The sequence below is a fragment of the Pelagibius sp. genome, assembly GCF_965249265.1.
In the GTDB taxonomy this organism is placed as follows: Bacteria; Pseudomonadota; Alphaproteobacteria; order Kiloniellales; family Kiloniellaceae; genus Pelagibius.
Genome location: NZ_OZ252224.1, coordinates 1,465,277 through 1,520,881 on the forward strand (window position 1 = coordinate 1,465,277; position 55,605 = coordinate 1,520,881).

At 64.1% G+C, this 55,605-nt stretch carries 52 protein-coding genes (2 of these 52 only partly in view); 27 read left to right on the forward strand and 25 right to left on the reverse strand.

Going from position 1 to position 55,605, the window contains the following annotated elements; translation table 11 throughout:
- On the reverse strand, positions 1 to 271 hold the start of the coding sequence (locus tag ACP146_RS06990) for a LysR family transcriptional regulator (RefSeq protein WP_422366050.1). The gene continues 656 nt to the left of window position 1, outside the view; the window shows 271 of its 927 coding nt (coding positions 1–271); the start codon lies at positions 269 to 271; its stop codon lies off the left edge, out of view.
- A 132-nt stretch (positions 272 to 403) separates the two neighbouring features.
- Here ACP146_RS06990 and ACP146_RS06995 point away from each other — a divergent pair, with 132 nt between their 5' ends.
- From ACP146_RS06995 to ACP146_RS07010, 4 genes are read left to right on the forward strand one after another with little or no spacing between them, the layout of a single operon-like run.
- Entirely contained in the window at positions 404 to 1,177 is a 774-nt protein-coding gene (locus tag ACP146_RS06995; protein ID WP_422366051.1) for an HpcH/HpaI aldolase family protein, read from the forward strand.
- Positions 1,174 to 1,674, forward strand: a complete 501-nt coding sequence (locus ACP146_RS07000) for a TRAP transporter small permease (protein WP_422366052.1) — start codon at positions 1,174 to 1,176, stop codon at positions 1,672 to 1,674. Before ACP146_RS06995 ends, ACP146_RS07000 begins: the two co-directional genes overlap by 4 nt.
- Positions 1,671 to 2,963: a TRAP transporter large permease gene (locus ACP146_RS07005; RefSeq protein ID WP_422366053.1), complete on the forward strand. Its 1,293-nt coding sequence runs from the start codon at positions 1,671 to 1,673 to the stop codon at positions 2,961 to 2,963. The genes ACP146_RS07000 and ACP146_RS07005 overlap by 4 nt, the downstream gene beginning before the upstream one ends.
- A gap of 45 nt (positions 2,964 to 3,008) precedes the next feature.
- The gene (locus ACP146_RS07010; protein WP_422366054.1) at positions 3,009 to 4,046 is read left to right on the forward strand and encodes a TRAP transporter substrate-binding protein; all 1,038 of its coding nucleotides are present in this window, start codon (positions 3,009 to 3,011) and stop codon (positions 4,044 to 4,046) included.
- Here the strand turns inward: ACP146_RS07010 and ACP146_RS07015 are convergent.
- Positions 4,043 to 6,520 carry a ligase-associated DNA damage response DEXH box helicase gene (locus ACP146_RS07015; RefSeq protein ID WP_422366055.1) on the reverse strand — a complete coding sequence of 826 codons (2,478 nt, stop codon included), beginning with the start codon at positions 6,518 to 6,520 and terminating at the stop codon, positions 4,043 to 4,045. The genes ACP146_RS07010 and ACP146_RS07015 overlap by 4 nt on opposite strands.
- 197 nt (positions 6,521 to 6,717) lie before the next feature.
- On the opposite strand from ACP146_RS07015, the gene ACP146_RS07020 reads away from it, so the two are divergent.
- On the forward strand, positions 6,718 to 8,103 hold the full coding sequence (locus ACP146_RS07020; protein WP_422366056.1) for a pilus assembly protein TadG-related protein: 1,386 nt from the start codon (positions 6,718 to 6,720) through the stop codon (positions 8,101 to 8,103).
- Positions 8,104 to 8,126: 23 nt separating this feature from the next.
- Here the strand turns inward: ACP146_RS07020 and ACP146_RS07025 are convergent, their stop codons facing one another.
- Positions 8,127 to 8,489, reverse strand: a complete 363-nt coding sequence (locus ACP146_RS07025; protein ID WP_422366057.1) for a hypothetical protein — start codon at positions 8,487 to 8,489, stop codon at positions 8,127 to 8,129.
- Between the two features lie 62 nt (positions 8,490 to 8,551).
- On the reverse strand, positions 8,552 to 9,304 hold the full coding sequence (locus ACP146_RS07030) for a DUF1194 domain-containing protein (protein ID WP_422366058.1): 753 nt from the start codon (positions 9,302 to 9,304) through the stop codon (positions 8,552 to 8,554).
- A 267-nt stretch (positions 9,305 to 9,571) separates the two neighbouring features.
- Between ACP146_RS07030 and ACP146_RS07035 the strand changes: the two genes are divergently transcribed.
- Positions 9,572 to 10,162, forward strand: coding sequence for a hypothetical protein (locus tag ACP146_RS07035; protein ID WP_422366059.1), 591 nt, complete (start codon positions 9,572 to 9,574; stop codon positions 10,160 to 10,162).
- A 19-nt stretch (positions 10,163 to 10,181) separates the two neighbouring features.
- Here the strand turns inward: ACP146_RS07035 and ACP146_RS07040 are convergent, their stop codons facing one another.
- Positions 10,182 to 10,598 carry an HIT domain-containing protein gene (locus ACP146_RS07040; protein WP_422366060.1) on the reverse strand — a complete coding sequence of 139 codons (417 nt, stop codon included), beginning with the start codon at positions 10,596 to 10,598 and terminating at the stop codon, positions 10,182 to 10,184.
- Positions 10,599 to 10,621: 23 nt separating this feature from the next.
- On the opposite strand from ACP146_RS07040, the gene ACP146_RS07045 reads away from it, so the two are divergent.
- The 4 genes from ACP146_RS07045 to ACP146_RS07060 all read left to right on the forward strand — a co-directional run bounded on the left by ACP146_RS07045 (position 10,622) and on the right by ACP146_RS07060 (position 15,210).
- Positions 10,622 to 11,665 carry a ligase-associated DNA damage response exonuclease gene (locus ACP146_RS07045; protein WP_422366061.1) on the forward strand — a complete coding sequence of 348 codons (1,044 nt, stop codon included), beginning with the start codon at positions 10,622 to 10,624 and terminating at the stop codon, positions 11,663 to 11,665.
- Positions 11,662 to 13,245 (forward strand): cisplatin damage response ATP-dependent DNA ligase, encoded by a 1,584-nt coding sequence (locus tag ACP146_RS07050; RefSeq protein ID WP_422366062.1) that lies wholly within the window; start codon positions 11,662 to 11,664, stop codon positions 13,243 to 13,245. Before ACP146_RS07045 ends, ACP146_RS07050 begins: the two co-directional genes overlap by 4 nt.
- A 174-nt stretch (positions 13,246 to 13,419) precedes the next feature.
- The gene (locus ACP146_RS07055) at positions 13,420 to 14,136 is read left to right on the forward strand and encodes a class I SAM-dependent methyltransferase (protein WP_422366063.1); all 717 of its coding nucleotides are present in this window, start codon (positions 13,420 to 13,422) and stop codon (positions 14,134 to 14,136) included.
- A gap of 126 nt (positions 14,137 to 14,262) precedes the next feature.
- Positions 14,263 to 15,210, forward strand: coding sequence for an IS481 family transposase (locus ACP146_RS07060; protein ID WP_422366064.1), 948 nt, complete (start codon positions 14,263 to 14,265; stop codon positions 15,208 to 15,210).
- On the opposite strand, the gene ACP146_RS07065 is transcribed toward ACP146_RS07060, so the two are convergent.
- On the reverse strand, positions 15,207 to 15,761 hold the full coding sequence (locus ACP146_RS07065; protein WP_422366065.1) for a RidA family protein: 555 nt from the start codon (positions 15,759 to 15,761) through the stop codon (positions 15,207 to 15,209). The genes ACP146_RS07060 and ACP146_RS07065 overlap by 4 nt on opposite strands.
- A 123-nt stretch (positions 15,762 to 15,884) precedes the next feature.
- Here ACP146_RS07065 and ACP146_RS07070 point away from each other — a divergent pair, with 123 nt between their 5' ends.
- The 3 genes from ACP146_RS07070 (at position 15,885) to ACP146_RS07080 (ending at position 18,385) form a co-directional block, all read left to right on the forward strand.
- Complete coding sequence (locus ACP146_RS07070; RefSeq protein ID WP_422366066.1) at positions 15,885 to 17,135, forward strand: hypothetical protein; 1,251 nt, start codon at positions 15,885 to 15,887, stop codon at positions 17,133 to 17,135.
- Positions 17,136 to 17,213: 78 nt separating this feature from the next.
- A complete protein-coding gene (locus tag ACP146_RS07075; RefSeq protein ID WP_422366067.1) occupies positions 17,214 to 17,726 on the forward strand; it encodes a hypothetical protein in 513 nt (170 codons plus the stop codon).
- 95 nt (positions 17,727 to 17,821) lie between these two features.
- Positions 17,822 to 18,385: a hypothetical protein gene (locus ACP146_RS07080; protein WP_422366068.1), complete on the forward strand. Its 564-nt coding sequence runs from the start codon at positions 17,822 to 17,824 to the stop codon at positions 18,383 to 18,385.
- Between the two features lie 56 nt (positions 18,386 to 18,441).
- Here the strand turns inward: ACP146_RS07080 and ACP146_RS07085 are convergent, their stop codons facing one another.
- The 4 genes from ACP146_RS07085 to betI form a co-directional block, all read right to left on the reverse strand.
- The gene (locus ACP146_RS07085; protein ID WP_422364713.1) at positions 18,442 to 19,797 is read right to left on the reverse strand and encodes an IS4 family transposase; all 1,356 of its coding nucleotides are present in this window, start codon (positions 19,795 to 19,797) and stop codon (positions 18,442 to 18,444) included.
- Positions 19,798 to 20,007: 210 nt separating this feature from the next.
- Complete coding sequence (gene betA, locus ACP146_RS07090; protein WP_422366069.1) at positions 20,008 to 21,666, reverse strand: choline dehydrogenase; 1,659 nt, start codon at positions 21,664 to 21,666, stop codon at positions 20,008 to 20,010.
- Between the two features lie 154 nt (positions 21,667 to 21,820).
- Entirely contained in the window at positions 21,821 to 23,284 is a 1,464-nt protein-coding gene (gene betB, locus ACP146_RS07095) for a betaine-aldehyde dehydrogenase (protein WP_422366070.1), read from the reverse strand.
- Positions 23,284 to 23,880: a transcriptional regulator BetI gene (betI, locus tag ACP146_RS07100; protein WP_422366071.1), complete on the reverse strand. Its 597-nt coding sequence runs from the start codon at positions 23,878 to 23,880 to the stop codon at positions 23,284 to 23,286. Before betI ends, betB begins: the two co-directional genes overlap by 1 nt.
- Before the next feature lie 244 nt (positions 23,881 to 24,124).
- On the opposite strand from betI, the gene ACP146_RS07105 reads away from it, so the two are divergent.
- From ACP146_RS07105 to ACP146_RS07120, 4 genes are all read left to right on the forward strand, one after another.
- Positions 24,125 to 25,078, forward strand: coding sequence for a choline ABC transporter substrate-binding protein (locus tag ACP146_RS07105; protein WP_422366072.1), 954 nt, complete (start codon positions 24,125 to 24,127; stop codon positions 25,076 to 25,078).
- Between the two features lie 133 nt (positions 25,079 to 25,211).
- On the forward strand, positions 25,212 to 26,063 hold the full coding sequence (choW, locus tag ACP146_RS07110; protein ID WP_422366073.1) for a choline ABC transporter permease subunit: 852 nt from the start codon (positions 25,212 to 25,214) through the stop codon (positions 26,061 to 26,063).
- A gap of 3 nt (positions 26,064 to 26,066) precedes the next feature.
- Complete coding sequence (choV, locus tag ACP146_RS07115) at positions 26,067 to 27,293, forward strand: choline ABC transporter ATP-binding protein (protein WP_422366074.1); 1,227 nt, start codon at positions 26,067 to 26,069, stop codon at positions 27,291 to 27,293.
- The gene (locus tag ACP146_RS07120) at positions 27,290 to 28,009 is read left to right on the forward strand and encodes an HAD family hydrolase (RefSeq protein WP_422366075.1); all 720 of its coding nucleotides are present in this window, start codon (positions 27,290 to 27,292) and stop codon (positions 28,007 to 28,009) included. The genes choV and ACP146_RS07120 overlap by 4 nt, the downstream gene beginning before the upstream one ends.
- 189 nt (positions 28,010 to 28,198) lie before the next feature.
- On the opposite strand, the gene ACP146_RS07125 is transcribed toward ACP146_RS07120, so the two are convergent.
- The 5 genes from ACP146_RS07125 to ACP146_RS07145 form a co-directional block, all read right to left on the reverse strand.
- Entirely contained in the window at positions 28,199 to 29,209 is a 1,011-nt protein-coding gene (locus tag ACP146_RS07125; RefSeq protein ID WP_422366076.1) for an isopenicillin N synthase family dioxygenase, read from the reverse strand.
- Positions 29,190 to 29,717 (reverse strand): hypothetical protein, encoded by a 528-nt coding sequence (locus ACP146_RS07130; RefSeq protein ID WP_422366077.1) that lies wholly within the window; start codon positions 29,715 to 29,717, stop codon positions 29,190 to 29,192. The genes ACP146_RS07125 and ACP146_RS07130 overlap by 20 nt, the downstream gene beginning before the upstream one ends.
- Before the next feature lie 12 nt (positions 29,718 to 29,729).
- Positions 29,730 to 30,782 carry a betaine--homocysteine S-methyltransferase gene (bmt, locus tag ACP146_RS07135; RefSeq protein ID WP_422366078.1) on the reverse strand — a complete coding sequence of 351 codons (1,053 nt, stop codon included), beginning with the start codon at positions 30,780 to 30,782 and terminating at the stop codon, positions 29,730 to 29,732.
- Positions 30,783 to 31,033: 251 nt separating this feature from the next.
- Positions 31,034 to 32,395, reverse strand: coding sequence for a glycine cleavage T C-terminal barrel domain-containing protein (locus ACP146_RS07140; protein ID WP_425032982.1), 1,362 nt, complete (start codon positions 32,393 to 32,395; stop codon positions 31,034 to 31,036).
- Positions 32,287 to 33,600, reverse strand: coding sequence for an NAD(P)/FAD-dependent oxidoreductase (locus tag ACP146_RS07145; RefSeq protein ID WP_425032370.1), 1,314 nt, complete (start codon positions 33,598 to 33,600; stop codon positions 32,287 to 32,289). The genes ACP146_RS07140 and ACP146_RS07145 overlap by 109 nt, the downstream gene beginning before the upstream one ends.
- 327 nt (positions 33,601 to 33,927) lie before the next feature.
- On the opposite strand from ACP146_RS07145, the gene ACP146_RS07150 reads away from it, so the two are divergent.
- Positions 33,928 to 35,517, forward strand: coding sequence for a trimethylamine methyltransferase family protein (locus ACP146_RS07150; protein ID WP_422366080.1), 1,590 nt, complete (start codon positions 33,928 to 33,930; stop codon positions 35,515 to 35,517).
- 658 nt (positions 35,518 to 36,175) lie between these two features.
- Positions 36,176 to 36,562, forward strand: a complete 387-nt coding sequence (locus ACP146_RS07155; protein ID WP_425032373.1) for a hypothetical protein — start codon at positions 36,176 to 36,178, stop codon at positions 36,560 to 36,562.
- 43 nt (positions 36,563 to 36,605) lie between these two features.
- Here the strand turns inward: ACP146_RS07155 and ACP146_RS07160 are convergent, their stop codons facing one another.
- Complete coding sequence (locus tag ACP146_RS07160) at positions 36,606 to 36,986, reverse strand: hypothetical protein (RefSeq protein ID WP_422366082.1); 381 nt, start codon at positions 36,984 to 36,986, stop codon at positions 36,606 to 36,608.
- Positions 36,987 to 37,373: 387 nt separating this feature from the next.
- On the opposite strand from ACP146_RS07160, the gene ACP146_RS07165 reads away from it, so the two are divergent.
- Genes ACP146_RS07165 through ACP146_RS07175 form a run of 3 tightly spaced genes read left to right on the forward strand, consistent with a single transcriptional unit; the run spans position 37,374 to position 40,477 of the window.
- A complete protein-coding gene (locus ACP146_RS07165; protein ID WP_422366083.1) occupies positions 37,374 to 38,345 on the forward strand; it encodes a thiamine pyrophosphate-dependent dehydrogenase E1 component subunit alpha in 972 nt (323 codons plus the stop codon).
- A gap of 12 nt (positions 38,346 to 38,357) precedes the next feature.
- On the forward strand, positions 38,358 to 39,371 hold the full coding sequence (locus ACP146_RS07170; RefSeq protein WP_422366084.1) for an alpha-ketoacid dehydrogenase subunit beta: 1,014 nt from the start codon (positions 38,358 to 38,360) through the stop codon (positions 39,369 to 39,371).
- Complete coding sequence (locus ACP146_RS07175; RefSeq protein WP_422366085.1) at positions 39,368 to 40,477, forward strand: acetoin dehydrogenase dihydrolipoyllysine-residue acetyltransferase subunit; 1,110 nt, start codon at positions 39,368 to 39,370, stop codon at positions 40,475 to 40,477. The genes ACP146_RS07170 and ACP146_RS07175 overlap by 4 nt, the downstream gene beginning before the upstream one ends.
- On the opposite strand, the gene ACP146_RS07180 is transcribed toward ACP146_RS07175, so the two are convergent.
- Positions 40,474 to 41,127 (reverse strand): glutathione S-transferase family protein, encoded by a 654-nt coding sequence (locus ACP146_RS07180; RefSeq protein ID WP_422366086.1) that lies wholly within the window; start codon positions 41,125 to 41,127, stop codon positions 40,474 to 40,476. The two genes, ACP146_RS07175 and ACP146_RS07180, sit on opposite strands and share 4 nt — an antisense overlap.
- A 176-nt stretch (positions 41,128 to 41,303) precedes the next feature.
- Between ACP146_RS07180 and ACP146_RS07185 the strand changes: the two genes are divergently transcribed.
- From ACP146_RS07185 to ACP146_RS07200, 4 genes are all read left to right on the forward strand, one after another.
- Positions 41,304 to 42,155 carry a penicillin-binding transpeptidase domain-containing protein gene (locus ACP146_RS07185; RefSeq protein ID WP_422366087.1) on the forward strand — a complete coding sequence of 284 codons (852 nt, stop codon included), beginning with the start codon at positions 41,304 to 41,306 and terminating at the stop codon, positions 42,153 to 42,155.
- 121 nt (positions 42,156 to 42,276) lie between these two features.
- On the forward strand, positions 42,277 to 42,888 hold the full coding sequence (locus ACP146_RS07190; protein ID WP_422366088.1) for a LysE family translocator: 612 nt from the start codon (positions 42,277 to 42,279) through the stop codon (positions 42,886 to 42,888).
- Positions 42,889 to 42,892: 4 nt separating this feature from the next.
- Positions 42,893 to 43,339, forward strand: coding sequence for a GFA family protein (locus tag ACP146_RS07195; RefSeq protein ID WP_422366089.1), 447 nt, complete (start codon positions 42,893 to 42,895; stop codon positions 43,337 to 43,339).
- Positions 43,340 to 43,344: 5 nt separating this feature from the next.
- Positions 43,345 to 43,827: a GNAT family N-acetyltransferase gene (locus ACP146_RS07200; protein WP_422366090.1), complete on the forward strand. Its 483-nt coding sequence runs from the start codon at positions 43,345 to 43,347 to the stop codon at positions 43,825 to 43,827.
- A 150-nt stretch (positions 43,828 to 43,977) separates the two neighbouring features.
- Here ACP146_RS07200 and ACP146_RS07205 read toward each other — a convergent pair whose 3' ends face one another.
- From ACP146_RS07205 to ACP146_RS07225, 5 genes are all read right to left on the reverse strand, one after another.
- A complete protein-coding gene (locus ACP146_RS07205) occupies positions 43,978 to 44,412 on the reverse strand; it encodes a GFA family protein (RefSeq protein WP_422366091.1) in 435 nt (144 codons plus the stop codon).
- Positions 44,413 to 44,882: 470 nt separating this feature from the next.
- Positions 44,883 to 45,506, reverse strand: a complete 624-nt coding sequence (locus ACP146_RS07210) for a sarcosine oxidase subunit gamma (RefSeq protein ID WP_422366092.1) — start codon at positions 45,504 to 45,506, stop codon at positions 44,883 to 44,885.
- Positions 45,499 to 48,510, reverse strand: coding sequence for a sarcosine oxidase subunit alpha family protein (locus tag ACP146_RS07215; protein ID WP_422366093.1), 3,012 nt, complete (start codon positions 48,508 to 48,510; stop codon positions 45,499 to 45,501). The genes ACP146_RS07210 and ACP146_RS07215 overlap by 8 nt, the downstream gene beginning before the upstream one ends.
- 13 nt (positions 48,511 to 48,523) lie before the next feature.
- The gene (locus tag ACP146_RS07220; protein WP_422366094.1) at positions 48,524 to 48,817 is read right to left on the reverse strand and encodes a sarcosine oxidase subunit delta; all 294 of its coding nucleotides are present in this window, start codon (positions 48,815 to 48,817) and stop codon (positions 48,524 to 48,526) included.
- A gap of 14 nt (positions 48,818 to 48,831) precedes the next feature.
- Positions 48,832 to 50,085, reverse strand: coding sequence for a sarcosine oxidase subunit beta family protein (locus ACP146_RS07225; protein WP_422366095.1), 1,254 nt, complete (start codon positions 50,083 to 50,085; stop codon positions 48,832 to 48,834).
- A 364-nt stretch (positions 50,086 to 50,449) separates the two neighbouring features.
- On the opposite strand from ACP146_RS07225, the gene ACP146_RS07230 reads away from it, so the two are divergent.
- Positions 50,450 to 51,451, forward strand: coding sequence for a GlxA family transcriptional regulator (locus ACP146_RS07230; RefSeq protein ID WP_422366096.1), 1,002 nt, complete (start codon positions 50,450 to 50,452; stop codon positions 51,449 to 51,451).
- A gap of 28 nt (positions 51,452 to 51,479) precedes the next feature.
- On the opposite strand, the gene ACP146_RS07235 is transcribed toward ACP146_RS07230, so the two are convergent.
- From ACP146_RS07235 to ACP146_RS07245, 3 genes are all read right to left on the reverse strand, one after another.
- Entirely contained in the window at positions 51,480 to 53,495 is a 2,016-nt protein-coding gene (locus tag ACP146_RS07235; RefSeq protein WP_422366097.1) for an ASKHA domain-containing protein, read from the reverse strand.
- Positions 53,496 to 53,656: 161 nt separating this feature from the next.
- Positions 53,657 to 54,565 carry a methyltetrahydrofolate cobalamin methyltransferase gene (locus tag ACP146_RS07240; RefSeq protein WP_422366098.1) on the reverse strand — a complete coding sequence of 303 codons (909 nt, stop codon included), beginning with the start codon at positions 54,563 to 54,565 and terminating at the stop codon, positions 53,657 to 53,659.
- A gap of 228 nt (positions 54,566 to 54,793) precedes the next feature.
- Positions 54,794 to 55,605, reverse strand: partial view of a methylenetetrahydrofolate reductase gene (locus tag ACP146_RS07245; protein WP_422366099.1) — the 3' portion only. 136 nt of this gene lie beyond the right edge of the window; only the last 812 of its 948 coding nucleotides appear in the window; its start codon lies beyond the right edge, outside the window — the gene reads right to left on this strand; its stop codon occupies positions 54,794 to 54,796.

The following is a 55,605-nucleotide window of genomic DNA, read 5'->3' on the forward strand; positions in this document are numbered from 1 at the left end:
GGTTCCTCTCGCTGTCGGGCTCGCTGATCTTACGGACCATGCTGTCGCGCAGATCCAGCATACGCTCGGCGTACTGCACCACGTCGTAGCCCTGATCGGTCAGGCTGAAATGTGCTTTGCTGCGGTCGATCAGCAGCGCGCCCAGGGTTTCCTCCAGGGTGTTGATTCGGGCGGATATGGCCGGCTGGCTGAGGCGCAGTTTGTCGGCGACACGCTGATAGTTCTGGAGCTGCGCCAGCCAGTAGAGCGTTTCCAATTGATGCAGGTTCAAACCGCGGCTCCCTTCGGTTCCCCAAGCATATAAAAGAAATTTATGGGCAACAAAGAAATTTTGATTTTGACGCTGCGGTTGCCCTTCGAACACCCTTTTGCTTTGGGAGACTGATACCGGGGGACAGAGATCATGCAGGCCGAACCCATCCGTCTGCGTCTTCAGTCGGGCGAGCTGCTGATCGGCAGCTGGCTTTTTCTCGGCAGTCCGGTGACGGCGGAGGTGATGTCGCTGGCCGGATTCGATCTGCTGATCCTCGATCTGGAACACTCCGCCGGCGATGTGGAGACGCTTTACCACCAACTGAGGGCGATCTCTGCCCAGTCGGTGCCGGTGGTGGTGCGGGTCGGCGATGACACCGCGGCGCCGATCAAGCGGGCGCTGGACGCCGGCGCGGCTGGGGTCGTGCTGCCCGACGTTCGCTCTGCGGAATCCGGCCGGCGGTTCGTGGATGCCACGCGCTACGCGCCGGAAGGATCGCGCGGAACCCATCGCCTGTCGCGCGCGGCGGCCTATGGATTGAACTGGAACGGTTATCTCGCGCAGCAGGCCGCCAATCCGCTGACCATCGGCCTTGTCGAGTCGGCCGCCGGCGTGAGCGCCCTCGATGCCCTGTTGGAGATCGACAAGCTGGATGTGATCTTCATCGGCGCAGCCGATCTGGCGGCCAGCGTCGGGCGGCTTGCCGAACCGCAGCATCCCGATGTGCAGGACATGGTCCGCGAAATCGAAACCAAGACCCTGAAGGCCGGCAAAGTGCTGGGCGGTCTGGCGGCCGACGCGGAAGAAGGGCGGGCGAAGGCTGCTGCCGGCTACCGGCTGCTGACCTTCGGCAGCGATGCGCTCTACCTGCGCAACACCGCAGTGGAGGCCGCCCGTGCTGCCCGGGCAGCGCTGAAGCCGTGAGCGGGAAAACCACCTTGCGCGGTATTCTGCGGGATCTGGTCCGCCAGCCCGACCTGCTGTTCGCCATGATCATCTTTCTCGGTTTTCTGGTGCTCTGCAGTTTGCAGGTCGCGGTGCGTTTTGTTTTGACCCTGCCGCTCACCTGGACCGAGGAGTTGACCTCGGCCCTGGTCATCTGGATGACCTTTCTCGGCATCATTGCCGTTCAACGCCGTGACAGTCAGATCCGCGTCGAGCTGCTCGACAGCCTATTGCCGCCCCTGCCGCTCGCCATCGTCTACGGCCTTTTCGATATCGCCGTGCTGGCCTGCCTCGTGGCCATCGTGATCGGCGGCTGGACGACCCTTGAAGAGACGGCCTACCAGCAGACACCGGCCTTGGGCATTCCGTTGAACGTTCTGATTGCGGTGACGCCGCTGGCCGCCGCGGCGATGTCGATCTTCGTGCTCCGCAACGCGTTTCGGCGGCTGCGCCGGGCTCTGGGTGGCGGCTCATGACAGCCGATCCCTTCACCATGGTGATGATCGCCGTGTCGGTGGTCGTCATCATCCTCGGCTTTCCCATCGCCTATGCGATGCTGCTCTGCTCCCTGATCTACATCCTGGTCAACGGCCTGCCCATTTCTCTGATGGTGCACGAATTGGCATTGTCATTGAACAGCTTCACCATGATCTCGGTGCCGCTGTTCATGTTTGCAGGCAAACTGATGACAGCCTCCGGCATTTCCGACCGGATCTTCGATTTCACCAACAATCTGGTGGGTCGCATTCCCGGCGGCCTCGGCCATGTCAACGTAGCCTCCAGCCTGGTGTTTGCCGGCATGTCGGGCTCGACCCTTGCCGATGTGGCCGGCCTGGGGGAGATCGAATACAAGGCCATGACCCGCAAGGGCTATGATGCCGACTTCACCATCGGCGTCACGCTGTCCTCCGCTGCGATCGGCCCGATCCTGCCGCCCAGCCTGCCGATGGTGCTCTATGGCGTAACGGCGGGGGTTTCGATCTCAGGGCTGTTTCTGGGGGGGATCCTGCCGGGCTTTCTGATCGCCGCGAGCCTGATGGTCTATGTGTTCTTCATCGGCCTGCGCCGCGGCTACCGGGTCGATGTCTGGGCCGGCTGGCGCGCCCTGGGTATCTCGCTCCTCAGGGCTGCGCCGCCACTCTTCACGCCGTTCATCATCGTCGGCGGCATGGCCTTCGGTTGGTTCAGCCCGACCGAAGCGGCGACCGTTGCGGTGCTCTACGGGCTTTTTATCGCCACGGTCGTCTATCGCAGCCTTAGTTTCCCGGATTTCCTGGCGGTTCTGCGCGATGTGACGCTTTCCGCCGCGCGCCTGCTCTTCGTTATCGCGACGGCCTTTCTCTTCGGCTGGGTCGCCACTTTCGGCGAGGTGCCGCAGATGCTGGCCGCCCTCATCGAGGCTCACATCGAATCAGTGGCGCTTTTCCTGCTGATCTGCATCATCGTCAACCTCATCCTCGGGGCGATCCTGGAGAACGCGATACCGCTGCTGGTGCTGGCGCCGATGCTGGCCCCCATCGCTGAACAGCAGTACGGGCTCGACCCCGTGCACTTCGGCGTGGTGATGGTCTTCAACATCATGATCGGCCAGTTCACCCCGCCCATCGGTCTTTCGCTGTTCGTCATGCGCGATATCACCGGTTTCAGCGTGACCCGGGTCTTCCGCGCGGTTCTGCCCTTTCTGGCGCCGCTCATCATCTCGCTTTTTCTGATGGCCTATTTTCCCTGGATTGTCACCGCCATCCCCCGGGCGGCGGGTTTCTAAGGCACCGAACAAGAAGTTCAAAAGACACGAAACAGGAGGAACACCATGCGACACAACCCCAAGCCATTTGGCCGAAAGTCATTGAGCGGGCTGCTCAGCGCCGCCTTCGCCGCCGCCGTGGCGGTTGCGCCTGTTGCCGCGGCAGCACAGGAGATAACCCTTCGTCTTGCCCATGTGGTGAAGGAAGGCGACCCCGCCTATATCGGAGCGGAAGCTTTCAGCACGCGCGTCGCCGAGCTCAGCGACGGCCGCATCGACGTCAAGATCTTCCCGGCGGGCCAGCTTGGCAACAACCGCAAGCTCTTCGCGCAGATCCAGTCCGGCGCGGTGGACATGAGCTTTACCCCCTTCAACATGCTGGCCGACATCGTGCCGGAGTTCTCCATCGTGACCGGCGGCTACATGTTCGAGAGCCCCGAGCATCAGCGCCGGTTGCTGGAGAGTGCTGAATTCGGGCAGGCCTGGGCGGATCAGCTTCTGGAAAAGGGCAACCTGCGCATTCTCTCCCACTTTTTCTACGGCACCCGCAATCTGACCACCGCGAAGGTGGAGGTGCGCAGCCCCGAGGGCTTGTCGGGTCTGAAGATCCGCGCCGTGCCGAACGCCATGTCACTGGCCACGGTGCGCGGCCTTGGGGCGGCGCCGACCCCGGTCGCCTGGCCCGAGACTTTCCAGGCGCTGCGTCAGGGTATTGTCGATGGACAGGAGAACCCGATCCCCGTGCTCTACGCTGCCGGCTTCTATGAGGTCCAGAAGTACCTCATCAAGACCCGGCATCAGATGTCGGCCCTGCCGTTCCTCATCCGTGAGCCGTCCTGGGCGAAACTTTCGGCGGCCGATCAGCAGATTCTGCAGCAGGCCGCCACGGAGGCCGCGGCCCTGGCCACCAAGACCATGGTCGAGTTCACCCAGACCCTGGAAGCCGATCTCGTCGCCAAGGGTATGACCATCGTTGAACTGACGGAGACGGAGCGGGCGGCGTTCCGTGATCGGGTCCGGGCCTCGGTGGCTGAGGAGTTCGACGGCAAGGTCTTCCCCGCCGGCCTGATCGCCAAGGTCCATGCCCTGGCCGACGGCGGCTAAAGCGGCAGTTCCGCCTGACCGACGCCGAGTTCCATGCCTTCGGTGGCTTCATCGATGAGGGCCTGGGCGCCCTCGTCGAGAAGCTCGTCGAGCCCGCTGCCGGCGACCTGTTCCTTGCCGACCTCCAGCAGCACGGGAACGGCGAGGGGCGAGACCTTGTCGAGTCGGCGGTGCTCGATCCTTCCCTTCACCCGTTTCAGCATCTCCGCCAGGCGGCCGATGTCGGTCAGGCCGCCGGCGGCATCGGCGCGGGTCGCCTGCAGCAGGATGTGGTCGGGCTCGTGCTTGCGCAGCACGTCATAGATGAGGTCGGCGTTGAAGGTCACCTGGCGGCCGGATTTCTCCTGGCCCGGTGCCCGGGCTTCGATCAGTCCGGCAATGACGGCGACCTTGCGGAAGGTGCGCTTCAGCATGGAGGATTCCGCCATCCATTCCTCCAGATCGTCGCCCAGCATGTCTTCGTCGAAGAGGCCGGCCAGATCCTCCGCCGGCTTCAGGCTCCAGACCGCGATGACATAGTCGGTGGCGACGAAGCCGAGGGGGGCGAGGCCGGCGCGCTCCATACGGCGGGTCAGCAGCATGCCCAGGGTCTGGTGGGCGTTGCGGCCCTCGAAGCAATAGGCGACCAGGAATTCCTTTTCGCCGCGTGGAAAGGTTTCCACCAACAGCCCGGAAGCATCGGGCAGCACCGAGCGCCAGCGCTGGATCTTCAGCCATTCGGCGACGGCGGGGGGCAGGTTATGCCACTGCGCCGGGTTGGAGAGGATGCCGCGCACCCGCTCGGCCAGATGGGTGGAAAGCGGCAGGCGTCCGCCGGCATAAGCCGGCACCTTGGGGTCGCCCCCCTTGGCCCGGCTGACCAGCACGGTGTTGTCGCGCATGCCCTCAAAGGCGAGCAGTTGGCCGGCGAAGATGAAGCTGTCGCCGGGCAGCAGGGCGTTGACGAAATACTCTTCCACTTCGCCCAGAACCCGGCCGTTCCTCATACGCACCTTTAAGACGGGCGCCTCGACAATGGTGCCGACGTTCATGCGGTAGCGCTTCACATGCTGGAGGTTGGAAACGCGATAAAAGCCGTGTGCATCAAGGCCTAAGCGGCGATAGCGCTCATAGGATTTGAGCGCATAGCCACCAGAAGCGACGAAATCCAGGGTACGCTCAAAATCTTTCTTTGTCAGTGACTTATAGGGATAAGCTCGGATGACTTCTCGATACAGATCATCTGCGCCGAAGGGGCCGGCGCAGGCGGTTCCAAGGATATGTTGAGACAACACATCAAGTCCGCCCGGCTTTGGCGGATCGCCATCCAGGCTGCGCGCCGCTACCGCTTCCAGGGCGGCGCGGCACTCCAGCACCTCGAAGCGGTTGGCCGGCACCAGCAGCGCCCGGCTCGGCTGGTCGAGCTGATGGTTGGCGCGGCCGATGCGCTGCAGCAGCCGGGCCGAGCCCTTGGGTGCGCCGACCTGCACCACCAGGTCGACGGCAGCCCAGTCGATGCCGAGGTCCAGCGAGGAGGTGGCGACCACCGCCCGCAGCTTGCCCGACGCCATGGCCGCCTCCACCTTGCGGCGCTGCTCCACCGCCAGGCTGCCGTGGTGCAGGGCGATGGCCAGCCCGTCGTCGTTAAGACGCCAGAGCTCCTGGAACACCAGTTCCGCCTGGGCGCGGGTGTTGACGAAGACAAGGGTGGTCTCCGCCGTCAGGATCTTGTCGTAGACTTCGGCGATGGCATGGACGGCCATGTGGCCGGACCAGGGCAGGTACTCCTTCGTGGTGAGAATTTCGACCTCGGCCTCGGCCCCGTCGCGGCCGATGACCCGGGTCACATCGTCGGGGTCCGCCGTGGGCGACAGCCAGCCCGCCAGCCAGTCGGGATCATGCACCGTTGCGGAGAGGCCGACCCGGCGGCAGCCAGGGCTCAGGGTTTCCAGGCGCGCCAGGCCCAGGGACAGCAGATCGCCGCGCTTGCTGCCGGCGATGGCGTGCAGTTCGTCGACCACCACGCACTTCAGGCCGGCGAAGACCTGGGGCGCATCGTAGTAGCTGAGCAGCAGGGCGAGGGATTCCGGTGTCGTCATCAGGATGCCCGGCGGCTTGCGGCGCTGGCGCTGGCGCTTGGATTGCGGCGTGTCGCCGGTGCGGGTCTCGCAGGTGACATCCAGGCCCATCTCCGCGATCGGCTGGGTCAGGTTGCGTTGGATGTCCACAGCCAGGGCTTTCAGCGGCGAGATGTAGAGGGTGTGGAGCCCGTCATGGGGACATGCTGCCAGATCCACCAGACTGGGCAGGAAGCCGGCCAGAGTCTTGCCGCCACCGGTGGGCGCGATCAGCAGGGCCGAGGCCCCGGCCTCCGCCGCCCGCAACATCTGCAACTGGTGGGGGTGGGGCTGCCAGCCCCGCGCGCGGAACCACTCCGCAAAGAGCGGCGGCAGGGCGCTGAGGTTCGATTCACTGAGCAGGGCTGGCTGGTCCACGGCGGCAAGTCTAGACCGCCCGGCAGGACGGGTGAAGGCGAATGAAGCGGGCCCCGGTAAAGCCTTGATCTGGCGTGAAAGCAGGGCCCGAAATTTAGCACAAATGCGCCGTAAGTCGTTGCTATTCCTTAACGTTCTATTGACGCTCGATCGCTACTCTGGATGCTGCGAAGTGAATTTCCGGGGAGTACCCCGCGATGCGTGGATCAACAGAAAAAGCGCAGTGGAAGTGGGCGCGCTTTTGGCGCGACCTCGGCGGCAATGTCAGCATTTTTTTCGCTTTCAGCGTCATTGCGATATTTGGCACCGTCGGCATCGCCATCGATACTTCCATCGCTTACAACGTGCGTGCGCAGTTGGCGTCGGCGGTCGATGCTGCTGCCTTAGCGGGCGCGCGCGCCTTCGCCAGCCCGACCCGCAATACCGACATCCAGAACTTCTTCGCAGCGAATTTCCAGGACGGCTACATGGGCTCTGTCCTGCAACCCCTGGAGATCGTGCCGGACGACCAGAGCCGCACCATAACGGTGACGGCGCGGGCAACCATTCCGACCTTCTTCATGGGCGTCCTGGGCCAGCATTCCACCGATGTCGCCGCGACCGCGGAGGCGACGTTGTCGTCGCGCGACGTGGAAGTTGCGCTGGTGTTGGATATCACCGGCTCGATGTCCGGCTCGAAGATCGCCAGTCTGCGGTCCGCGGCGAACGAATTGGTGGATATCGTTGTTCAGGACCTGCAGGTCCCATTCTATTCAAAGGTGGCCCTGGTTCCCTATTCCAGCGGCGTCAACGTCGGCGCGCTTGCCGATGCTGTCCGCGGCCCGGTGACCACCGGCACCTGTAGCTATCCGGCGGCGCCGACCTGTGAAGAGTTCGAATTCCCACGCGCAAGCGACGGCGATCTTATTACCTATGATGTCAGCACCTGTGTGACCGAGCGCCCCGGCCCGCACCTTTCTACCGATGCAGCACCGAGCTTGGCGCCGCTCAGTCCGCTTTTCCCGCCGGACGGTTCCTACAACCCTTGTCCCTCGGCTGAGATCATGCCGCTGACCAGCAACAAGGGCGCATTGACGGCCGCGATCAACGGGTTGACGCACGGCGGTTCCACAGCCGGTCAGACGGGTGTCGCTTGGGGCTGGTACATGCTCTCACCGAACTTCGGCTATCTCTTTCCCGGTGAAGGCACGCCGTCGCCTTACGGCATGATCAATCTGGGCCAGGAGGTGCTGAAGGTCGTGATCATCATGACGGACGGCGAGTTCAACACCATCTATCACTCCGGCGTGAACGCCAACAACTCAGGTCCCAAGAGTGGTGGGCCTGAGTACAAGATAAATCAGCCCGGCACCAACGGCAGTTCCTTTGACCAGGCGGAGGCGCTCTGCGACGCCATGAAGCTGGAGGGGATCGTCGTCTACACCGTCGGCTTGGAGCTTGGCGCCGCGCCGGGTGCAGTAGACTTCGTGAATTACTGCGCCACCAGTGCGGACAATGTCTACCTGCCCGGCAATGGAACCGAACTGCGGCAGGCCTTCCGCGACATCGCCGTCCAGGTGTCCAATCTGCGCATTTCGATGTAACCGTTGCGTAACAGTCAGTCGCTTCAGGTGGCAGGGTCGTCGGCTTGCTCTTCATGAAAACGGTGCCGGACGCGCCGGTAGCGGACCAGCAGGATGATCACTGCGACCGGCAGCAGGGCGATCAGCAGGATTATCACCAGGCAACACAGCAGCAGCCAGAGGGGCGGGAACTCGGAAAGGGCCGTGGAGGTCAGGGCTTCGACACCCCAAAACACCCAGGAGGCGGCGAGAAAACCGCTCACGGTGAGAACCGCCAGCCCGCTGTAGAAGAATCCGCCGGGATCTTCAAAGCGGATGAGGAGGTCGCCGGCGATCAGCCCGTAACCCGCCAGCATGCCGGCGCTGAGGACGACAATTTTTCGCAGAATTCTCTTGTGTTCGGGCATGCGGCGTTGCGCTCTCCAGTTCATGGCTATCATGTCTGGGTCGGGCAGACCGCAGTCCCGGTTCAATTGGCCTGAGGCGTCTCCGGAAGGCTGGCGATTTCCAGGATCAGCTTGCGGATCAGGGCATCGAGGAACTCGTCCTCACTATCGACGGTGAGCGCGAACGCACCGGGGCCGCCGATGAGGTCGCGATAAAAGTGTTCGCTGAGCGGCATGCCGCCAGGCCCGGTCATGCCGCCGCTGCGGTAGTTCAGGGCCAGGGCGTTGATCACCATGCCGGCCTCGACCGCCAGGCCGCGCGCAAGCTCCAAGGGCATGCCGCCGAACTGGCCGGCATCGCCGGAAACGTCGATCACCTTGCGGAAACCCTCGAAGTCGTTGCTCTCGATCCACTGCTGACAGAATGCGATGGCGTTGCTGATGGAATTCCAGCCCGTCGCCTTGCGTGGGGCTGCCAACAAAGCCTCGGCAAAGTCAGCCGCCGGCTGCGGCCCGTCGATCAGGGTCCAGTCGACGATGGGGTGCAGGCTGGTGGGGCCGCCCCATTCCATCAGCGCCACGGCGATGCCGCCGTTAAAGCCGGAGGTCACGATGTCCACCACCTTGGCGTCGGTGAGGGCCTGGGCATAGGCCTGGCGCTGAAAGGCGAACTCGTCGTCCTCGATGGAGCCGGAGCCATCGACGGCCAGGCAAAGCTCCACATCGACGGCCCGGCGCTCGGGCGCTTGGGCAGGGGCGCTGCCGGGGAACAACAACAAGGCCGAGATCAGCAGGACGGTGGACCGGGCAAGCCGTCTTGTCCGGGCGTGAATCATCTTGGCGGTTTCCTTTGCGGCGGTGGGCGGCGTCCGGCCGCTGGCCTTGGCAGGCTCACTTATGGCGGCGCAATGGAAAATCTAGAGCGCTGGCCACAGAGATCCAACAGCCTGCTGGACAGGCTCATGGGGTGAGCCCGCCATCCTGGCGGTCCTCGGGTTAAGTGTATGCAATTCATGAGGGTTTTGCCCAACCAGAGCAGGATCTACGGCATGGGCCTATCAACTTTTTCTGTCAGACTCTGCAGCGCGCAGGCGGTCTTGCTTTTGGCTCTCACAGGAATCGTCGCCGGCTGCGCGGAACTGGACCGGCTCACCAAGCCGGGTGTGGAGGGGCTCTTGCTCGCACCCGACTTCACCAGCGCGGCGCTGACCGACGGTGGGCTCGGCGCTGCCCGCGTCGGCGCGAGTTTGAAAGGCGACGCGGTCGACCCTGAGGTCCTGGAGACCTTGCTGACAACGGCAATCCGCAGCAAGCGTCCGGACGTTCCCCTTGGCGCGCGGGGGCGTTATCAGGTGACGGCGCGGGTGATTGCCGATGACGTCAGCAAACGCGGTGACGACATCGAAGGAACCATCTATCGCTGGGCCAAGCGCCGTGTGAAGGTCAACTATGCGGTGGTTGATGGCGCAACGCAAAGGCAGGTCTGGGGCGGCGTTATAGAAACCGAGAACGAAACGCTGGCGACCTACGAGAAAGAGAAGAAAAAGAAGTCCAGCGAACGGATCGTTGACGAGATCATCCAGGCGATCACCGAGACGGAGCCCTATCCCTATCCCGATCCGCCGTTCTTCAGCGATGTAGTGAAACAGAACTTTGAAGGTTTCGCGCTGAACCTGCCGTATCAGTCGGGATAGCTGGTCGTGGCAGGAGGGATCAGGCCACCTTGAATGCGCCTTTCAGCAGATCGAGACGCTCCTGCAATGGCCCGGACTCATAAGGCCGCGCCGGGACCTTGCCCCAGATCGGACCCGGCCAGGCCGGGTCGTCGGCGAAGCGGGCGATGATGTGGACGTGGAGCTGCGGCACCATGTTGCCAAGCGCGGCAACGTTGATTTTGACCGGCTTGAAGCTAGATTGAAGGGCGCGGGAAGCGCGGCTGATCTCGCCGGTGAACTGCGGTATGTCGTCCTCTCCGACATCGTGGAAATCACGCAATCCAGCACGGCGGGGCACCAGGATCAGCCAGGGATAGGTGGCATCGTTCATCAGCAGCACATGACAGAGCGGCCAATCGTCCAGGGTGATACAATCCGCCGCGAGGCCTTCGTGCAGAACAAAATCGTCCGTCATCGGGTAAAGTCGCTCCTGAAAACATGACCATAAAACCTGAATCCTGGCTCAAGGTAACCGAGCGCGGGCTCTATTGCGAGCCGGGGGGCTTTTATGTCGACCCGCACCGGCCGGTGGAGTGCGCCGTGGTGACTCACGGTCACGCCGACCATGCCCGGCCCGGGAACCGCGCCGTGCTGGCGACGCCGGAAACCCTGGCAATCATGCAAAGGCGTTACGGGGAGCAGGCGGGCGATGACCTGGAGCCCCTGACCTATGGCGAGGTCCGCGACATCGGCGGGGTGAAACTCTCCTTTCTGCCCGCAGGCCATGTGCTGGGCAGCGCCCAGGCGGTGCTGGAATGGAAAGGCTGCCGCATCATCGTCTCCGGCGACTACAAGCGCCGGCCTGACCCGACCTGCACGCTTTTCGATCCGATGCCCTGTGATGTCTTTATCACCGAGGCGACTTTCGGTCTGCCGGTCTTTCGCCATCCGCCGGACGAAGGCGAAATCGCCAAGTTGTTGACAGCGCAACGGCAGTTCCCGGAACGGGCGATTCTGGTGGGTGCCTACAGCCTCGGCAAGGCGCAGCGGGTGATCGCGCTGCTGCGCCAAGCGGGCTACGACCGGCCGCTCTACATTCATGGCGCGCTGCAAGGGCTCTGCGATCTTTACCGCGACCTCGGCGTCGATCTTGGGGAACTCCGGCACGTCGGCGATAGGCCCAAGGCCGAACTTGCAGGGGAGATCGTGCTGGCCCCGCCTTCCGCGCTCGCGGACCGCTGGTCGCGGCGTCTGCCGGACCCCTTGACCGCCATGGCCTCCGGCTGGATGCGGGTGCGGGCGCGGGCCAAACAGCGCGGTGCGGAGCTGCCGCTCATTCTCTCCGACCATGCCGATTGGGACGAACTTGTACAGACCCTGGAAGACGTCGGCGCGCCGGAGGTCTGGGTCACCCACGGCAATGAGGAAGCCCTCGTCCACTACGCCACGGGCAGGGGGATCCGCGCCCGGGCGCTGGCCCTGATCGGCCGCGGTGAGGAGGAACAGGAAGAGGCGACGACACCGCAGGAGGCCAAGGCATGAAGGCCTTCGCCGAGCTTCTCGATCGCCTCTCTTACACCGCCGGGCGCAACGCCAAGCTGACCCTGATGGCCGATTACTTCCGTGCGGCGCCGGACCCGGACCGTGGCTATGCCCTGGCGGCGCTGACCGGGCGGCTAGATTTTGCATCCGCCAAGCCGGCGATGATCCGCGGTCTGGTCGAACAGCGCGTCGATCCGGTTCTCTACGGCTGGTCCTACGACTTCGTCGGCGACATGGCCGAGACCGTCGCCCTCATCTGGCCGGAACGGCCGGGCGCCAACCGTTCGCCGGAACTGGCCGAGGTGGTGGAGCGCCTTTCGACCGCCAGCCGTTCGGACTCGCCCAGGCTGGTCGAAGGCTGGCTCGACGCGCTGGATGCCAACGGGCGCTGGGCATTCCTGAAACTGATCACCGGGGGGCTGCGCGTCGGCGTCTCGGCGCGTTTGGCCAAGACCGCACTGGCGCAACTCGGGAACGGGAGCCTGGAGGAGATCGAGGAGATCTGGCACGGCGTGACGCCGCCCTTCACCGAGGTCTTTGCCTGGTTGGAGGGCAGGGCGGAGGCGCCTGATATCGATCTGCGCCGCGCCTTCCGCCCGCTCATGCTGGCCAACCCCCTCGACGATACAGAACTTGAGAAATTCGATCCGGCGGCCTATCGCGCGGAGTGGAAGTGGGACGGCATCCGGGTGCAGTTGGCCGCCGGTGGTGGCGAGGCACGGCTCTTCTCCCGTTCCGGCGATGAGATCACCGGCGCTTTCCCGGATCTGATGGAGAAAGCCGATTTCGATGCGGTTCTGGACGGCGAACTGCTGGTCGCGCGGGATGGGGAAATCGCGACCTTCAACGACCTTCAGCAGCGCCTCAACCGCAAGCGGGTAACGGCAAAGATGCTGCAGGAGTTCCCGGCCCATCTCAGGGTCTACGATATTCTCTTCGACGGTGACGAGGATTTACGGAGCCGCGGTTTCGACGCGCGCCGGCGGTGTTTGGAGGCCTGGCATGCGGCAGTGCAGCCGGCCCGGATCGATCTCTCGCCGTTGCTCGACTTCGAAAGCTGGGATGACCTGACGGCCTTGCGCGGGACGGCGCGGGAGCGTTCCATCGAAGGGCTGATGCTGAAGCTGGGGGACAGCCCCTATGTTGCCGGGCGGCCCAAGGGACCCTGGTTCAAGTGGAAGCGCGATGCGCTGACCCTGGATACCGTCCTGATGTATGCCCAGCGTGGCCACGGCAAGCGCTCCTCCCTCTATTCCGACTACACTTTCGGTGCTTGGCGGACAGGGGCGGAGGGTGCGCCGGAGCTGGTGCCCGTTGGCAAGGCCTACTCCGGCTTCACCGACGAGGAACTGCTGCGGCTCGACAAATGGGTGCGGGCCAACACCACCGAACGCTTCGGTCCGGTCAGGGCAGTGAAACCCGGCGTCGTGCTGGAGGTCGCCTTTGATGCCGTGCATCGCTCCAAGCGCCACAAGTCCGGGGTCGCCATGCGCTTTCCCCGCATCCACCGCATCCGCTGGGACAAGCCGGTCGAGGAAGCGGATGTCCTGCCGACGCTGGAGAAGTTGATCGAAGGGTAGTCTCCCTCTCCCCTCGTGGGAGAGGGAGGGACCCGCGTCAGCCGGAGGGCGAGGGCGGTCTCAACCAAAGCGCTGGGCTTGGCTCACTCTGTGTCAAAATTTGGCGCAGTCCGAGGTTGTTTTATGCAATAAGAAAATCTGTTGTAAGTTGCTGGTGGGGATCGAGAGCAAGAGATGGCGTTCGTGGATTGGGGAGATCCGATGCGTCGCTTGAAACGTGTTCTTAAAAGACTTCTTGGACGAACCCAGGATGAGCAGCCCTGGGGTGAGCGGGACAGCCTCTGGTACGACCGTGCCTTTGAGCAGAACCAGCATTGGCGCGAGCACTACACCAAGTCGAGCTACTATTTTCTCTGGACGGTCATAGCGGACCGCCTGGTTCGGCGGGGTGTCGGCTCCATATTGGATATTGGTTGCGGCAGTGGACAGTTGGCGCAGCTGTTGAGCGACAAGGGTATCAGACAGTACTGCGGTCTTGACTTCAGCGAGAAGCGCATCGCCCAGGCTCGTCTCGTCTGTCCCGACTTTGAGTTCCGCAACGAAGATGCCTTTAAGAGCGATGCCTTCGATGTTTGCGACTACGATTGTCTGTTGACGACCGAGTTTCTGGAACACGTCGAGAGCGACATAGAGGCGATCCGCCGTGTGAAGCCCGGGGTGTATTTTATCGGGACAGTGCCCAATTTCCCCTGGAAATCCCATGTGCGTCACTTCGCTGATGCCGACGCGGTGCAAGACCGCTATGGGGATTTGTTCACCGACTTCAGCGTCGACTTCTTCTACGGCAATGACCGGGGGAAGACCTTTTTCCTGCTCGAAGGTATTGTGCGCCCGGCGGCCGAAAACGCAGTGCGTGAAACCTCGGCAGAGCCGATCCGTCTCGTCACCTGACGCGGCTCTTTTCTTTCCGGCCCTTCTGTCTGGGTGCTCTAGGTGTGAGCTTTCAACAGGTTGTCCACTCGGCCCCGACCGAGGAAGCTGAAGTTGCTGAAGCTTTAGCGAACCCGGAGGGACCGAATGGACATCCACAAGAATGCCCGTCTGACACCGCATAGTCGAGGCGAGCTGGTACGCCGGGTGCTGTTCGACGGGCAGAGCTCAAAGGCCGTGGCCGTCGCCCTCGGGGTCTGCGAGCGAACCGTCCGCAAATGGCTCAAACGCTATAACGACGAGGGGCTGGCAGGCCTGGCGGACCGTTCGTCCCGGCCGTACCGCCTGCACCAGCCGACGCCACCGGCCAAGCTCCAGCGCATCGAGACCTTGCGCCGACGACGCTGGACCGGTCAGCAGATCGCCGCCGAGGTCGGCGTGTCGCCAGCCACGGTCAGCCGCGTCCTGAGACGCCTGGGGCTCAACAGGCTGAGTGCCCTGGAGCCGGCCGAGCCGGTGCGACGCTATCAGCGAGAGCGTCCCGGCGAACTGATCCACATCGACATTAAGAAGCTCGGCAAGAAGCTCGGCCGGTTCTCCAGGACCGGACACCGCATCACCGGCGATCGCAGCGGGCAGAGCCGAACCCGCGGCATCGGCTGGGAGTTCGTCCACGTCTGCATCGACGACAGGTCCCGCCTCGCCTTCAGCCAGATCTTGCCAGACGAACGAAAACACAGCGCCGTCGCCTACTACAAAAGCCTCGGCGTCATCGTCGAGAGGGTCATGACCGATAACGGCTCCTGCTATCGCTCCAAGGACTTCGCAAAGGCCTGCAAAATCCTCGGCCTTAGACATATCCGCACAAAACCCTTCACCCCCAAGACCAACGGCAAGGCCGAGAGGTTCATCCAAATCGCACTCAGGGAATGGGCCTATGCCAGGGCCTACCAGACTTCCGAACAGCGCGCCCAGGAACTGCCACTATGGCTCCACCGCTACAACTGGCACCGACCCCATGGTAGCCTCAATGCCAAGACACCAATCAGCCAAATCGGCATAGCCAAGGACAACCTGTTGAGGCTCCACATCTAGGTCTTCGGCCGCTTGAAGCGCTTGTGCGGGATCAGGGCGATGGGGACGATCTCGACCAGCAGTTCCGGAATCACCAGACCGGGCACCTGGATGAGAATGCTGGCCGGCGCGGTTGGCGTCTTGAAGTATTGGCCGCGTACCTCCTGGATCGCCGGCAGGTCGTCGCGCGCCAGGAAGTAGATGGTCATCGAGACGATGTCGTCGAGCGTGCCCCCGGCAGCCTCCAGAATCACCTGCGTGTTTTCGATGGCCTTGTGCATCTGCGCCGCGCAGTCGCCGGGGCCGACGACCTTGCTCTCGGCGTCCCAGGCGACCTGTCCGGTGATGTAGAGCGTGACCCCTTCGCCGGCGATCACGCCCTGCGAAAAGGCGCGCCCGTTCGGCCCCCAGATTCCCGGGGGGTTGTAGCCATAAGCCATTTCAGACTCCCAAATTTTGGTGGCCGCCTCGGCGGGCGGCGCGGGTGCGGTGTTGCTGCGGCGGGTGGATAGTACCAGCAACTCTACGGCTCTGACGATAGCCGCAACGTCCTGCCGGAATACGCCGATCATCGCTTGAACCTGCGGCTCACCCTGTGCGACACACCGCCAATGGATCCAAGCGGATCGTGCGCGACCGCAGAAGCCGTCCCGGCTCCTGGTGTCGCGGCCGCAATTTCAATCAGGGAATGAAGAATGAACAAGAAGGGTCTTGGTGCGCTGCTTCTCGGCGCCAGCCTGTTGTGCCTGGGAAGCCACCCGGCTGCAGAGGCGCAGACCGTTGCCGAGACCTGCTACGAGGTGCCGGTTCGGGCGGATTGCGCCGGGCCGCTCCTGGACCGCCTGCTGGACCGGCTGAGTGAGCAGGATCCGCAGGACAGAGACCATCTCACCGCTGCTCTTGCGGACAAGTTGATCAACAACGGCTTTCTGGACAGCGCCCTGAAGGTGGCACTGACGATCGATCGCAGACCTCTGAAAGAGACGAAGCTTGCGGTGCTGGGCGTTATGCAGGCGAATGTCCGCGAATACGCGGCTGCGCGTGATGTTGCGGACCTGATCGAGGACATGCAGCCAAAACGCGCGGTGCTGACGGCGATCATCCAGCGCTTTGTCGCGGATGGCGAGGTCGAGCCGGCTTGGCTGCTGGTCAAGGAAATCGACGATGCGCAGTTGTCGGACGAGTTCCATGCCGGGCTGGTTGGCCAGTTCGCCGTCGAGGAACGTTTCGGCTTGGCCTGGGACAATGCAATGCAGATCGGCGATTCCACGATCCGGAACAACGCGTATTTCGGATTGGCGCTTGCGCAGGTCAGATCGCAGCCCTTGGCTGATGTCGAACTTTCCCTGATGGCGATAGACGATCCGGCAGCGCGTGCGCGGGACTTTGCCACAGTTGGCCTGCAGGCTCACCATCGGGAGAAGGAGGAGTCGGCGGATCGACTGTTTGAGCTGGCGCAGAAGACTCTGGCCGAGGTAGAGGTCGAACGTGAACGCAACCGCGACTCACTGCTGCGAACCATCGCTCTCACCCTGCAGTCCGCGGAGAGACTGGAGGCTGCCCTGCAGGTCGCCGGCGACATCGGTTACCCCGATCAGAAGCTTGTGACACTGGGACAGCTTGCCGGGGCCCTGGCAGATCAGGGCGATCCGGATCGGGCGCGGGAAGTTTTTCAGGCAAACCTCGACGAGGCCGCCGGGATCGATGATCTGTTTCGGCGTTCCTACATGATGCGTTTGCAGGCCGAGTTCATGATGATGGCCGGCCTTGTAGAAGACGCTCTGGCCGTTGTCGACAGGGTTGCCGGCGATTCTCTGGAACATGCAGACGACGTTCGCCTGGCGGTCGGCCGCACCGCGCTGATGGAAGGCCGGTTTGACCTGGCCGAGCAGATCATGACCGACATTCAAGAGGTCGAGCGGGCGCGGCTCATCGGGTTGAGCTGAATTGCTTTCAACAGCGCCCTATACGGTGATGAGGCGCGGGCGAAACGCCTGGCCGATGCCGTTCAGGCGCACTTGGAAATGGACGAGGTCGAGGAACTCCCGGAAATCCTCCGCGAGCTCTTGGAGGTCCACATAGCGTTGGGACAGTTTGAGAAAGCGGCTGAACTTGCTGATTGGCTGGAGGGTCACGACGCGCACTTTCGCGAACTAACGCTGTTGGGCGAGGCTGCCGCGAGAGAAGGTAGCGCCGAGATTGCGATGGAGGCGGTGGAGAAAAGGCTCAAAATCGCGGACTCGGGGAACGACTATTTGACCCACGGCCGCGTGGCCAGAGTTGCGCAGACGGTGGCCAGCGGGCGGGCCCTGCCCGGTGAACAAACGCCGGAAGACTTTCTTGAACTTTCGAAGCGCCTGACGGACCCGAACAAGGTCGAACTCTTCCTGAATGTCGCGGCAATCTCTCTCGCAGAGCGCGACCGCCTCGCGGACGCGCAGAAGCTGTTGAAGCTGGCCGACAATCCAGACCTCAGTGCCGAGTTCGAGTTATCGGAACTGGCGGCGCTGCTGATCGAAAGCCTTCAGGCCGAATAAGCGCCTTTCAACAGGACCGCTAACACGCGCTTGTCACGTGTAGGGGGGCCGGCAGGGTTGTTCCCTGTTAAGGAACGTTGGTTTAGACTCTGGCTATGTACAGTCTCCCCGACGTCATTACTCACAACTACGATCCGGACCGAGGTGCATTTCGGAACATCTGTAACCTTCCACCGTGGGAGGCGGAGACGATCCTGTCGGAGATCAGAAACACCACGCAATCGTCTCCTAAGGAAAACTACCTGAGGCGAAGACTAAGAACCGAGCGCTGGCTCTATGCCGAGCGGACAAGAAAGTGCGGCAAGCCCTATCTGAAGCACCCGATCTATTTCTTCCTGGGCGACTTTGCCGACGGCCGGGATCCGGCGCGGCCTGAGTCTTTGGTGCTTCCCTTAGCCTCATTGCCGCCCGAAGTTCTTACCTTCACTTATCCAGACAGCATGGCGAGCTTGCCCCTGGCAACAGAGGCTATGCACTCAGACGACCGTAAGCCATACCATGGCCAGGTCTTCACTCTGGCTGAGATCAAGGCTGTGGTTGCGCAGTTCGGCGTGCCGTCAAGCCATGGGCTGACCGCGGCGCCCGATGTTTACGACAGATTCATCGAAGTTCAGGTCTGGGATGATCGGCCGTTGCGGCAGTTTTTGGTAGATCGGTAATCGGCATAGCCGGTGTCCCCCTCACCCCGGCCCTCTCCCACTAGGGGCTATGGGATTCACACATTTTCGATGTTTGTTGCGAGTGCGAATCCGGTGAGTTGTGCTGCGAGGGTTTGCCAACCGGTTTTCATGGTCTTTGGTCCGGGCGGTTTGTAGTAGCAGTTCCATCCGCCGAGGCGGGCGCAGACCCAGGCGAGGAACGCGAGGCTGTCGGCTGGATGCGGATTTTTCTGGCGCTCGGTGTTGCCTTCGAGCGTCTTGGAGATCGCCTGGAGTGCGGGCAGAAAGCCGGCGTCGAGGGCGTCCGTCGCCGGTCGGCGCGAGCCGTCGCGGGCATCGACCAGTTGCATGATGCGGGCCGCGGCGCCGAGCGCCATGGCGGCGAACTTCATCAGCCGCCCGGCATCGTGCATCTGGGTTTCGTCGAAGCGCAGGCCGTCGCTCTTGCAGGTTCGGAACAGCTGCTCGATGCGCCAGCGCAGGCGGTAGAGCTGAACCGCACGCTGCGGCGCGATGTCCGCCGACGACAGCAGACGCCAGTGCAGCGCCGCCTTGCCCGCCGGCGGATCGGGCTCGCGCGCTTCGACGACGGTCATCTCGACCATCTCTGCGGCATGCGCCTTCTTCAGCCTCGAGGGGCGGACGATCCGCACACGGCGTGCCCGCAGTTCCACCGTGGCCTCGCGGCCCTTGTCGCCCGGCCCACGCGGGCCGACCTTCACGACAGACCGGCCTTGCGCAGGTTCCGCCGCCAGTGCCTCGAACAGGCGGCGGCCATCCGCCCCGTCTGCTTCGTTCTCCCCGTCCGCCAAGCCACGGTCGTGGCGCGCCCGCACCACAAGCTCCACGCCCTCGGGCTTGCCGGCAAACAGCGTGTAGACGTCGCTTTCCCGGTCGGCCACCACGGTTACGCTGGCGGCGCCGGCCAAACCCTCGCCGGCGCAGCGCGCCCCGGACAGCCAGCGACCGCTCTCCTTGTCCGAAGGCGCACGCCGCCGACGATCGCCCGCCTTGACCGGCGGCCGGGTCCAGATCTCGGCCCCCACAAGGCCAAGCACCGCCTCGTCCTCGGCGTCCACCGCAAGCAGCGGGTGCAGGAAAAAGGCCGGGCTCGTGCCATCCGCCCCGCATCCAAAACCCCGGCGGTTGGCCGCGCGGTTCTTGAAGTTGATCTCGCTCGTATCCTGGATGCAGATCACATGCCGACCCGCGCACACCGCCGCCGTCCGGGCCGCAAGGCCGGACAGGATCGCCGCAACGCTGGAATGCGGCGAAGACAAAAACCGGTGGCACGCCATCTCACCAGCCCGGTCACCACCAACCTTGCGCAATACGCAACTGCCGCTCGACACCAACTGGTCCATCATCCATTCCGACCGACCCGCAACACGCACGTCTCCAAACCCAGCCATCCAGATCCCCCAAAAAACCTGGATTGCTTGAATCACATCATCGCCTCAAAGAGAAGCAATTCCGTGAATGCCGTAGCCCACAAAGGGAGAGGGAGAAACAGTGAAGTCGCCTCTAACTTCCCTCTCCCCTCCGTGGGAGAGGGAGGGGCCCGCATCAGCGGGAGGGTGAGGGGGATATCCGCTTCCCGCATCAGCGGGAGGGGAAGCTGGCTACCGCTGCGCCGTGTCCCAGTTCGGGGCGATCCAGACCGGAGCGTCGGAGGCGGGCAGGGGCGTCTTGCCGCGGACTTTGTCGGCCAGCTTTTCGGCCAGCATGATGGTCGGGGCGTTCAGGTTGCCGCTGACGATGGAGGGCATGATGGAGGCGTCGATCACGCGCAGGCGCTCCAGCCCATGCACTTTCGCTTCGCCGTCGACAACCGCCATCGGGTCGGTCCCCATCCGGCAGGAGCAGGAGGGGTGATAGGCGCTTTCGACGTGTTCGCGCACGAAGGCGTCGAGTTCCTCGTCCGTCTGCGCCTCGGGACCCGGGGCCAGTTCCGGCCCGCGAAAGGCGTCGAAAGCCTTCTGGGCGAAGACCTCCCGTGTCAGGCGGATACCGGCGCGGAACTCCTGACGGTCGGCTTCCTGGCTCATGTAGTTGAAGAAGATACGCGGCGGCTCTTTCGGGTCCGATGACTTCAGCGTCACCGAACCGCGGCTCTGCGAGCGCATCGGGCCGACATGGGCCTGGAAGCCGTGGCTGCCCGCCGGGCTGCTGCCGTCGTAGTTCATGGCGATGGGCAGGAAGTGGTATTGCAGGTCCGGATGTTCGATCCCGGCGCGGCTGCGGATGAAGCCGCCGGCCTCGAAGTGGCTGGTGGCACCCAGGCCTTTCTTGAAGAACAACCAGTCGAAACCGATCTTCGCCTGGTTCCAGGGCTTCAGCGCCGAGTAAAGCGTGATCGGCTGGGTGCAGGCATGCTGGACGTACACCTCCAGGTGATCCTGCAGGTTCTTGCCGACGCCGGGCAGGTCCTGAACCACCGGAATGCCCAGAGCCGCCAGCTCGTCGGCCGGGCCGACACCCGACAGCAGCAGCACCTGGGGTGAGTTGATGGCCCCGCCGGAGAGGATGACTTCGCGCTCCGCCCGCACCTCGACCCGCTCGCGGCCCTTGGCCAGTTCGACACCGACGGCGCGGTTGTTTTCGATCAGCAGGCGGGTGGTGAGCGCCCGGGTCCAGACGGTGAGGTTCGGCCTTTCCATGGCCGGCTTCAGATAGGCCACCATGGCACTCCAGCGCCGCCCGTTGTGGACGGTCATGTCCATGTGGCCGAAACCTTCCTGCTGCTGCCCGTTCGGGTCGGTCGTCACCGGATAGCCGGCCTGGCGTCCGGCCTCGATCCAGGCCTGGAAAAGCGGGTTCTCACAGGCGCCGGCGGAAACGTTCAGCGGCCCGTCGCCGCCACGGTAATCGTCGGGCCCGCGCTCATAGGTCTCGGCCTTGCGGAAATAAGGCAGCACGTCGGCGTAGGACCAGCCGCTTAATCCCGACTGCGCCCAGCGGTCGTAATCGCGGGCATGGCCGCGCACATAGGCCATGCCGTTGATGGAGGAGGAGCCGCCCAGCACCCGCCCGCGCGGGCAGTAAAGGCGACGGTTGTTCAGATGGGGTTCGGGCTCCGAATGATAGAACCAGTTGTACTTGTCGTTGGCCAGCGGCTTGGCGAGTGCCGCCGGCATATGGATGAAGATCGAGTTGTCGCGCCCGCCGGCCTCCAGCACCAGGACCCGGACCTCCGGGTCTTCGGTCAGGCGGCTGGCCAGCACGCAGCCGGCAGAACCGGCGCCGATGATAATGTAGTCGAAGTTCTCTGTATCGGGCATCGCAGGCAAACTCTATCGGGTGACTGAACTGGAATTCCAATCAGTGGCTCCACCCTTCGAGACGCCTTGTTGCACAAGGCTCCTCAGGGTGAGGCGATAACCTATCTTCATGCTGAGGAGGACCGAAGGTCCGTCTCGAAGCATGTGGCAGTTTCTAATAGGGCGAGTCGACGCCGTTCAGGGCGACGTAGACGCTTTTCAACTGGCTATAGTGTTCGATGGCGGCAAGGCCGTTTTCGCGGCCGATGCCGGATTGCTTCATGCCACCGAAGGGCACGGCGATGGGCGTGATGTTGTAGGTGTTGATCCAGCAGGACCCGGCCTGCAGCTTGGCGATCACCCGGTGGGCCCGGTTCAGGTCGCGGGTGAAGACCCCGGCGGAGAGCCCGAACTCGGTGTCGTTGGCCCGGGCGACGACCTCCTCGTCGTCGTTGAAGGGCAGCACGGTCATGACCGGGCCGAAGATTTCCTCGCGCACGATGGTCATGTCGTCGGCGCAACCGGCAAAAATGGTCGGCTCGACGAAGTTGCCGGCGGCTAGCGCCGCGTCTTCCGGCCGTCCGCCGCCGACGGCCACCTTTGCGCCCTCGGCTTTGCCCTTCTCGATGTAACCCAGCACCTTCTCGGTGTGATCTTTGGAGATAAGCGCGCCGACCTGGGTTTCCGGGTCCATGGGGTCGCCGATCTTCAGCGTCCTGGTCTTCTCGACAAGACGCGCCAGGAAGGCGTCCTGGATGCTTTCATGCACGAAGACCCGGGTGCCGTTGGAGCAGACCTCGCCCTGGGTATAGAAGTTGGCGAGCAGGGCGCCGTGCACGGCGTTTTCGATATCCGCGTCGTCGAAGACGATCATCGGCGACTTGCCGCCCAGCTCCAGCGTCACGGCCTTCAGGCTTTCCGCCGCGTCGGCCATGACCTTCTTGCCGGTGCCGACCTCGCCGGTCAGCGAGACCTTGGCGATGCCGGGATGGCGGGTCAGCATGCGCCCGGTGTCGCCGAAACCCTGAACGACATTGAAGACGCCATCGGGCAGCCCGGCCTCGGTATAGATCTCAGCGAGTTTCAGGGCGGTGAGGGGGGTCAGTTCCGCCGGCTTGAAGATCATTGCATTGCCGCAGGCCAGCGCCGGGGCCGACTTCCAGCAGGCGATCTGCATGGGATAGTTCCAGGCACCGATCCCCGCGCAGATGCCCAGCGGTTCCCGCCGGGTATAAGCGAAGTCGCCGCCGAAGTCGTAGTGCTCGCCATGCAGGGTGCCGGCGACGCCGGAAAAGAACTCCAGGCATTCGGCGCCGGAGGCAATGTCCACAACCTCGGCCTCCTGGATCGGCTTGCCGTTGTCCAGGACCTCCAGTTCGGCCAGTTCGCGGTTGCGGGCGCGCAGCAGCCGCGCGGCCTCGGCCAGGATCAGGCCGCGTTCGGCACCGCTCATCGCCGACCAGACGGCAAAGCCTTCCTGTGCCGCAGCCACGGCGGCCTCGACGTCTGCGGCGCCGGCCTGTTGGATGGCGCAGATCACCTCGCCGGTCGCCGGGTTCACGGTTTCGAAGCTCTCGCCGCTCAGGGCGTCGCGATAGCCACCGCCGATGTAGAGTTTCTGTTCGGGCAGATTGCGCATTACTGTTTTTCCAGGAGCCGGGGGTCCAAAAGGCGGTCGACATAGTCGCGGGCGATCAGGCGGGCCTGATCCATGGTGAGCGGGCCGCTGGAGAGCGCGCAGCGCAGCCACAGCCCCTCGATCATCGCGGCAAGACCGGCCGCGGCGCTGCGTGCGTCCTCAGCCGGCAGCAGTTGTTTGAAGGCATGGCCGAGATTGCTCAGCATACGCCGTTCGTTGATTTTCTGTATGCGCCAGAGGGCGGGGGCGTAGCGTGCCTCCGACCAGAAGGCGAGCCAGGCGGAAACGGTTTCCGGATCCCCCTGCTCGTCGGAGAAGTTGGCGGCGATGACCGCATCGATCCGCTGGCGCGGCGTTTCCGCCTGACGCAGATGGTGCAGGGTCTCCTGCAACAGGTCCTGGGCGAGGGAGCGCATGGTGGCCGCCAGCAGCCCGGCCTTGTCTTCGAAGTAGTGGGCGACGATCCCGCCTGAAAGGCCGGCGTTGCGGCTGATGCGCGAGATGGTGGCGTTGGCGAAACCTTCTTCGTGGATCGAGGTAATGGTCGCCGCAATCAATTGACGGCGCCGCAGATCCTCCATTCCAACCTTGGGCATGTCAGCGCCAGCCTTTCGCCAAGACAACCTCAACTCGGCACAATCTGAGCCGCGGGACCCGCTGTTCATCAGGCCCTTGATAGACAGGTATTTTATTTTGATTGAACGTTCAATCAAAAAAACATAGCCTTGCGCGGTCATTTCAAAAAATGCTCCGCTTGTCCGGCTGTGCAGACGCACCCGTGAGGACAGGAGCAGTAAAGCAACAAACGCACAAGCGATAGGGAAAGAGGAGGCTTATTCCATGCAGCGGACAACTCAATTCGGCCTGGCGGCGGCTGCGGCGCTGGCCATTTCCACGGCAGCGGGCAGCGCCACGGCGGCCGATCCGGCAGCCTGTGAGGAAGTGAACTTCGCCGACGTCGGCTGGACCGACATCACGGCGACCACGGCGGCGACCTCTGTGGTGCTGGATGGTTTGGGCTACAAGCCCGAGTCCGAGTTGCTGGCCGTGCCGGTGACCTACGCCAGCCTGAAGAACGGCGACATCGACATCTTCCTCGGCAACTGGATGCCGACCATGGAAGGCGATCTGGCCAAGTATCGCGATGAAGGTTCGGTCGAGGTTCTGGGCGCCAATCTGGAAGGTGCCAAGTACACCCTGGCGGTTCCCAGCTATACGGCAGAAGCCGGCATCAGGGACTTTGCCGACATCGCCAAGTTCAAGGACGAACTGGACGGCAAGATCTACGGGATTGAGCCGGGGAACGACGGCAATCGCCTGATCCAGGACATGATCGACCAGGACGCCTTCGGCCTGAGAGGTTTTGAGGTGGTGGAGTCCTCCGAGGCGGGCATGCTGACCCAGGTTGCGCGCTCCGAGAAGCGTGAGGAACACATCGTCTTCCTCGGCTGGGCGCCGCATCCGATGAACAACAACCACGATCTGGTCTATCTTTCCGGTGGTGATGATTTCTTCGGCCCGGATTTCGGTGGTGCCACGGTCTTCACCAACGTGCGCAAGGGTTACACCAGCGACTGCCCGAATGTCGGCCAATTGCTGGCCAACCTGAAGTTCACCCTGCCCATGGAAGGCGCCATCATGGGCGCGATCCTGGACGATGAGGAAGATCCGAAGGACGCCGCGACGGATTGGCTGAAGGCCAATCCGGAAATCCTCGACGGCTGGCTCGCCGGTGTGAAGACGCTGGACGGCGGTGACGGCCTGGCCGCGGTTAAGGCGCACCTCGGCCTGTAAGCGCTCTGGCCAAATGCGTGTAGACTTGGAGCGGTCAGGCCTTGTGGTCTGACCGTTCTGCTTTGAACTCTCTCTCGAAACCGTCGCGGGGGAAGGGGCCTTAAAGACGGACAGTGCGAAGGGGGAATTTCGGATGGAGTGGCTTGAGGACAACAAGATTCCGCTGGGTAAGTGGATCAAGGCTTTCGTGGAGTTCCTGAACGACCATGCGGCCTGGTTCTTCGACGGCATTTCCGGCGTTCTGGGATTCCTGATCAACGGCCTGACCGATGTTCTGCTGTTCATCCCAGCCCTGTTTCTGATCGCGCTCATCGCTGGCGGCGCTTACTGGTTGCAGCGCTCGGTCTGGTTGGCGGTCGGCGTCGCACTCTCGCTGCTGCTGGTCATCAATCTCGGCTATTGGGAAGAGACCATCGAAACCCTCTCCCTGGTCATCTACGCCGCCTTCTTCTGTACCGTTATCGGGGTGCCGCTGGGCATCGCCGCGGCGCATCGGCCCTGGCTCTATACCGGCATGCGGCCGGTGCTTGACCTGATGCAGACCATTCCGACCTTCGCCTATCTTATTCCGACCCTGATCATCTTCGGCCTTGGTGTCGTGCCCGGGCTGATCTCCACCGTCATTTTCGCGATTCCGGCGCCGATCCGCCTGACCTATCTCGGTGTTTCCTCGGTGCCCAAGAACCTGGTCGAGGCGGGCGAGTCATTCGGCGCCACAAAAAGCCAGCTGCTCTGGAAAGTCGAGTTGCCCCATGCCATGCCGACCATCATGGCGGGGATTACCCAGTGCATCATGCTGTCGTTGTCGATGGTGGTTATCGCCGCCCTGGTGGGGGCCGACGGTCTCGGCAAGCCTGTGGTGCGCGCGCTCAACACGGTGAACGTGGCCCAGGGCTTCGAGGCCGGGCTCTCCATCGTCATCGTCGCCATTCTGCTCGACCGGCTCTGCAAGCAGCGCGGTCCCGGCGCCAAGAAGGAGGGCTGATCGATGACCGGACAAGAAAAGGTATCCGTTGAGTTCAAGGACGTGGACATCATCTTCGGCAAGGAGACCGCGAAGGCGGTCACCCTGCTGGACGGCGGCGCCACCCGCGACGAAATCCTCGACCGGACCGGCAATGTGCTGGGCGTTGCCGGTGCCTCCCTGGCGATCGAGGAGGGGGAAATCTGCGTCCTGATGGGCCTGTCGGGCTCCGGCAAGTCGACCTTGCTGCGCGCCGTCAACGGCCTCAACAAGGTCACCCGCGGCGCGGTCATGGTGCGCGACGAGTCCGGCCTGGTCGACGTCGCCTCCTGCGACGCCGCCACGCTGCGCCGTCTGCGCATGAGTCGGGTCGCCATGGTGTTTCAGCAGTTCGCCCTGCTGCCCTGGCGCACGGTGAAGGAGAACGTCGGCTTCGGTCTGGAACTGCGCGGTCTGGCGACGGCGGAGCGCGATGCCATCGTCGAGGAAAAGCTGGAAATGGTCGGCCTGTCGCAGTGGAAGGACAAGTTCGCGCATGAGCTTTCCGGCGGCATGCAGCAGCGCGTCGGCCTCGCCCGCGCCTTTGCCACCGACGCCGACATCCTGCTGATGGACGAGCCCTTCTCCGCGCTCGACCCTCTGATCCGCGATCATCTGCAGGACGAACTGCTGGAACTGCAGCGCCGTCTGAAGAAGACCATCATCTTCGTCAGCCACGATCTCGACGAGGCGCTGAAGCTGGGCAGCCACATCGCCATCATGGAGGCGGGGCGCATCGTGCAGTACGGTGAGCCGGAGGCCATCGTGCTGAACCCCTCCAACGACTATGTCGCCGAGTTCGTCGCCCATATGAATCCGCTGAACGTGCTGCGCGGCGGCTCCCTCATGACGCCGGTCGCGGAACTGAAGCGCGAGGATGATTCCGTGCTGCTGGACAACCGCGGCCGCTTCCGGGTGAAACTGGATGACAGGGGCGCGCCGGTCTCGGTGACCCTGGACGGCTATCTCGGCCGCCTGATGCCCTACAGCGAGGATCTGAACATGGCCGACCTGCCGCCGGTCGCCCTGATCACCGCGCCGACCGATATGTCGATGCGGATCGCCATCGAACTGCGCCAGGCGACCGGGCATCCCGTCGCCCTGATGGAAGACGGCAGGCTGGTCGGCGTTTGCGGCGACGAGGAAATCTACGCCGGTATCCTGCGCCAGAGCAGCGTGGCCGACGAGCCGGCGGAGGCGGCGGCTTCGTGAACATACAGGGCATCCTCTTCGACAAGGACGGCACGCTGCTGGACTATCACGGCACCTGGATGCCGTTGAACCGGCGGGCGGCGCTGGCGGCGGCGGACAATGATCCTCTGCTGGCGGAACGCCTGCTGGTTGCCTCCGGCTACGACCCGGTGAGCGGTACCTGCCTCCCTGACTCGGTCATCATCGCCGGCAGCAACGACGACCTGGGTGCCTGCTGGGCCGAGGTGATCGGCGGCGATGCGGCGGAACTCACTGCCCGGCTGTCGCAGATCTTCGAAGCCGGCAGTGGCGAGACCGCCGTGGCGGTCGAAGGCCTGGCCGGGACGCTGGAGTCCTTGACCGGGCAGGGGCTTGCCCTGGGCGTTGCGACCAACGACAGCGAGGAAGGCGCCCACAACAGCCTGGCGCCTTTTGCCGTGCTCGACCACTTCGAATTCATCGCCGGTTACGACTCCGGTCACGGCGCCAAGCCCGGGCCCGGCATGGTACAGGGCTTCTGCAGGGCTCTCGGTCTCGACCCCGCTGCCGTCGCCGTGGTCGGCGACAGCCGCCACGACATGGAGATGGGGCGGCGCGGTGGTGCCGGCCTGCTGGTCGGCGTGCTCACCGGCAGCGGTGGCCACGACGACCTCGCCCCCCATGCCCATCACGTGCTGGACAGCATCGCGGGCCTGGAAGCGTTGCTGGGGGATTTGGCGGGTAAGCGGCGGGCGTAGGATTCCCCCTCACCCTCCCGCTTCGCGGGCCCCTCTCTCTCCCACGAGGGGAGAGGGTTGTTGCAGTAACCCGACCCTTCGGTTCGCCCTCTCCCACAAGGGGATCGGGTTATTGCAGCCGTCTCTTTTGTTTCCCCCTCTCCCCTCCGTGGGAGAGGGTCGGGGTGAGGGGGCTTTGGTTTTGCGCGCCTAGAGCACGTCCCCACCCAGTTCCGGAAAGACCTTCGACACCTTGCCCAGCAGGTAGTCGCCGTAGGTGCCTTCGAAGGCCTGCAGGTCGGCGCCGTCCCAGCGTGGGGCGCCGCTGCCGTCACCCTTCATGGCTGCCGGCGGCAGGGGTTTCATCTCGGCGGCGAAGTCGGGATCGAAGAAAAGGGGAAAGGAGAGGCGTTCTTCGCCGCTGACGTTCTTCACGCGGTGCGGGGTGGAGCGGTACCAGCCGCCGGTCAGGCGGTCCAGCATGTCGCCGATGTTGCAGACCAGGGTGCCGGGCAGGGGCGGTGCGGCGATCCAGCCCTGCGGCGTCTTCACCTGCAGGCCGCCGTGATCATCCTGTGCCAGCAATGTCAGCAGGCCGTAGTCACTGTGTTCCCCCACGCCCCAGTTCTCCTGCCCGTCGACAGCCGGCGGCGTCGGCGGATAGTGGAAGATGCGAAACAGCACCGTGGGGTCCGCGGTGTAGTGCCGGTGGAAGTAGTCGGCGGCGAGGCCGAGGCTGAGCGCTACGCCCTCGATCAGATGGTGCGCCGCTCGCGTGGCTGCGGCCATATAGGCTTCGACGGCAGGGCGCAGTTCGGGCACTTCCGCCGGCCAAAGGTTAGCGCCGTGCAACGGCCATCCGGCTTTCACGCGCGGATGATCTTCGGAGAGTTCGCTGCCGAAGTAGAGACCTTCCTTGCCGTCCGGCCTTCCCGAGGTCAGCTCGCCGCCCAGCGGAAAGAAACCGCGCCAGGCGCGTCCGCCCCGGCTCATGGGGATCTGCAGCTTCACGTCTTGCGGCAGGGCGAAGAAGCGCCGCGCCGCGGTATCGAGCGCTTCAAGCGTGTCGTCATCGACGCCGTGGCCCCTGACGTAGAAGAATCCGCTGGCCCGGCAGGCTGCCTCGATCTCTCCGGCCACGCGTTCCCGTCCCGCCCCGTCGTCGCCCCGAAACAGCGGAGTCATGTCGATGACCGGAAGGCTAGTGTGGCTGGCTGTCATCGGGCTCCTCTGTCCAATCACCCTGATCCCAGGGCAGGGCCTGACTGTTGTCGAAAAGCGCCTGGTAGAGTGTGACCATGCCCTTGACGGCCTCGTCCAGGTTCATGCGGATACGATGCCGCAGCAGGTCGTCCGACACCAGTGTGACGTTGTGCTCGCGCAGCGTGGCGATCAGCATTTCTTCCTGGACGGAAAACGGCGCCCGCAGAGTCTCCACATGGTCTTCGCCGACGCGTTGGATCAAAGCATAGGGCCCGACCATGGAAAGCCAGAGACCGAGATCCTGAGAGCCGCCGCTCAACAGATGGGTGAAGGCAACGTCGTCGTTCTCGTCGGTGGTCTCGAAAAGCGTGAAGGACTGCCCGAGCTCGTCCAGGAGCCTGTTGAAGCTCTGAAGCTTCACCGCCTTGGCGACGAAGGCGAAGTCCGGATCTTCCAGGGACTTGTAGGCGTCTTTGACGGCGGCGACGATGGCGAAAACCTCTGGGGGGTTCAGGGCGTTCTCCATCTGCTTGCCCGCCTAGCCGGCGGCGCGGCCGCGTCTCCGGCCTTCGCGGCGGCGCCCTTTCGGGGCTTCCGGAATCTCGCCCAGCGGACCTGCCTGCTGCTGTTCCGCGCCCTTGGAGATTTCGCCGAGCTTGGCGACCACCAACTCCATGTCCGGTGCGTCGCCTTTCTCATGGCTTTCCAGGGCTGCGCGCATGGCGCGGATGTGCGCCGGCGTGGTGCCGCAGCAGCCGCCGATGATGCGCACCCCGGCGTCGAGGGCCAGGCGTGCGTAGTCGGCCATCAGCTCGGGCGTGCCGGTGTACTCGATGGCGCCCTCGACATATTGGGGAATGCCGCAGTTGCTCTTGGCGACGATCACATCGTCCGGCGCCTTCGCCTCCTGCAGGTTCAACAGGGCGGCCATCAGTTCCGAGGCCCCGGTGCCGCAGTTGCCGCCGAAGCCGACAGGCCGGGGGTCCAGGTTGTGACAGAGCTCGGCGAACTGGGCCGGCGTCACCCCCATCATGGTCCGCCCGTTGGTATCGAAGGAGAGGGTGAGGGCGTAGGGCAGGCCGGCGGCCTTGGCCCCGGCGACAGCCGCCTTCACCTCGTCGACGGCGGAGATGGTCTCGATCCAGAGGAGATCGGCGCCGCCGGCGGCCAGCCCCTTGGCCTGTTCGGCAAATGCCTCGGCGCCCGCGTCGATGGTCAGCGGCCCGATCGGCTCGAAGAGGTCGCCGGTGGGGCCCATGGAGCCTGCGACGATCACGTCTTCGCGCCCGCTTTCATCGATGGCGCGGCGGGCCAGCTCGGCAGCCGCCTTGTTGATCTCGAAGACCTTGTCCTGGGCATTGTGCAGTTTCAGGCGGTTGGCGGTGCCGCCGAAGGTGTTGGTCAGGATGATGTCGGAGCCGGCATCGATGAAACTGCGGTAATGGCGGACGACATCGTCTGGGCGCTCCAGGTTCCAGATCTCCGGCGCGTCGCCGTGCTGTAGGCCCATGGCGAAGAAATTGGTGCCGGTGGCCCCGTCGGCCAGCAGCCAGGGACGGGTCTTCAAGAGGTCGGTCAGGCGGTCGGCCATATCAGCGTGAAGGTCCTTTGAGTAATCGCGCGATTCGCTCTAAGAACCGCGGAAAGCGGGACGATAGGGTTTCTGTCGGGGAAGGGCAAGAATAGTACAACAGCCGTTAACAAAGCCCCCTCACCCTCCCACTTTGTGGGCCCCTCCCTCTCCCACGAGGGGAGAGGGAAACAGAGTGGTCCTCTATCAGTTCTCCCTCTCTCCCAACCTTAAGAGTCTGGGCGGGAGAGGGCCGGGGTGAGGGGGCTTTGTTACGATCGCATCCGCTCGTTGGTCGGGTCGTAGAGACCCTTCATGCCGGCGGCTTCAACCTGAACCGGGAACTTCTGATTGAAATACTCGATTTCAAGCTGGCGGCCCTCCTCGCAGTAGTCCTGCGGCAGGTAGCCGAGGGCGATGTTCTTTCCGACCGAGGGGCCGTAGGCCAGGCTGGTGGTATAAGAGCGCCGGCCGAGCGAGTCGATCAGCACGTCGTTGCTCTTGGGATCGACGATCGGGCAGTTGCCGATCGGATAGCGCGTCACGCCGTCCTTGTCGGTGCTGTCCGTTATCGTGAGGGTGCAGAGCATTGCCGGCTGCTGCGCCCGCGCGCGCTGCTCCAGGTAGGCAGCCTTGCCGTGGAAGTCGGCGGCCTTCACCTTCGGGCGGGCGAGTCCGGCCTCGACCAGGTTGTACTCGGTCAGAAGGTCTGCGTTCTGAAGCCGCAGGCTCTTCTCCAGCCGCCGGCTGTTGGCGTAGGTCTCGATGCCGATGGGCGTGATGCCGATCTCGTGGAACATGTCCCAGAGCGCCAGTCCATAGGCGAGGGGGAAGTGGAGCTCCCAGCCCTGCTCCCCGACATAGGAGATGCGGAAACCCTTCACCGGCACGCCGCGCAGGGTGAAGTCCCGGCTGGCGGCGAAGGGGAAGTTCTCCGGATCGAGCCCGGCCGGGTCGTCGGCCAGCTTCTTCAGGCTTGCCCGGGCGTTCGGCCCCCAGACGCCGATGCAGCCGTAGTGATCGGTCCGGTCCTCGACGAAGACCGACCATTCCTTGTCCTGGGTCATGCGGCGCAGGTAGGTGGCATCGCGGTTGCCGGCGTCGCCGCCGTCGATGACCCGGAAGCGGTCCTCGGCCAGGCGCAGGACGGTCAGGTCCGCCTGCACGCCGCCGGCGGCATCCAGGAAGTTGGTGTAAACCCCTTTGCCGAGCGGTGTGTCGCCCGCGACCTTCGAGGAAGAGACGTATTCCATCAGCCGTTCCGCATCGCGGCCCGAGACGTCGTAGATCGCGAAGTGGGAGAGGTTGACCATGCCGACGTTCTCGGAAAGCTCCAGATGTTCGGCATTGGAAACCCGCCAGAAGTGGCGGTTGTCCCACTCGTTCAGGCGCTCCGGCACGCGGTTGGCATACTTGGCCAGCAGCGTTTCCTCGTTGGAGGCGTAGCCGTGCGCTCGTTCCCAGCCGGCGATTTCCATGAAGTAGCCGCCCAGTTCCTTTTCCCGCAGATAGAAGGGGCTGCACCTCAGGTTCCGGCCCTTGGAGTAGGGCTCGCGGTTGTGTACCGGCGGATTGTAGATCTTGAACGCCGTCTCATAGCAGCGGTCGTGGATATAGCGTTCGGTTTTCTGAATCGGATAGTAGCGGGCATAGTCGATGCTGTGATGGTCGAACTCGGTCCGGCGTCTGTTATCCAGTCCGCGATCAGCTTACCCGTGCCCGGGCCGTCCTTGATCCAGACCGAAACGCCGTACCACAGGCCCCGCACATCCGGCGACTCGCCGATGGAGGGGCCGCCGTCGCCGGTCACCTGGAGCAGCCCGTTGAAGGAGTATTTCTCGTTGTAGCCGAGTTCCCCGAGGATCGGGGTCAGCTCCATCGCGCGCTCCAGCGGCTCGATAACCTGCTCCATCTCAAGGTCCCGTTGGGAGGGGGAGAGGCGGGCTTCCTCCTTCTCCAGCAGGTCGCGCGGATGGACGAGGCGGGGTTCCCTTTCTTCGTAGTAACCCCATTCGATCTGGCCGCCCTCGCTGGTCTTCGGATCGCCGGTGTCGCGCAGGTAGGCGGAGTTGCCCTGGTCGCGCAGCAGCGGATAGCCGATCTCCTTGCCGGTGTCTGCGAACTCCGTGTAGGGGCCGAAGAAGGTCAGCGGATGGTCGACCGGCATGACCGGCAGGTCCTCGCCCGCCATCTCCGCGATCAGGCGGCCCCAGAGGCCGGCGCAGACGACGACGTTGGGCGCCTCGATATAGCCGCGCGTGGTGTGGACGCCCTTGATGCGGCCGTTCTGGATATCGAGGCCGGTGCAGGAGGTGTTCGCCATGGTCGTCAGCTTGCCGGTTTCCTCGGCCTCGCGGATCATCTCCCCGGCCACGACCTGGGAGCGTGGGATCACCAGGCCGGCATCCGGGTCCCAGAGCGCACCCTGTATGACCTCTTCGTCGACCAGCGGCATCAGCTCCTTCACCTTCTGGGGCGTGATCATTTCGACCCGGTTGCCGAAGGCGCGGCCGGAACTGACCCGGCGTTCGAGCTCGCGCATCCGTTCGTCGTCGCCCTTGCGGGCCACCTCGATGCCGCCGATGCGCGCGTAGCGGCCGCGTTTTTCGAAGAAGTCGATGCTGTACCTGGTCGTGAAGATCGTGATCTGGTCGTGCATCGTGTTGAAACAGAAGTCCGAGGCATGCCCGGTCGAGCCGATGTCCGTAGGGATGCCGGATTTGTCGATCCCGATGATGTTGTCCCAACCCCGCTCGATCAGGTGGTGGGCAACGGAGGCCCCGACGATGCCGCCCTGTCCGATGATTACGACATCAGCGCTTTTCTGGAACTCCGCCATTAACTCCGTCTCCGTCTAAGAGCTTCGGCCAGGACCCTGTGCCGCGCTCATGCGTTAGCCCGGGCGCTGGACCGGCCCGGCAAGGCGCCCATTCTTTCCCGAAGCGGGGCGGCGCGCTCCCCATCGGCGCGACCGCATTTGTCGTATCACCGACACCGCCGGCTGTCACTCCGCCAACCGGCCCAAACCCTTTGAAATCTGCGGCCTTTGGCGGGGACGTCGAAGCGCCCCGCTGGCGCTATTCCACCGGACACCGTCGCGCTTGCGACAGAGCCGCCAGAGGCCCGGCGCGAATAATTCCCCAACGCCCTAGTTGAGGATCCGAGAATGGCGAGGACAGCAGAAACCGAAGACGAACTGGCGTCGTCCGACGGTGGTGGCCGGCGCGGCCGCCGTGGCCGTGGTGGCGGCGGTGCCGAGGCGCGGCGCGCGCTGCGCACGAGCGGGACGGTTGCCAAAAACCGTTTCATTCAACGCCAGATCCCGCCCTACGAAATCCTCTCCGAAGAGGGCCTGGCGCTGATCGAGGAAAACGCCGAAACGGTGCTGAACGAGATCGGTATCGAGTTCCGCGAGGACCCCGAGGCGCTGGCGATGTGGAAGGACGTCGGCGCCGATGTGGAGGGGGAGCGGGTGCGCTTTCCCCGCGGGCTTTGCCGCAAGCTCTGCGAGACCATCCCCACCACCTTCACCCAGCACGCCCGCAACCCGGAACGCTCGGTCGAGATCGGCGGTAACAATACTGTTTTTGCACCGGTCTATGGCCCGCCCTTCGTGCGCGACCTGGAGGGTGGCCGCCGCTATGCGACCATCGAGGACTTCCGGAATTTCGTGAAGCTGGCTTACATGAGCCCGTCGCTGCACCACTCCGGCGGCACGGTCTGCGAGCCGGTCGACATCCCGGTGAATAAGCGCCACCTCGACATGGTCTATACCCATCTGCGCTATTCCGACATGCCGTTCATGGGTTCGGTGACCGCGCCGGAACGGGCGGAAGATTCTGTTACCATGGCCAAGATGGTTTTCGGCGACGACTTCGTCGAGAACAACACGGTGATGATCAATCTGATCAACGCCAATTCGCCCATGACCTTCGACGCCACCATGCTGGGCGCGCTGAAGGTCTATGCCCGGCACAATCAGGCTTGCATCGTCACGCCCTTCATCCTCTCCGGCGCCATGGCGCCGGTGACGCCGGTCGGGGTGATGACCCAGACCCTGGCTGAGGCCTTGGCCGGGCTCGCCTTCAGCCAGTTGGTGCGGCCCGGCGCACCGGTGGTGCTCGGCAGCTTTGCCTCCTCCATGTCGATGCAGTCCGGCGCTCCGACCTTCGGCACGCCGGAGCCGGCCCTGGTGCTTTACGGCATGGCGGCCCTGGCGCGCCGCCTCGGCGTGCCCTTCCGCTCCGGCGGATCGCTCTGTGGCTCGAAGCTGCCGGATGCCCAGGCGGCGCATGAAAGCACCCAGACCCTGATGCCGACGGTGCTCGGCGGGGTGAACTTCGTGCTCCACGCGGCGGGCTGGCTGGAGGGCGGTCTGGTTTCGTCCTATGAGAAGTTCGTCATCGACGCGGACCAACTCGGCATGATGCAGACTTTCGCCGGCGGCTACGACCTCAGCGAGAACGGTCAGGCCATGGATGCCCTGCGAGAGGTCGGTCCGGGCAACCACTTCCTGGGATGTGCCCATACCCGCGCCAACTTCGAAACCGCTTTCTACCGCTCGAACATCGCCGATAACAATTCCTTCGAGCAGTGGGAAGCCGACGGTGCTTTTGACGCCTACCAGCGCGCCAACGGCATCTACAAGAAGATGTTGGCAGACTATGAGGCGCCGGCTCTGGCGCCGTCGATCGACGAAGCGTTGCAGGCCTTCATTGCCGAGCGCAAAGCGGCAGAACCCGACGCTTTTTCCTGAGCCGTGTTTGGCATGGTGTAGCGCATCGCCCAGGAGCGGCCACATCAGGCGGCATGATTCTGAATGGCGAAGCGGCAACGGATGTTGCCTGTGCCTTGGCCCGGGCGGAAGCGGTGAAATCTCTCTCTCAAACCCAGTGATTTGAGGCCTTCGGGCCTCAGGCCGACGAATCTGGCAAGGACGAAGAGGTGGTCCAAATCCGTCGTCCCTGCGTACATAATTTGTGTGGTTTGGCCAGGAAGGCTAAGGAACGCTATGGTAAGCCTACTTCCACCTGGTCCAGACACTGCTTTGCTAAATGCGTTGGTATCGGATCTTTACCTTCCGCTAACCATATCGGTCTGCGGAGTGGTGCAGCTCCGCCGCCGGCGCCTTTACCGTCTTGCGATGGAAGTTTGTCCTGAGCGGACTGTTCGGAGACCGGGCCATGCAGATTTTTTACCAGGCGCCTGACCGGCGCTACTTGGAGATCCTGATACGCGATCTGCGGGAGGTGCTGGCGCAGCCGGATGGGCGCGCTTGCGCAGACTGCCGTTTGTCATGTTCGCGTTGCACACCACAAAGCTGCAGCTGTGCTTGCCGACTGAACTGCCCCGACCTTGCCAGCCGGCTTTCGTCGGACCCGGAACGCTTTCCCATCGAGCCGGGAATTCTGCCCTTGGTTCATGCGTTGTCGGAGCTGCCATTGCTCTCGTCTTGTTGGTCCTGCGAAGGGCATCGCGATGCAGAGGGTGCATTACACCGCTTGCCGAGTGTCTGGTTTTCCAGCCAGTCTTTGGTTCACCCACGTCTGATGGCAGAGCTGTTTACGCAGCTGAAAGCAAAAGGCATTTTGCAACACAACTGGCAGGTCGCCGCGGTGGATAGCGGGTCCGCACTCGATTGTGTTTTCTCGATCGAGCCGCGCCTTGACGGCGAGGACGCCAGCCTTGAGGTCCTGCACGCAGATATCAAGGCGCTTTCCCGCAGCCTGAAAAGCAGTCTTCACAGCCTCGCTCTCCGCCATATCGCCCGCCTGGACGCGGAACTTGCTGCCGCTGCATAGCGCTTCGCCGATGGTTTGACCGCTGGCATAGAACGGCCTGTTCTTAGAAACCCATCTGCCGGCCGTCGGTCATGGTGAAGGGGGAGCGGTAGTCGTCGCCCGGTGTCACCCAATAGTAGGTACTGCCGTCGGTTTCCACGTCATAACAGGACCAGCCGCCACGCTGCCACCAGGAGCAGTACTGGTCCTTGGTCTCGTCCACCTTCCATTTGCCCTCGTCCGGCACGCCGCCTTTCGGCAGATAGACCGTGGCGCCGGTGCTTTCAAAGAACTGACGCGTGTCGGTGCCGCGCCAGTTGCCCAGTGCGGTGCGTCCGTCGAGCAACTGCTGGATCTGTGCCGCCGTCAGTTTTTCGTCGGCGGAGGCGGGAAGAGACGCCAGGGCCGCAAGGCCGGCGACCATGACGATGGTAAGTCTGCGCATTGCCTGAACCTCCCATGCTTTCCAGGAACATAAGACGGCAAGCCACAGTCGAAAACCCGCTGCGGTCGGGCGAGTTTGGCGACCGGCTGAAACGACTTTGCCAACAAATGAAACATCTTTCTTACAAATGTCCATTGATTGGCGATGGGACCTCAGTCACACTAAGAAAAAAGTGCCGACAAGCTGTCGTGACGTGAGTCGACTGTTTTCCGATGGCCCTTTGCCATGGTGCCGGATGCCAGATCCGCGTACGGATCGGCCCTGGCGTTTCCGTTCTTTGTCGACCACCAAAGCGATGCGCGGCCCGATAGCCAGCCGGACCGGCGGAAAGCCGGACGGCGGCAGGTCATGGCCTGCAACAGGCCGTCTATGGGAGGAATGACGCCAATGCTTCAGTTAAGCAAAGAAGATCTCGTCAAAGCCTATACGCAGATGCGCACGATCCGTGACTTCGAGGAGCGGGTGCATGATGAATTCGCCGGCGGCGAAATTCCCGGTTTCGTGCACCTCTATGCCGGTGAGGAGGCTTCGGCCGTCGGTGTCTGCATGAACCTGAATGACAAAGACAATATCGCTTCGACCCATCGGGGCCACGGCCACTGCATCGCCAAGGGCTGCGATGTGAAGGGCATGATGCAGGAAATCTATGGGCGCAGCGGCGGCCTCTGCGGCGGCAAGGGCGGGTCCATGCACATCGCCGATCTTTCCAAGGGCATGATGGGTGCCAATGGCATCGTCGGCGGCGGCCCGCCGCTGATCTGCGGGGCGGCCTTGACCGCGAAGACCCTGGGCACCGGGGCGGTGGCGGTGGCTTTTGTCGGCGACGGCGGCTCCAACCAGGGCACCACCCTGGAATCCTACAATCTCGCCAAGGTCTGGAACCTGCCGGCGGTCTTCGTGGTGGAAGACAACGGCTATGCCGAGTCCACCGCTTCGGCATGGTCGGTCGGCGGCGGCAGCCAGGTGAAGCGGGCCGAGGCCTTCGGCATGGAGGGCTTCGAGGTCGACGGCCATGACTTCTTCGCGGTCTACGAGGCCGCGCGCGACGTCATCGCTAAGGCGCGCGACGGCGGCGGGCCCAGCCTGTTGCATGTGAAGCTGAACCGCTATTTCGGCCACTTCGAGGGCGACGCCATGACCTACCGCGGCGACGGTGAGGTCGACGGCCTGCGTCAGAAGCGGGACAGCCTGGTGATTTTTCGCGAGCGCGTCGCCGAAACCGGCCTGCTCGAAAGCGCGGAACTGGATGAGATCGACAAATCCGTCGCCGGCCTGGTCGACGAGGCGGTCAGCGAGTCCGTGGCAGCGCCGCCGCCGACCCGCGAAGACCTGACCACCGACGTCTACGTGTCTTACTAAGGGGAGGGCGAGATGCCGAAGAAATCCTTTCGCCAGGCAATCAACGAAGCTCTGGCCATGGAAATGCGCCGCGATCCCACGGTCATCCTGATGGGCGAGGACGTCGCCGGTGGTATGGGCGCCGCCGGTGAAGACGATGCCTGGGGCGGTCCGCTCGGCGTCACCAAGGGCCTGATGCCGGAATTCGGACGCGACCGCATTCTCGATACGCCGATCAGCGAAAGCGCCTTCATCGGCGCAGCCGCAGGGGCGGCCGCCACCGGCCTCAGGCCCGTGGCGGAGCTGATGTTCGTTGACTTCCTGGGCGTCTGTCTGGACCAGATCTACAATCAGGCCGGCAAGTTCCGCTACATGTTCGGCGGCAAGGCGGTGACCCCGCTGGTGGTGCGCACCATGTACGGCGCCGGCTTCCGCGCCGCCAGCCAGCACAGCCAGTGCCTCTATCCCGTCTTCACCCACATGCCGGGCCTGAAGGTGGTGATTCCCTCTTCGGCCTATGAGGCCAAGGGCCTGCTGACACAGGCGATCCGCGACGACGATCCGGTGATCTTCTTCGAGCACAAGGTCATGTACGACGACGAGGAAGAGGTGCCGGACGAGGCCTATACCATTCCCTTCGGCGAAGCCAACCTGACCCGCGAAGGTGACGACGTCACCATCGTGGCCATCGGCCGCATGGTGCAGTTCGCCAATCAGGTGGCGGACAAGCTGGAGGGCGAAGGGATCGGCTGCACCGTGGTCGACCCGCGCACGACCTCGCCGCTGGATGAGGAAACCATCATCGAATGCGTCGAGGAGACCGGCCGTCTGGTCATCGTGGACGAGGCGAGTCCGCGCTGCAACATCGCCACTGACATCTCGGCGCTGGTCTCCGAGCAGGCCTTCTCCGCGCTGAAGGCGCCGATCCGCATGGTGACGCCGCCGCATACGCCGGTGCCGTTCGCCGCCGAGTTGGAAGATCTCTACATCCCCAGCCCGGAGCGGATCGAAGAAGCGGTGCGCAGTGTCATGGGAGCGCAGGCATGAGCGGAGCCGCGATCCAGGCTATCACCATGCCTAAGTGGGGCCTAGCGATGGAGGAGGGCAAGGTAAGCGCCTGGATGGCCGAGGAGGGCGTGGCCATCGCCGGCGGTGACGAGATCTTGGAAATCGAGACGACCAAGATCACCAACGTCTTCGAGTCTCCCGTCGCCGGGGTGCTGCGCCGCCGCGTGGTGGGCGAAGGCGAGACCGTGCCCGTCGGCGCCCTCATCGGGGTGGCGGCGGAGGCCGATACGCCGGATGCGGAGATCGAGGCCTTCATCACCGATTTCCAGGCCAACTTCGTCGTCGAAGCGAGCGATGCCGCCGCCGCACCGGAACCGGAGATGATCACCGTCGCCGGGCGTCAGCTCAGCCATCTGGTCATGGGCCCGGAGGACGCGCCGCCGGTCATCCTGGTGCACGGGTTCGGCGGCGACACCGAGAGCTGGTTGTTCACCCAGCCCGTCCTGGCCGAGGATCATCGGGTCTTCGCCTTGGATCTGCCGGGCCATGGCCGGTCGGAAAAGACCGGTGCCGCCCTCGACGTGGCGGGCATGGCAGCGCTTCTGGCCGACTATCTGGATGCCGTCGCCGGCAGCGCGGCCCATATCGTCGGCCACTCCCTGGGCGGCGCCATTGCGCTGAAGCTGGCGCTGGATCAGCCGGCAAAGGTGACCCGCCTGACGCTGTTGGCGCCGGCCGGGCTCGGCACCGAGGTCAACATTGATTACATCGATGGCTTCGTCGGGGCCGAACGCCGCAAGGAGATCAAGACGCTGTTGCAGCAGTTGGTCGCCGATCCCTCCCTGGTCAGCCGCGACATGGTCGACAAGGTGCAAAAGTACAAGCGCCTCGACGGCACCACGGCGGCCCTGCGCGCCTTGGCAGAAGCGGTCTTCCCCGGCGGACGCCAGGCCCTGGTGATGAAGGACAAGCTCGCCGAGCTTTCGGTGCCGGTACAGATCGTCTGGGGCAGCGACGACGCCATCGTCCCGCCGTCCCACGGGGATGGCCTGCCGGCCAGTGTCACGCTGCACCGCTTCGACAAGGTCGGCCATCTGCCCCACATGGAGGCCTCCGGCGACGTGAATCGGCTGATCGCCGGTTAGGACGGCGGTTCCGGACGCCAGCCGCTGGCACGGGCTTCGTCTGTCGAGTCCTGTACTGCTGCAAAGGCGGCCAGCGCCTCACAGTGCCGCCGGTGCGCCTGGAGCCGGGGAAAGGCATTGCTGCTGTCGAGTTCGGGAACCACTCTTTCCAGGTATTGCATCGCGACGGCGACGGCCAGGTCGGCGCGGGTGAAGGTTTCGCCGAAGAGCCAGGGCGAAGGCGTGAGATTTTCCAGCCAGCCGCAAGCCGAACGGATCTGGGTCTCCAGCCGCGCTCGCCAGTCTGGGTCGCTGCTTCCCGGTGCCCGGCGCGAGTACTCCAGACCACGCTCGTAGACTTTTTCCGCAAGCCCGATACCGACCACCTCGATCTTCAAAACCTGTCGGCGCTGTGGTTCTTCAGTCGGAGCAAGCCTCAGGGCCGGATCCGCGATGCCGTCGAGGTAATCGATGATGGCACGACTGTCGAAAAGCGTTTCGTCGTCATCGAGAACGAGTGAGGGCACCTTGCCCAGCGGATTCACGTTCAGCATGGCGTCGAAGTCTTTAAACACGGAAAGAACCCGGCGCTCGAAGGGGATGCCGTAGTGATGCAGGGCGATTGCCACCCGGCGCACGAAGGGCGAGTCGAACTGACCGACCAGTATCATTCCACGGCTCCTTAGAACGGCTTCGGTTTAAGCGGCTGGAGTTATCGGACTGTGTCATTGTGTCGCCGCAGGCGTCCAGCCCGGACTTCCAATTGAAGACCCGCCGCGAAGCTGATTCAATGGGCCTCGAGTCGACTGTCTTCCCTTTCTTTAAAACATGGAGAACAACGAAAGCGATGATTCGTTTCCGTGACGCAGCCTGCCTTGCCCTTTTCATTGTGGTCGCGCCGTTGTCTTTGCAGGCGCAGGAAAGAACTGAGGTCGTCCGCGCACCCCTGGCAGCAGAGATCGCCGAGCGTAACGTGTCTTTTCTGGCACGCGACCTGGAAACCGGTAACAGCTTCGTGCTGGAAGGCAGTGCGCTCAGTGAGCGCTTCACGCCCTGGTCTACCTTCAAGATTCCCAATCTGCTGATCGCGCTGGAAACCGGTGCCGCCGACAGCCTCGACGCAAAGCGCAAATGGGATGAGACGCGCCGCCCCGCCGCCGACTACTGGCCGAAGGATTGGCGCCAGGATCAGACACTGCGCACGGCCTTCAAGTATTCTGCGGTGTGGTACTTCCGCGACGTCGCACTCGACGTCGGGACCGAGAGGTATCGGGAAACTCTTGCGCAGTGGAACTATGGCAATACAGAGGTTGCCGAAGGCTCGGATGTTTTCTGGCTCGACCGAACTCTGAAAATCTCCGTTGAAGAGCAGATCGCGTTTCTGACCGCTTTGCTGGAGGGTCGGCTCGCAGTCGCCGCTTCTTCGTTGGAGGCGCTCGCCGTTGCCAGTCTGGCCGGCGAGGCAGAGGGCTTCTCCCTGCACGGCAAGACCGGCGCCGGTCCCGTTGAATCCGGCAACTTCGACGGGGCTTTCGAGGGCTGGTATGTCGGCTTTCTGATGCGGCCCGACCGCAAACCGGTCGTCTTTGCCCTGCATGCACGTGCTGGCGAATATCAGGCGCTGCGCAGCTTTCGCAAAGACTTCGCGGTTCACCTCCTGAAAGACGCTGGGTTGTTGCCGGTGGATTTCCGCGGATAGAGAAGCCGTCGGCTCAAGGCTACGATGGCTGGAGCCGCGCCGATCCCGGTATCTGTTTGATAGTCTTGTGGATGTCTGATTTGATGATGGTAGTTCTACATCGGGCTTTGGAGATCCGCGCATGTCGTTTGAATACCTGCTGACCGCATTGATCGTGGTTCTGCTGCCGGGCACCGGTGTGCTCTACACCCTGGCTTTCGGACTGAGCCGGGGTTGGCGGGCCAGTGTCTTCGCGGCTTTCGGCTGTACGCTGGGAATCCTGCCCCATATCGCCGCCTCGATCGTCGGGCTCGCCGCCCTGTTGCACACCAGTGCCATGGCCTTTCAGGTCGTGAAGTACCTCGGTGTCGCTTACCTGCTTTACATGGCATGGAGTATCTGGCGCGACGGCGGCGCGCTTCAGGTTTCCGAGAAAAACACCGGCTTCTCGGCGAGGCGCATCGTGATCAGCGGTGCGCTATTGAACGTTCTGAACCCGAAGCTCTCGCTGTTTTTCCTGGCCTTCCTGCCCCAGTTCGTGCCGGCGGCGGCGCCCAATCCAACGGCGATTATGCTGGTTCTGGCGGCCGTGTTCATGGCGTTGACCTTTGTCGTCTTCGTCGGCTACGGCGCTTTCGCCTCGGCAGCGCGGCATCATGTCATCTCCAAGCCGCGGGTGATGGCTTGGATGCGGCGCGGCTTTGCCGGGGCCTTCGGGGCGCTGGGGCTGCGGCTCGCCCTGTCGGAGCGGTAGCCGGGTGTCTGCCGTTACCGGGGGGTGCCAGTGCGGCGCCGTTCGTTATCGGGCCGAGGGTTTGGGCCGTGCTTCGATCTGTCATTGCCGCATGTGCCAGAAAGCCTTCGGCGGTTTCTTTGGGCCCCTGGTTTCCGCACAGGGCCTCGTCTGGACGCGCGGCGAGAGGGCGGTCTTTCACAGTTCCAACCGCAACTGGCGCGGCTTCTGCGCCAGCTGCGGCACGCCACTGACCTATGAATTCGAAGGTGGTGTCGAACTGTCGATCGGGTCGCTTGACCGGCCCGAACTTGCGCCGCCGACGGTTCAGGTGAACACGGCGGACCGCTGCAGCTTCACCGTGGGCCTGTTCGACCTGCCGGAGGTTGCCCCGGCCCAGGCGCAGGAAGACGCCGACTGGAACGCGGGCGTGGTCTCCAACCAGCACCCCGATCACGATACGGATCGCTAGCAAACATGTCCGAACTGCGCATTACCATCCGCCGCGCCCGGACCGACGAGGCCGAGGCTCTGACCGAACTGTCCTTACGCTCCAAGCAATCCAACGGCTACGACGAGGCCTTCATGGCCGCCTGCCGGGACGAACTGACGGTCACCGGCGAGCGCCTTGCCGAGGGTGAGTACTGGGTCGCTGAGAGCGGGGAACTCTGCGGCTGTGCCTGCCTTTTGGCCGGTCCGGATGGCCGCTCGGGCGAGGTGCATGCCTTCTTCATCGATCCGGCCTGGCAGCGCAGGGGCGTTGGGCGACTGATCTGGCAAAAACTGCTGGAGCGCGCAATGGAAAGAGGCATTACCGAACTGCATCTCGACGCCGACCCGGCCGCCGTTCCTTTCTACGAGGCCATGGGATTCGCGATCGTCGGCGAGTCGCCCTCGGATTCCATCCCGGGCCGCAAGCTTCCGCACATGACCGCCAGCGTCACGTACCTCGCCGGCTAGACCGTTCAGGCGGTCTTACCGTTCTTCCGAAACCCCGACAAGGCAGGACAAAAGGTCGAACTCGGGATCGTCCTGGAGGTCGCCTTTTGCGCACCAGGCGATCGAGAGCCCGCCGCAGGGAGTAACGCCAGGGCGACCGTACCGCGGCCGCTATGCCTTGTCGGCTGGTGGGGCGTACATGGCAATGAACTCCGCAGCCGTCAGGTTCTTGGTGTCGTTTGCGAAGTCGTAGAAGTTCGGCTTCGAGTCGATGAAGATCTGGCTTGTGAAGGCCAGGCTGTCCTGATCGTCAAGAAGACCGGCGCAGACGACATAGCTGTCCGCCTCCACAAGACGGAAGTAGAGGTTGCTGCCGCAGGTCTTGCAGAAGGCCCGCTCACCCCACTCGGAGGAACGATAGGCGGTGACATGAGCCTTGCCTTCGACCTTGATGTCTTTTCCAGCATCGAATGCCATACTCGGTCCGCTGGCCCAGCGCCGGCACATGTTGCAGTGGCAGGCGCCAACTTCCTTCGGCCGGCTGGCCAGGGTGATCTTGACGGCGCCGCAGAGGCATTTTCCGGTGGCGCGACTGTCATCGGACATCTCTTTCTCCGTGCTTTCAGCGTTTTGTTGGCCTGGATTTTTCCGGTGTTCTATCAGGTCTTCCCGTCCGCAGCCCAAAAGCGCCGGAAAGCCTGGTGCTGCCCATCAGTGACCCGATTTCCGCCGGATTTCACCCGCCTGGAGTGAGACCCACCATAGAAAGCCGGCCCCGGCGAAGAAGATGCCCAGTGCGGCCAGGAACAGACAGACAAACAGCATAGGCGACATAGCCATCTTGATCTCCGTTCAGAATGAGCAGTCGGTGAGTTGCCGGTCGGTTCCCGCCATGAAAATCACGACAGCGAGGCTATGCTCTACGTGAAAGCAAAGGCCTTGGACCTGTGCGCGGATGAGAACCGAAGTCACCGTCACCAAAGCCGATGGGATCACGAATACGACGACCGGTCTTTGCGCTCGGTCAAAATCGCCAGCGCAAAGCGTGCCGCAGATCGTTCCCGCGGTTGCGCCCTTTAGGCTTTGTTGTATTCCCGCGCAGCGTCGCTGAGCCAACGCCAGAGATAGTCGGCGAAGGAGCGGCGGGTGTAGAGATCGAAAGCCGGTCCGCCGTTCTCTTCGTCACTCACCTGGTGCAGGGTGATGGCGGTTTTCGAAAGGTGGCTCTGGGCACAGCGGCCGGCGCCGCCGAAAACACTGGGGTGCAGGTCGAGCGGGCAGCCCTTGGCGATCACGTCGGCGGCGCGGGGGCCGGCAAGGTGGATACAGACCAGGCTCTCGCCGACCTCGGTGACGGCGCTGTGGAAGTCGCCGGGGGCGTTGCGCAGCCGGGTCGCCAGGTGACTCTCCGCATCGGGCGCCGCGTCGTCCTGGATCACCAGCCATTCATTGGGGCCGAGCCAGAGGATCGCCACTTCCGCATTGCTTGCTGTGGTGTTGGGGGCGAGCGGCAGGGTGAGGCCGAGCGCCTGGGCGACGGCTTCAAGAAATGCCGGGTCGTCTCCGTCACCCCGCAGGTTCACCGCCGCCGGCAGAACTTTCTCATGAAGTCTGACCGCCGCTGCCGCTTCGTCGCGGGCACGCTGGGCTTCAAGGCCCAGGTGGGCAAGGGCGCTCTGCCGAAGATAACTCTCAACCATTGAGCCGCTTTCCTTCCGGATCGAAGAACACCGGGCTTTCCGACACGACGCAGGCCACGGTTTTGCCGCCTTCCAGCGGGGCATAGAGCGTCTCGCCCTTGCGGGCCAGGCCGCCCTTTATGAGGGCCATGGCGATTGAGCGGCCGCAGTTGGGGCTGTAGTAGCTGGAGGTCACGTGCCCCAGCATCGGCATCGGCGGTTGCGGCAGGACCCCTTCCACCAGTTGTGCGCCCTCCGGAAGCACCTCCTTGGGGTCCTGGGTCAGGATGCCGACCAGCTGCTTGCGGTCCGGCTTCTGCATGTCGGCGCGGGTGAGGGAGCGCTTGCCGATGAAGTCCTTGGTCTTGGAGACCGCCCAGCCCATGTCGAGGTCGAGCGGAGTGACCGATCCGTCGGTTTCCTGGCCGACGATGATGTAGCCCTTTTCGGCGCGCAGCACATGCATGGCTTCGGTGCCGTAGGGGGTGATGCCGTAGCGTTCGCCCGCGGTCATCACGGTCTGCCAGACCGCCATGCCGAAGGAGGCGGGCACGTTGATCTCGTAGGACAGCTCGCCGGTAAAGGAGATCCGGAAGATCCGCGCCGGCACCCCGGCCACCTTGGCGGCGGTGTAGCCCATATGCGGTAGCGCGTTGGGCGACAGTTCGGCGTCGCTCAGTTCTGCCATCAGGGTCCGGGCGTTGGGGCCGGAAAGGGTGATGGTGGCGAACTGCTCGGTCACCGAGGTCAGGTAGACCTGCAGGTCGGGCCACTCGGTCTGCAGATAGTCCTCAAGATGCGCCAGTACCGGCGCCGCATTGCCGGTCGTGGTCGTCATCAGGAAGTGGTTCTCGCCAAGGCGCGTGGTGACGCCGTCGTCCATCACCATGCCGTCTTCGCCCAGCATCAGGCCGTAGCGCGCCTTGCCGATGTCTAGTTTTTTCCAGGCGTTGGTGTAGACGCGGTTCAGGAACTCGGCCGCATCGGGCCCCTGAATGTCAATCTTGCCGAGGGTCGAGGCATCGAGAACGCCCAGCGATTCCCGTACCGCCTTCACCTCTCGGTTCACCGCCTGGTGCATGTCTTCGCCGAACTGCGGGTAATACCAGGGCCGGCGCCACTGCCCGACATCTTCGAAGAGGGCGCCGTTGCGCTCATGCCAGGCATGCATCGGGGTGCGGCGGAGCGGGTCGAGCAGGTCGTCGACGTCGCGTCCGGCGAAGATGCCGAAGCTGACCGGCGTGAAGGGCGGGCGGAACGTCGTGACCCCGACCTCCGGCAGCGGGCGGCCAAACGCCTCGGCCACAATGCCGATGGCGTTCACATTGCCCAGCTTGCCTTGGTCGGTCGCCATGCCGGTCGTGGTGTAGCGCTTTACGTGCTCGATCGAGACATAACCCTCGCGCAGGGCCAGCTTCAGATCGGCCGCGGTCACGTCGTTCTGCTGGTCGACGAAGTGCTTTGCCTTCTGGCCCAATGGTTTGTCGGAAGGCACCAGCCACATCCAGCGCCCGGGCAGGAAGTCGCGGTCATCGCTCTCGGCCGTCACGGCTGCGCCGGGTTCGAAACCGGCCTCCGCCGCGGCGGCTGCTCCGGTTTCCGCGCCTTCGGCCAGGCAGGTGGCGAGCCCAAAAACACCGTTGGCGGAACCGGCGACCTGCTGGCCCGCCTGCATCGCCTTGCCGGGTACGAAGCAGGCATGGTCTTCGTCCCATTCGAGGCTGCCCTTGGCATGGCAGAAGAGGTGGACGGTCGGGTTCCAGCCGCCGGAAACGGCCACGAGGTCGCAATCGATTTCCTCGGCGGTGCCGACCACGGCATCGCCTTCGGCGCTCAACTCTGCCACCCGCACCTTGGTCACGCGCTTTTTGCCGGCGGTGCCGATGATGGCGTGATCGGCGAGGATGCGCAGGCCGGCGGCTTCGGCGCGCTCGGTCAGCGGGCCGCCGGGGGCCGCCCGCAGATCGATCACGGCAGCGACTTCGATTCCTGCCGCCGTCATATCCAGCGCCGCGCCGTAGCCGCTGTCGTTGTTGGTGAAGACCACAGCCCGCTTGCCGGGCTTCAGCGCATAGCGGTTGATGTAACTCTGTACCGAAGAGGCGGTCATGACGCCCGGGCGGTCGTTGTCGGCGAAAACCAGCGGGCGCTCTATGGCGCCGCAGCAGAACACGGCCTTGGCGGCACGCAGCTTCCAGAGGCGGTGCCGCGGCAGATGGTCCGGAGCCTCGGCCAGGTGATCGGTGACGTTTTCCATCAGGCCGTAGAAGCCATGGTCGAAGGCGCCATAGGCCACCGTGCGCCGCAGGACCCGCAGGTTCGGCATCTGAGCGAGTTCGGTTTCCGCCGAGCGCACCCAGTCGAGCGCCGGCACACCATCGATCATCTCTTCACCGGCGTTCAGCAGCGCGCCGCCCAGCAGGTGATCCTGTTCGACCAGCACCACCCGGGCGCCGCTGCGTCCGGCGGCAAGGGCCGCGGCGAGACCGGCCGGGCCGGCGCCGACCACCAGGACGTCGCAGTGGGCATAGGTCTTGTCGTAGCGGTCCGGATCGCGCTGCTGGGGCGATGTGCCCAAACCCGCGGCTCGGCGGATGACATGCTCGTAGGTCTTCCAGGCGCTGGCCGGCCACATGAAGGTCTTGTAGTAGAAGCCCGCCGGGATCGCGCGGGCCGCCAGGGTGTTCACGGCGCCGATATCGAACTCGACCGAGGGCCAGGCGTTCTGGGAGCGGGCGCTGAGGCCTTCGACCAGCTCAAGCTGGGTGGCCTTCATGTTGGGATCGGTGCGCGGGTCCTCGCCGACCTGGACCAGGGCATTGGGTTCTTCCGGCCCGGCGGTGACGATGCCGCGCGGGCGGTGATATTTGAAGCTGCGGCCGACCAGGTGCACGCCGTTGGCCAGCAGGGCCGAGGCCAGGGTGTCGCCGGCCAGCCCTGTGTAGGTCTTGCCGTTGAAGGTGAAACTCAGCGGCTTTTCGTGGTCGATCTGGCCGCCGTGGGGAAGGCGCATGCGTCCGGACAAAGTCTGTGCCTCCTCAGACGTAGCGCTTGGGGGCGAGCGCCGGTGGCGGCGAGCCCATGGGGTAGACGGCCAGGATCTCGTAGGTCACCGTATCCCGCGCAACGTTGAACCAGCGGCGGCAGCCTTGAGCGTGGTTCCAGCGCTCCAACAGCAAACCTTTGGGATTGTCGCGCAGAAAAACGAACTCTGCCCATTCGGCATCGCTGAGGCTTTCCGGGTCCTTGGGCCGTTCGATATGGGCTTCACCACCGTTGGAGAACTCGCTCTCGCAGCGCGGTCCGCAGTAGGGGCAGGTAATCACGAGCATCGTATCAAGGTCCCCTAGTGCGCCACGGCGGCGGCGCCGTGTTCGTCGATCAGGAAGCCGCTGCGGAAGCGGTCGAGACTGAAAGCCGTATTCAGTTCGTGGGGGGCGTCTTGGGCGATGGTATGGGCAAAAACCCAACCTGAACCGGGCGTCGCCTTGAAGCCCCCGGTGCCCCAGCCGCAGTTGAAGTAAAGCCCGTCGACCGGGGTCTTGGAGAGGATCGGGCTGGCGTCCGGGCAGACGTCGACGATGCCACCCCATTGGCGCAGCATGCGCATGCGCCGGAAGAGGGGGAAGAGCTCGCAGATCGCGGCCAGGGTTTCCTCGGTGACCGGCAGGCTGCCGCGCTGGCCGTAGCCGATGTAGCTGTCGACGCCGGCGCCGATCACCAGTTCACCTTTGTCCGATTGGCTGACGTAGGCATGGACGGCGCCGGACATGACCACCGTGTCGATGATCGGCTTCACCGGTTCCGACACCAGCGCCTGCAGCGGCAGGGACTGGACGGGCAGGCGGAAGCCGGCCATTTCGGCCATGACGCTGGAGTGTCCGGCGGTGACGATACCCACTTTGTCGGCCTCGATCAGGCCCTTGCCGGTCTCCACCCCGGTGATGCGGCCGCCTTCGATGCGGAAGCCGTTCACTGGGCACTCCTGGATGATGTCGACACCCAGGGCGTCGGCGGCGCGGGCATAGCCCCAGGCCACGGCGTCGTGGCGCGCGGTGCCGCCGCGGCGCTGCAGGCTGGCGCCCAGCACCGGGTAGCGGCCGCCGGCCCGCAGATCCATGATCGGCACCATCTCCTGCACCTGGGCCGGGGTCAGGAACTCCGAATCAACACCGTTCAGGCGGTTGGCGTTGATGCGCCGCGAAACCTCCCGCAGGTCATGCTGATTGTGGGCAAGGTTCAGGACCCCGCGCTGGGAGAACATGACGTTGTAGTTGAGGTCCTGGGACATGCCCTCCCAGAGCTTCAGGGCGTGCTCGTAGAGTGCCGCCGACTGGTCCCAGAGATAATTGGAGCGGACGATGGTGGTGTTGCGCCCGGTGTTGCCGCCGCCCAGCCAGCCACGCTCCACCACGGCGACATTTGTGATGCCGTGGTTCTTGGCAAGATAATAGGCGGTCGCCAGCCCATGCCCGCCGCCACCGACGATGACGACATCGTAGCGCTGCTTGGGCTCTTTGTTCTGCCAGGCCTGCTGCCAGTTCTCATGATAGGAGAGGGCATTGCGCAGGAGGCTGAATAGTGAATAGCGCGAGGTCATACGCGGCTGGCTTCCCTGACTGCTTCGTTCCCGTTTCGGCCGCTGCCCGGCCGGGCTTTTTATCCCTTAACCATGCTCGCATTCGCCACCCGCCTTGGCAACGAAAGCCGCAATGAAAGCCGCAATGAAAGCCTGGGCAAAGCCGACATTTCAGACGCTTCGGCAAGGCGCCAGGGCACTCGATTGGCCCCCTTGCGGCTCGCCCTTCCCCGGCGCAAAATTATCTGTTCGCGACACCTGCTTATATGCCAAAGTCGCCCGTCAACTAACGGGTCAAAGGGCCCCGTCAAAGTACCCGGTCAAAGTACTGGGTCAGGGCCCCGCAGAGAGCCCGGCCCTTGAGGCATAGGATTTACGTCGCTCGATGTTCGGTAACGTCCCCAGAGAAGTGCCCCAGAAGATCGCTCTTGTTCTGGTGCCGCGCTTTTCCTTTCTGCCCTTCACCGGGATGGTCGAGTCCTTCCGGCTGGCCAACCGGCTGAGCGGCCAGGAGCTTTACAAGCGAATCCTGGTGTCAAGCGACGGCGCCCCGGTCACGGCGTCCAACGGTCTGACGCTTGACGTGGCGGGGGACCTTTCAGCGGCGGAGGAATGCGGCACGGTGGTGGTCTGCGGCGGCCTGGACGTCCACCTGCATCAGGACAAAGGCCTGCAGGGCTGGCTGCGCAAGGTCGACCGGCGCGGCGCCGATATCGGGGCGATTTGCACCGGCAGTTATATTCTCGCCAGCGCCGGGCTGCTGGACGGCTACCGCTGCACCATTCATTGGGAGAATCTGGCAGGTTTCTGCGAGGAGTTCCCCGACATCGAGGTGACCACCGAACTCTTCGAGATCGACCGCAACCGCTTCACCTGTTCCGGCGGTACGGCGGTCATCGACATGATGCTGAACGTCATCGCCCGCCAGCACGGTTATGAACTGGCGGCCAGCGTTGCCGACCAGTTCATGCACGAGCGCATTCGCGACCATCACGACCGCCAGCGCATTTCGCTGCCGGCGCGCCTTGGCGTGCGTCACCCCAAGCTGCTTTCCGTGATCGCCCTCATGGAACAGAACCTGGAGGAGCCGCTGACCCGCAGTGAGCTGGCGCGGGAAGCCGATCTTTCGACCCGCCAGTTGGAGCGGTTGTTCCGCAAATACCTGAATCGCTCACCGGCGCGCTACTACCTGGAGCTGCGTCTGAACAAGGCGCGCCTGCTATTGTTGCAGACCAATATGTCGGTCATTGATGTGGCTCTGGCCTGCGGCTTTGTATCCGCTTCCCACTTTTCCAAGTGCTATCGCGACTTCTTCGGCCGCACGCCGCGCAAGGAGCGCGGCCTGCCGCTCCAGCCCGATGAAGACCAGAGCCGCGTCGCCGAATAGAGTCTCTCAGGCCTCTTAGGGAATAGAGCTAGGCGGGGCGTCGCCGCCGCCGGCCCCGGCCGCTCCCGGCATCGTTTGCGGCCTTGGGGGCGGCTTTCTCCGGCAGGGTGACGGCCGCCGAGAGATTTGGGAAGGCGGCTGTGGAGTGGGGCAGGCCCATGGCCTCGACGAAGTGGGCCTGAAAATTCGGCTCCACTGCGGTCTCGATCTTCTCCACCTGGCGTATGACCTCTTCGATCTCGTCGCGTGCCTTCTGGTTCAACAGCGCGATGCGGGCGCCGGTGCCGGCGGCGTTGCCGGCGGAATAGACGTTTTCCAGCGGGCAGTCGGGGATCATCCCCAGGACCATGGCATACTTGGTGTCGATGTGGCTGCCGAAGGCGCCCGCCAGCATGATCTGCTCGACCTGTTCGACGCCCAGCCGGTCCATGAGCAGGCGGATCCCGGCATAGAGGGCGGCCTTGCCGAGCTGGATGGCCCGCACGTCGTTCTGGACGATCCGGATTTCCGGCGTGCCGTCGTGCACGAGGTAGGAAAAGGTGCGCCCGTCCGGCTGAATGCGCGGGCTGCGCGCGGCCATGGCGCCGTCGATGGTGCCGTCGCCGGCCAGGATGCCGGCCAGGAACATCTCGGCCAGCACCTCGATGATGCCGGAACCGCAGATACCGGTAACGCCGCTCTTGGCGGTCTCTTCGGCAAAGCCTTCCTCATCGGACCAGAGGTCGCTGCCGATCACCTTGAAGCGCGGCCCCAGGGTTTCCGGGTCGATCCGCACGCGCTCGATGGCGCCTGGCGCGGCGCGCTGACCGCAGGAAATCTGGGCGCCCTCGAAGGCAGGGCCGGTGGGGGAGGAACAGGCCAGCAGGCGGTCTCGGTTGCCGAGGACGATTTCCGCATTGGTGCCGACGTCGACGACCAGCGTCATCTTCTCGGTGAGGTGCGGAGATTCGGAAAGAATGACACCGGCGGTATCGGCGCCGACATGGCCGGCGATACAGGGCAGCACATAGGCCCGCGCATCGGGATGAAAGCGCAGGTCGAGCTGGCTGGCCCAGAGGGTGATGCCGGAGTTGGCGGCCAGCGCAAAGGGCGCGCCGCCCAGTTCCGTCGGGTCGATGCCCAGCAGCAGATGGTGCATCACCGGGTTGCCGACAAAGGTGGCGTTGAGAATCTCTTCCCGCTCGATGCCGGCCTCTTCGCAGACCGCCTCGGCCAGCTCATTGATGGCCTGGCGGACCGCCTCTGTCATCTCCTGATCGCCGCCCGGGTTCATCATGACGTAGGAGACCCGGCTCATCAGGTCTTCGCCGAAGCGGATCTGGGGGTTCATCAGGCCGGAGGAGGCGACCACCTCTCCTGTCGAGAGATTGCAGAGATGGGCGGCCACGGTGGTGGAGCCGATGTCCACTGCCAGGCCGAAGGGCCGGTCGTTGAAGCCCGGCCAGATCGCCGTGATCACCTGCCCGCGGTGAACCGCGACGGTAACCTGCCAGTTGCCGGCGCGCAGCGACTGCTGAAGGCTTTGCAGAATACGCAGATCGGCCTCGAGCCCCGTCAATCCCCATTGATCCTCCAGCGCCGCGAGCAGGCGCTCCAGGTCTCCGCTGGGGTTATGCATGTCCGGTTCCTGCACCACGACGTAATGCAGGCGGATTGCCGGATCGAGCTCGATGTCGCGCACCTCGGCGCGTTTGCGGACGACCTGCTTGTGAACCTGGCTGCTGGCGGGGACGTCGATCACGACGTCCTTCAGAAGCGCGGTCTGACAGGAGAGGCGGCGCCCCTCGGCCATGCCCTTCTTCTCGGCATAGCGTTCTTCGGTGGCACGCCGGCCGGAGACGTGATCCGCGCGGCTGGTGATGCCGTGCTTGGCGAATTCGCCGCTGCCGACGGTCACCTGGCAGCGCCCGCAGAGACCGCGCCCGCCACAGACGGAGTCGATATCAACGCCCAGGCTCTGTGCCGCCTTCAGCACAGGGGTTCCTACCGGAAAGCGGCCTCGCTTTCCGGAAGGTGTGAAGACCACGAGGGCTTTCTCAATCACGGGCGTCCTGTTCCCGGCGAATTGGTTTCCGGTGGCTTGAAGTCTTTCATGTTCAGGCGGCACCGGCCCTCTCTCCCTCCCGGCCACCCAATGCGATTATCCTGGTGGGTGGCCGGGAGGGAGAGAGGGCTGGAACCGCTTCGACGCAAGTCGAAAACGATCTAGCCTCTGCGCCGCCGCCGCTCGCCGCGCCGGCCGGCTGCTTCTCCGCCGGCGCCATCGGCGGCGGGCTCGCGGAACTTCTTGATCCAGGCACGGCAGTCCTTGTCGTAGCCGTTCAGAACGTCAGCGGCCATGATACCCGTCAACTCTTCCTGATGCAGCGGATTCATGATCGCCGAGGTCATGCCCGCGCCGGCCGCCATGGCCAGGAAGACAGCATTCATAGCGTGTCGGTTCGGCAGGCCGAAGGAAATGTTGGAGGCGCCGCAGGTCGTGTTGACGCCGAGCTCCTCACGCAGCTTGCGCACGATGGCGAAGGCCTGCCGCCCGGCCGTGCCCATGGCGCCGATCGGCATGACCAGGGGGTCGACCACCACGTCGGCGGCGGGAATGCCGTAATCGGCGGCGCGCTCGACGATCTTCTTGGCAACGGCGTAGCGCACCTCGGGGTCCTCGGAGATGCCGGTCTCGTCATTGGAGATCGCGACCACGGCGGCGCCGTGCTTTTTCACCAGCGGGAGCACACGCTCCATCTGCTCGTCTTCGCCGGTCACCGAGTTCACCAGGGCCTTGCCCTGATAGACGCTGAGGCCTGCCTCCAGCGCCTCGACGATGGAGGAGTCGATGGAGAGCGGCAGGTCGGTGAGGGACTGCACCAGCTTGATGGTCTCGGCCAGGATCGCCGGCTCGTCGGCCAGAGGGATGCCGGCATTCACGTCCAGCATGTGGGCACCGGCGGCGACCTGGGCCAGGCAGTCCGCTTCCACCCGGCTGAAATCGCCGGCGGCCATTTCCGCGGCCAGCAGCTTGCGGCCGGTGGGATTGATGCGCTCACCGATGATCCGGAAGGGCTGATCGAAACCGATCACCACTTCCTTGGTTGCCGAGCTTACAACCGTCTGTGCCATAATTCCCTTACTCCTGTTCACCCGGGTCGGTTCGCTGCCGGGTCGGTTTGCCGCTTGTGCCCGCGAATCCTTGGTGGATTTCCGAAACTCAGGCGCGATTAGCGCTTTTTCCGCCGCGCCGGGCTGACGCAGAGGCGACGGGGACTGGCCGATTCGCGCTAGATCGGCCTTCGGCGCGCCCTTTGTGCCGCGAAACTCTGGCGCTGCCTGCCGGCTATTCCCCGCCGGCTATTCGATATGCAGGGTGACGTTGAAGCCCTTTTCCTTCGGCTTCAGATCGAAGTGGCCGTCGGCCACGGCGTAGCTCCAGGCGGCGGAGCGGCGCAGGCCGCCGAGCGGATACATATGCACCCGGGTGATGCCGCAGTCGGGATCCAGCGCCTTATAGCGCGCCAGATCGAGCAGCAGCTTGTCCGGCGCGTTCACCGTCATCAGCTTCGCCACATTGCGGGCCTGACGGGTCAGGAAGCGCATCGAGGGCCCGACACCGCAGGCCTTGGCGTGATTGATCAAGGTCTTGATGGTGGCGAGGCCGGGCACGCCGATGTGGATCGGCAGGCTGTTGCCGGCTTCGCGGATCGCTTTGTCCCAGGCGATGAGCGGTGCGGCCTCGAAGCAGAATTGGGTGGCGATGTAGAGCTGCGCATCGCTGCGCGCGGCGAAGTCGTTCTTCCAGGCAAGCGCATCCTGCAGCGCGGCGGGGCCGATATCGGGGCTGCCCTCGGGGTGTCCGGCGACGCCGATGGTCTCGACACCGTACTTGTCGAAGAGGCCGGTCTCTAGGATGTCCATGGAGCTTTGGAAGGGGCCGAGCGGCTGGTCGACGGCGCCGGCAAGCGCAACGACATGCTTCAGATCGACCGCTTCCTTCAGGGCTTTCAGGTAGTCTTCCAGATCGGCAAGGCTGGGGATGGAGCGGGCCGCAAAGTGGGGCATCGGCTCCAGGCCTTCTTCCTTCAGGCGCTTGGCCGTCGCAAGGGTGTCGGCAAAGTCCGAGCCGGGCAGGAAGGTCACGGCGACGCGGGCGCCGGGGCGCAGAT

Coding starts and splice junctions, on each gene's coding strand:
- ACP146_RS06995 (WP_422366051.1), top strand. CDS start 404: ATGCAGGCCGAACCCATCCGTCTGCGTCTTCAGTCGGGCGAGCTGCTG.
- ACP146_RS07005 (WP_422366053.1), top strand. CDS start 1,671: ATGACAGCCGATCCCTTCACCATGGTGATGATCGCCGTGTCGGTGGTC.
- ACP146_RS07010 (WP_422366054.1), top strand. CDS start 3,009: ATGCGACACAACCCCAAGCCATTTGGCCGAAAGTCATTGAGCGGGCTG.
- ACP146_RS07020 (WP_422366056.1), top strand. CDS start 6,718: ATGCGTGGATCAACAGAAAAAGCGCAGTGGAAGTGGGCGCGCTTTTGG.
- ACP146_RS07025 (WP_422366057.1), bottom strand. CDS start 8,489: ATGCCCGAACACAAGAGAATTCTGCGAAAAATTGTCGTCCTCAGCGCC.
- ACP146_RS07030 (WP_422366058.1), bottom strand. CDS start 9,304: ATGATTCACGCCCGGACAAGACGGCTTGCCCGGTCCACCGTCCTGCTG.
- ACP146_RS07040 (WP_422366060.1), bottom strand. CDS start 10,598: ATGACGGACGATTTTGTTCTGCACGAAGGCCTCGCGGCGGATTGTATC.
- ACP146_RS07045 (WP_422366061.1), top strand. CDS start 10,622: ATGACCATAAAACCTGAATCCTGGCTCAAGGTAACCGAGCGCGGGCTC.
- ACP146_RS07050 (WP_422366062.1), top strand. CDS start 11,662: ATGAAGGCCTTCGCCGAGCTTCTCGATCGCCTCTCTTACACCGCCGGG.
- ACP146_RS07055 (WP_422366063.1), top strand. CDS start 13,420: ATGGCGTTCGTGGATTGGGGAGATCCGATGCGTCGCTTGAAACGTGTT.
- ACP146_RS07060 (WP_422366064.1), top strand. CDS start 14,263: ATGGACATCCACAAGAATGCCCGTCTGACACCGCATAGTCGAGGCGAG.
- ACP146_RS07065 (WP_422366065.1), bottom strand. CDS start 15,761: ATGATCGGCGTATTCCGGCAGGACGTTGCGGCTATCGTCAGAGCCGTA.
- ACP146_RS07070 (WP_422366066.1), top strand. CDS start 15,885: ATGAACAAGAAGGGTCTTGGTGCGCTGCTTCTCGGCGCCAGCCTGTTG.
- ACP146_RS07075 (WP_422366067.1), top strand. CDS start 17,214: ATGGACGAGGTCGAGGAACTCCCGGAAATCCTCCGCGAGCTCTTGGAG.
- ACP146_RS07080 (WP_422366068.1), top strand. CDS start 17,822: ATGTACAGTCTCCCCGACGTCATTACTCACAACTACGATCCGGACCGA.
- ACP146_RS07085 (WP_422364713.1), bottom strand. CDS start 19,797: ATGGCTGGGTTTGGAGACGTGCGTGTTGCGGGTCGGTCGGAATGGATG.
- betA (WP_422366069.1), bottom strand. CDS start 21,666: ATGCCCGATACAGAGAACTTCGACTACATTATCATCGGCGCCGGTTCT.
- betB (WP_422366070.1), bottom strand. CDS start 23,284: ATGCGCAATCTGCCCGAACAGAAACTCTACATCGGCGGTGGCTATCGC.
- betI (WP_422366071.1), bottom strand. CDS start 23,880: ATGCCCAAGGTTGGAATGGAGGATCTGCGGCGCCGTCAATTGATTGCG.
- ACP146_RS07105 (WP_422366072.1), top strand. CDS start 24,125: ATGCAGCGGACAACTCAATTCGGCCTGGCGGCGGCTGCGGCGCTGGCC.
- choW (WP_422366073.1), top strand. CDS start 25,212: ATGGAGTGGCTTGAGGACAACAAGATTCCGCTGGGTAAGTGGATCAAG.
- choV (WP_422366074.1), top strand. CDS start 26,067: ATGACCGGACAAGAAAAGGTATCCGTTGAGTTCAAGGACGTGGACATC.
- ACP146_RS07125 (WP_422366076.1), bottom strand. CDS start 29,209: ATGACAGCCAGCCACACTAGCCTTCCGGTCATCGACATGACTCCGCTG.
- ACP146_RS07130 (WP_422366077.1), bottom strand. CDS start 29,717: ATGGAGAACGCCCTGAACCCCCCAGAGGTTTTCGCCATCGTCGCCGCC.
- bmt (WP_422366078.1), bottom strand. CDS start 30,782: ATGGCCGACCGCCTGACCGACCTCTTGAAGACCCGTCCCTGGCTGCTG.
- ACP146_RS07145 (WP_425032370.1), bottom strand. CDS start 33,600: ATGGCGGAGTTCCAGAAAAGCGCTGATGTCGTAATCATCGGACAGGGC.
- ACP146_RS07150 (WP_422366080.1), top strand. CDS start 33,928: ATGGCGAGGACAGCAGAAACCGAAGACGAACTGGCGTCGTCCGACGGT.
- ACP146_RS07160 (WP_422366082.1), bottom strand. CDS start 36,986: ATGCGCAGACTTACCATCGTCATGGTCGCCGGCCTTGCGGCCCTGGCG.
- ACP146_RS07165 (WP_422366083.1), top strand. CDS start 37,374: ATGCTTCAGTTAAGCAAAGAAGATCTCGTCAAAGCCTATACGCAGATG.
- ACP146_RS07170 (WP_422366084.1), top strand. CDS start 38,358: ATGCCGAAGAAATCCTTTCGCCAGGCAATCAACGAAGCTCTGGCCATG.
- ACP146_RS07175 (WP_422366085.1), top strand. CDS start 39,368: ATGAGCGGAGCCGCGATCCAGGCTATCACCATGCCTAAGTGGGGCCTA.
- ACP146_RS07180 (WP_422366086.1), bottom strand. CDS start 41,127: ATGATACTGGTCGGTCAGTTCGACTCGCCCTTCGTGCGCCGGGTGGCA.
- ACP146_RS07185 (WP_422366087.1), top strand. CDS start 41,304: ATGATTCGTTTCCGTGACGCAGCCTGCCTTGCCCTTTTCATTGTGGTC.
- ACP146_RS07190 (WP_422366088.1), top strand. CDS start 42,277: ATGTCGTTTGAATACCTGCTGACCGCATTGATCGTGGTTCTGCTGCCG.
- ACP146_RS07200 (WP_422366090.1), top strand. CDS start 43,345: ATGTCCGAACTGCGCATTACCATCCGCCGCGCCCGGACCGACGAGGCC.
- ACP146_RS07205 (WP_422366091.1), bottom strand. CDS start 44,412: ATGTCCGATGACAGTCGCGCCACCGGAAAATGCCTCTGCGGCGCCGTC.
- ACP146_RS07210 (WP_422366092.1), bottom strand. CDS start 45,506: ATGGTTGAGAGTTATCTTCGGCAGAGCGCCCTTGCCCACCTGGGCCTT.
- ACP146_RS07220 (WP_422366094.1), bottom strand. CDS start 48,817: ATGCTCGTGATTACCTGCCCCTACTGCGGACCGCGCTGCGAGAGCGAG.
- ACP146_RS07225 (WP_422366095.1), bottom strand. CDS start 50,085: ATGACCTCGCGCTATTCACTATTCAGCCTCCTGCGCAATGCCCTCTCC.
- ACP146_RS07230 (WP_422366096.1), top strand. CDS start 50,450: ATGTTCGGTAACGTCCCCAGAGAAGTGCCCCAGAAGATCGCTCTTGTT.
- ACP146_RS07240 (WP_422366098.1), bottom strand. CDS start 54,565: ATGGCACAGACGGTTGTAAGCTCGGCAACCAAGGAAGTGGTGATCGGT.